We start from the raw sequence: 57,017 nt of genomic DNA on the forward strand, positions 1-57,017 counted from the left end.
ACCTGGCCCACCACGGCCATGGCGATCGACATCTCGTGCATGGGACTCCGTCCTGCCGGGCCTCATTAGACCGGCCGTCGCCGTACGGGGCGCTCGGGCACGCCGACGCGCCGACGCCCCGTACGCCATTCGGGCGCCGGGGCGGTCGCACGTCAGGGATCGCGGGGATCACAGGTCATGGGTCGTGGGTCACGGGTCACGCGTCACATGCGGCGGATCCTCAGATAGCGCTGGAGGTCGGGGAGCACCACGCACAGTGCGGCGGCGAGGACGGCGACGGCCGTGCCGCCGATGATGGCCTTCTTCATGGGTTCTCCTCAGTTGGCGGCGGCGCTCTGTTCTTCGTCGAGCGGCCTGTCTTCTTCGAGCGGCTCCTGGTCCGGGCGGCGGACCAGGTCCAGGACCATCCGTACGGCCTCCGGCACCGCTGCGGCCACCGGCGCGCTCAGGCCGATGCCCTCCTCCAGACAGCCGGGTTCGCAGCCGACGACCCAGATCCGCCGGGGCGGCGCGGTGCCGGTTCCGGCGCACAGGGTGTCCAGCAGGGCGAGCACCGCGTCGGGCGACATCTGGTGCCCGTCGAGTACGGGGCCCTGCGGGGCGAGGGAGCCGGGCTCGGCGGCCTCGATCAGGTACAGGGTGCCGGGGGCTCCGCCGCGGGCGGTGGCGTCCACCAGGACGAGCGTGTCGTAGCCGTCGAGCAACTGGTAGGCGAGGTGGACCCCGCGTACGCCGATGTCCACCACCTCGGCGTGCTCGGGCAGCGCGTGCCCGGGCCCGGCCAGCATCCGGACGGTCTCGACGCCGAAGCCGTCGTCGCCCAGGAAGACGTTGCCGATGCCGGCGATCAGGATGCGGCCGCTCACGCGCCCTCCAGGGGGGCGACCTCGTCGGGCTGGAAGTAGAGGAACCGGCCCTGTTCGCGCCGGATGTCGGCGCCCGGGTCCCCTTCGACGGTGACGGCCAGGTGCACTCCGCCGTCCACGTCGTGGAGGACGGCCTCGACCTGGGCGGCCGCACCCTGGAGGAACAGGTCCTGGGCGTCGGTGCGCCGCAGGCCCGGCCGCAGGACCACGCGGCTGCCGGGGCCCACCGAGGTCCCGTCGATCAGGATGCGGTCGCGGGCCGGACCGGCGGGATCCGCGTGCTCCGGGTCCCACCAGGGGGTGTCCGGCTTGAACACGGCGTCCTCGTCGAAGAGTTCGCCGAAGGAATCGGGGGTGGGCGCACCGGGGTCGGTGATCTCGCGGAGCGCCCGGACCGCGCCGTGCAGGCGTTCCAGCACCTCGGGCGGCATGGACTCGGCCAGGTCGATGACGGCGGCCGCGCGGGCGTCGGTGCCGCGGGCCTCCCGCTTCTCCTGGTCGGTCAGGGCCGCCGTGCGCAGGGCGAGGATCTCGTCGATCTCGGTGGCGTCGTACATGGCCCCGATGGACTCGGGCGCGATGCCGGGGTGGTCCTCCAGGATGATCGGCGAGGACAGCACCACGTCGCCGCTGCCGGGTTCGCCGGCGAGGACCGGCCAGGTGTGCCGGTTGGCACAGGTGGCGACGGAGGCCTTGGCCCACTCGGGCGGGTCGGTCATCGAGAGGAAGGATCCGGCGCTGAGGCCCAGCAGGAGGTGGGCCGCCACCAGCGAGCGGGGCAGCACGACGTCGCGGTCGGCGCGGGCGGCTCCTTCGGTGTCCGGCGTCCAGTCGCTCGTGTTCTCGACCACCGCCGTGAGCTTGAACGCCCGGTACGGGACGTCCAGTTGCTCGGCGCGCAGTCGCAGCACCCCGTCGGCGCGCTCGGTGCGCCGGACCAGGCGGCCGACCTCCCGGCCGTCGGCGCCGAGGACCGGTTCGGTCTCCTCGCGGGCGGGGCGGACGAAGGGCAGAGAGACCTCGCCCTCCTCCAACTCGGAGACGGGGACGGTCATTTCGACCCGCTCCTCGGTCCCCTCGTCCCACGGGACCAGGACCCTGTCGGGCAGGTTCAGTTCGGGCACGGCCGTGAACGAGCCGTCCGTGCGGGCCTCTTCGACCGTACGCCGCTGCGCGTGCAGGAAGCGCAGCTCGACGGCGAGGGTGGCCGCGCCGCGCGGTTCCATGACCACTTCAGTGCGCTGGAACGAGTGCTCCCCGTGCGCGGGGCCCCATGCGGGCGGGACCAGGACGCCGAACTGCCAGCGCAGCCGGTTCTTCGCCGCCGAGGCCCGGTACGGGTAGAGGACGTAGCCCTCGAAGAGGACGGCGTCGGCCACCTGCCGGGCGACGGCGAAGCGCGATTCGGGCAGGGCCGTCGTGGTCATGGCGCGGTCCTCTCGGCGGCCCGCGGCAGTACGGCGCCGGCCCAGGCGGGGTCCGGGGGCGGCGGCTCGGCGGCCGACACCGCGTCCAGCAGGGCCCGTACGGTTGCCTCCCAGGAGGCGAGCGCGTGGCGGGAGCGGTAGGCGAGCAGCTCCGCCATGGTGTCGCGGGGCAGCCGCAGCCAGCCGCAGCCGGGGAAGTGCTGTTCGACCATCTCCCGCCACACCTCGGCGGGCATCCGGAACGGGGCTTCGCGGTCCCAGGGAACGGGCTCGACCTGGAAGCCCCCGGCCCCGGTGAAGGCCGTGCCGGAGAACAGCATCAGCAGCGGTGCCTCGCCGTCCTCCAGCGCACTGAGGTAGCGGCCGGAGGCGATGTCCATGTCGTACGAGCACGGCACGACGACGTCGGTCTCGGTCTCCCCGGTGAAGCTGGGGACCATCACCGAGACCTGGGCGAACTGGAGGGGCTGGAGGGTGGTCCCCCAGCGGGCCCGCTCGCCGAACAGGTCGTGGAGCGCGGCGGCTTCGCCGGTGCCGTAGCCGCGCTTGGCCGGCTCGATGCGGATCTGGCAGCGCAGGGCGAGGGCGTGGACGCGCTTGTCGGGGGCGGTGGTGATGCGCAGCCGGAAGACCAGGGTGGGGCCGGCCGCGTACGCGTCGGCGCGCACCCCGGTGCAGGAGAAGGAGAAGTCGGTCACGGACGCCCCTCCCCCGCCCCGGCCGGGACCTTGGCCCTGCGCTCCACCTGTGCGAAGAAGGCGTTCAGCGCGGCGCGGGCCTCGGCCCCGCCGTCGAATCCCTGCCACAGCAGCCGCATCCGCCCCACCAGCTCGTAGCAGATGTCGATGGGGACGAGGTAGCACTCGGTGCGGCCCTCGGTCCGGCGCAGCAGCAGTGCCTCCACGTCGGGTTCGAGCAGCGCGGCGAGCGCCCCGCCGCCGAGTACGTCCTGCCAGGTGGCCGGGTCCAGTTCGCTCTCGGTGGCGCCGGCCGGGCTCGGGTAGAGCGCGACCAGCCGGTCGAGGGCGGCGTTGCGGAAGAAGAAGGCGACGCCGACCGGGATCTGGAGCTGCTCCCAGGCGCCCTCGCCGAGCCGGTGGTCCGGGTCGGTGAGGTAGCGGTCGGGTACGGCGCGGTAGCGCCCGGTGGCGGCGCCGGGCCGGTCGAAGAGGAGGGCGCAGGCGGTGCAGGCGCAGACCAGCGCCCGCTTCTCGACCTCCACCAGGTGGCGGTGGCCGTCCTCGGGGACCGCCACCGCGCACAGTTCGCAGCGCTCGGGCCGGGGCGGCCGGGGCCCCGTGAACCGGCGCAGGCCGCGCGTGCCGCGCGGCCCGGCGGAGCCGGTGCCCGGCTCCGCCGTCGCCCAGGGGTGCGGCGCGTTCACCGGGCCCGCGCCGGGGCCTGCGGGCGGGTGCCGATCTGGAGCAGGGGCAGGGGCGGTTCGGCCGCTTCGAGCTCCACCGCGGTCACCTCGGGCGCGAAGCAGGCCAGGGCGTCCTCGACGCCCTGCGGCACGGCGTCGCCGCCGGAACCGCAGCCGCAGCCGCCGCCCGGCGCGGACCGCAGGCGCAGCACGCCAGTGGCCGCGTCGAAGCCGATCAGCTCCACGGGGTCCCGTACGGTGTCCAGGGCGCGGGCGATCCGCGTGTGGACGTCCTCGGGGTGCAGGTCGTGCAGGGCGAGCAGGCTCGCGACGAGCTCGTCGTCCAGCAGTCCGCCGAGGCGCTCCACGCCGAGCCGCTCCACGATCCGGGCGAGCCCGGCCCCGTAGAAGTCCATGAGCACGCGCACCAGTTCCTCGGCGGCGGCGCAGGCCTCCCGGTCGCCGGAGGCGGCCAGCCGGTCGAGGACCTCGTCCACCCGCCGGCCCGCCTCGCGGGCGTCGGTCGCCGGGGCGGTCATCCGCCGAGTCCGCTCAGTCCGGTGGGCACGTGCATCTGCTTGACCGTCTTGCCGCTGCCGACGTACATGTGCACGCCGCACGGCAGGCAGGGGTCGAAGCTGCGCACGGCGCGCATGATGTCGATGCCCTTGAAGTTCTCCGGGGAGTTCTCCTCGAAGATCGGGGTGTTCTGGACGGCGTCCTCGTACGGTCCGGGGGTGCCGAACGTGTCGCGGGTGCTGGCGTTCCACGGGGTCGGCGGGTACGGGTGGTAGTTGGCGATCTTGCCGTCGCGGATCACCATGTGGTGCGAGAGCACGCCGCGCACGGCCTCGGTGAAGCCGACGCCGATGGACTCGTCCGGGACCTCGAACTTCTCCCAGGTCTGGGTGCGTCCGGCGCGGACCTCGGCCAGGCCCTTCTCGGCGCAGTGCAGCGCGATGGCGGCCGCGTACGCCTGGAAGTACGTGCGGGCGCGGTTGCGCTCCAGCGCGTTGCTCCACTGCGGGATCTTCCACTCGAAGCGGGTCTCGGGCTTGGTCATGGTGCGGGGCAGGGTGATGACCACGCTGTGGCCGGTGGCCTGGACGTAGTCGGTGTGGACCAGCCCGGACAGGGCGGTGGACCACAGGCGGGCGAGGGGGCCGCCGCCGGTGTCGAGGGCGAGGTGGTCCTTGCCGTCGAACCAGCGCGGGGACATCACCCAGCTGTACTTGTCGTCGAAGTTCCGCTTCTGCGGGGCCGGGATGGTGTGCTGGTTCCACGGGTGGCGGGCGTCGACCGGGTTGCCGAGCGGGTCGTGGGTGACGAACTTCTCCTGGCCCTGCCAGTCGTCGTAGTACGAGCTGCCGAGCAGGATGCGGATGCCGAGGTTGATCTCGGTGAGGTCGTTGGTGACCAGCTTCCCGTCCACCACCACGCCCGGGGTGACGAACATCTTCCGTCCCCAGTCGGTCATGTTGGCGTACGTGAAGTCGCAGTACTCGGGGTCGTTGAGCGCGCCCCAGCAGCCCAGCAGGACGCGCCGGCGGCCGACCTCCTCGTACCCGGGCAGGGCCTCGTAGAAGAAGTCGAAGAGGTCGTCGTGGAGCGGGACCACGCGCTTCATGAACTCGCAGTACCGCATGAGGCGGCTCATGTAGTCCGTGAAGAGCTGGACGGAGGCGATGGTGCCGACGCCGCCCGGGTAGAGGGTGGAGGGGTGCACGTGGCGCCCCTCCATCAGGCAGAACATCTCGCGCGTGTACCGGCTGACCTGGAGGGCCTCGCGGTAGAACTCGCCCTCGATGGGGTTGAGCGAGCGCATGATGTCGGCGATGGTGCGGTAGCCGTGCTCGCCGGCGTGCGGGGCCTCGGTGCGCTCGGCGAGTTCGAGGACGCCGGGGTTGGTCTCGCGGACCATCTTCTCGCAGTAGTCGACCCCGACCAGGTTCTCCTGGAAGATGTTGTGGTCGAACATGTACTCCGCCGACTCGCCCAGGTTGATGATCCACTCGGCGAGGTGGGGCGGCTTCACCCCGTAGGCCATGTTCTGGGCGTAAACGGAGCACGTGGCGTGGTTGTCGCCGCAGATCCCGCAGATGCGGCTGGTGATGAAGTGCGCGTCGCGGGGGTCCTTGCCGCGCATGAAGACGCTGTAGCCGCGGAAGACGGACGAGGTGCTGTAGCACTCCGCCACCTTCTTCTGCTTGAAGTCGATCTTCGTGTGGATGCCGAGACTGCCCACGATCCGGGTGATCGGATCCCAGGCCATCTCCACCAGGCCGCTGCCGTCACCGGCCGCCTTCGTCTTCGGTGTCATCTTGTCTGCCGTGACCCTTCTTGGAGACGGGAGCTGGAGGTTTGGAGAGGCGCAGCGGTGGGGTGCGGGCCGGGTGGACGCGGGGCCGCGGGTGGCGCGGTCACCAGGGCTTGCGGTAGCCGGTGGTCAACTGCCGCCCGGGATGGCGCCACTTGGGCTCCTGGTCCACGGTGTGCTCGGTGATCGACCTGAGCTTGCGGATCAGCGTGCCGTAGACCCCGCTGGCGGTGGCGGAGACCTTCGCGCCCGGAGGCTCGTCCATGAACGGCATGAACTTGTCGGGGAAGCCCGGCATGGTGCAGGCGATGCAGATGCCGCCCACGTTGGGGCAGCCGCCGATGCCGTTCATCCAGCCGCGCTTGGGCACGTTGCACTTGACGACGGGGCCCCAGCAGCCGAGTTTGACCAGGCACTTGGGCGAGTCGTAGGTCTGGGCGAACTCGCCCTGCTCGTAGTAGCCGGCCCGGTCGCAGCCCTCGTGCACGGTGGCGCCGAAGAGCCAGGTGGGGCGCAGCTTGTCGTCCAGCGGGATCATCGGCGCGGAGCCGGCCGCCTGGTAGAGCAGGTAGGTCAGGGTCTCGGAGAAGTTGTCCGGCTGGATCGGGCAGCCGGGGACGCACACGATCGGGATGCCGGCCTTCGAGGTCCAGTCCCAGCCGAGGTAGTCGGGTACGCCCATGGCCCCGGTGGGGTTGCCCTCCATGGCGTGGATGCCGCCGTACGTGGCGCAGGTGCCGATCGCGACCACGGCGAGGGCCTTGGGTGCGAGGCGGTCGATCCACTCGCTGGTGGTGATGGGCTGGCCGGTCTCCGGATCGTCGCCGAAGCCGCACCAGTAGCCCTCGGGCTTGATCTTCTCGTTGGGGATCGAGCCTTCGACGACGAGCACGAAGGGGTCGATCTCCCCGCGCTCCCCCTTGAAGAACCATTCGATGAACGTGTCGGCGCCGCCGACCGGTCCGCACTCGAAGTCGATCAGCGGCCAGTGCACGGCGATCTTGGGCAGTCCGGGGAGGACGCCCATGACGATCTCCTCGATGCTGGGCTGCATCGCTGCCGTCAGGGACACCGAGTCGCCGTCGCAGCTCAGTCCGGCGTTGATCCAGAGGATGTGGATCGGGGGGTCCTCTACTGCCGTGCTCGGCGTTGCTGCATCCATGAGGATCGCTCCTTGGGAAGGGATGCGGGGGGGTGGGTGGGGCCGGGGACGCGGAGGGGGAGGGAACAGGGAACGGGGACGGCGGACGGGCAGGTGCTCCGCGCCGGCCTCACCCTTCTTGCTAGCAGCCGGCCGGGCCCGGTGCCCTGTCTTGTACGGCCGGTCCAGTGACCGGGGGCCGCCGGGAGGGCAGGGCCGCGGTACGCCGTCCGGGCACGGTCCGCTCCAGGTGGGCCGGGGTGCGGTCGGCGGGCTCCTTGCGTACGAAGGCGCGGCGCAGGGCGTGGTAGGGGGCCTGCGGGTCGAAGAAGGTCTCCCGCATCCGCGCCAGCTCCGCCTCCCGGTAGGCGGCGAGCGGCCGGACGCCCTCGTCGGCGTCGCGGCGGGCCTTCTTGCCCGCGATCCGGGACAGGATGGCGGGCGAGTCCGCCACACGTACGGCGAGCCGGGACGTCTCGTCGGCGAAGTCCTGCGGGGTGCAGTCGATCGTACGGTCGACCAGCCCGAGCCGGCGGGCGGCTCCGGCGCTGATCGGGAGGGCATCGGTGGTGAGGCGTTCGGCCACGCCGGTTCCGGTCCGGCGGGGCAGCGTGTAGGTCCAGTACTCGGATCCGTACAGGCCCATCAGCCGGTAGTGCGGGTTGAGGACCACCCCGGTACGGCACCAGACCTCGTCGGCGGCGAGGGCCAGCATGGCCCCGCCGGCGGCCGCGTTGCCGCCGAGGGCGGCCACGACGAACCGGTCGGTGGTGGTCAGGACGGCCTCCACCAGGTCGTCCATCGCGTTGATGTTGGCCCAGGACTCCTCGGCCGGGTCGGCGGCCGCCTCGATGACGCCGAGGTGGATGCCGTTGGAGAAGAAGTCGCGGCCGCCGCCGAGCACGAGGACGGAGACGGGCCGGGTGCGGGCCTCCCGGTAGGCGGCGAGCAGGCGCCGGCACTGCGCCGTACTCATCGCGCCGCCGGGGAAGGAGAACGTGAGGAATCCGGCCCCGCCCTGCTCCCGGTAGGTGATGTCGGACCAGGTGCGCGGGCCCTCCGCGTCCGTGTCCGCGGCGTACGGCGGCGCGGGGACCTCGGGGAGCGGCGGCAGCCGGTCGCCGAGGGCGAGGGTGGCGGGGAGTTTGACGGCGGCCGGCTCACCGGGTCCGCCGGGCATGCGCCGCGCCCGGAGCTCGGGGATCCACACGGCTCCGTCGGTGGTCGCCCGGCAGATCGCGCCGGCGCGGGTGGCGATCAGTTCGCCGGGGCGGCCGCGCAGCCGGTCCTCGGGGTGCCCGCCGTGCAGGAACCACTGGCCGCCGAGCAGCTCGTCCAGTACGCCCGGCTGGGAGTCGGCGGCGCGCAGCGCGCGGACGACGCTCTGCGTGGAGTCGTTCGCCCAGTCGATCCGGCGCAGCTCCTGGCGCAGGTACGGCCGGGGGCGGCCGGATCGCTGCCGCTCGGGGACGTGGGTGCCGGAGGCGAAGCGGTCGACGGCCGTCAGCACGGCGGACAGCGCGGCGTCGGCGATCTCGCCGCGGTAGGCGTCGCTCTTGGCGACGGGCGGCAGCGGGCAGTCCGCGGTGGCCCAGACGTCGCCCGCGTCCATCTCCTCGCAGGCCTGGAGCACGGTGACTCCCCAGCGGGTCGCGTCCTCGGTGACGGCCCAGTCGAGCGAGGAGGGCCCGCGGTCGCCCACGGGCCCCGGGTGGACGATCAGGCAGGTGTGGGCGGACCAGACCTCCCGGGGGATGGGCGTCTTCAGCATCGGCGCGAGCACGAGGTCCGGCCGGTGGCGTTCGACGGCCTCGGCGAGGGAGACGCCGGGCAGGGCGAGCTCGACCGCCACGCTGTGCCCGCGGTCCCTCAGTTCGGCGTGTACACGCTGAGTGAGACTGTTGAACGCGCTGGCGGCGAGCAGGATGTGCACGTGATCTCCCAAGCGTCCGGCCCCCGGCGATCTGCGGCCGCGGCAGGTACGGCCGCTGGCGATCGTCGACCACGGGCGCCCGCGGGCCGGTGAGGCCTACGGGGGTGTCACCCGGAAGTGGCCACCCGGAACCGCCACCTGGTGGAGGGGCGGGTCCCGGGGGCGCGGAGATGCCCGGAAGCGGAGATGCCCGGAAAGCGACTGGGCGGGGAACCCGTACGCGGCATGCACTGCGCAGGTGGGCCGCGCGGACGCCCGCCGCCCGTCCCCTCCCGATCTTCAGCGGATATTCTTCATCCGCGCCGGCGAGCAGCCACGGCGCCCGGAAGCAGACGAGATGGAGCCCCGATGGACGTGCAGCACTTCGAGCGGATCACCGCATTCATCGAGGCGCGGCTGACCCCGCTGTTCGACGAGGCCACCGGCAGCGAGCGCGGTTTCGCCATGGACGACACCTCCCGGGCGCTGCGCGCACTGCGCAACGCCGTGCTGGAGGCCTCCGCGGTCAAGGGGCTCCTCGAGAAGCGGGCGACGGCCGAGCCGGCACTGCGCCGGGTGATCGACCAGTCGGTGGAGCACCACTGGGACGTGTTGCGCGGTATCGCCCGCCAGTGGGAGGACCACGGCGACTTCCTGCGCGCGTACAAGCGGCACGCGTGGGAGCTCGACGAGGCCCCGGCCGCTCCGGTCGCCACGGAGGCCTGAGCCCGGCGGCAGCCGTCGCTCCGGGTACGGGTCCGCCGTCCCGGGGCGACAATGGGGGTGGACCCACTGCCGAGCCGGCAGGAGACGAAGATGAACGGCTCGGTCCCTATCGGACGTGTCGTCGGAGTGCCGCTGCGCATGCACTGGAGCGTGCCGCTGCTGGTGGTGCTGTTCGCGTACGGGCTCGGCCGCCAGACCCTCCCCGTGTGGACTCCGGGGCGCTCGAACGCCGTGTACACCGTCGCCAGCGTCGTGGGGGCCCTGCTGCTGATGGGCAGCCTGCTCCTGCACGAGACGGCGCACGCCGCGACGGCCCGCCGGAAGAAGATCTCCGTCGAGGACGTCACCCTGTGGGCGCTGGGCGGGATGACCCGGATGGGGCGGCCGCAGACCGCCCCGGCGGCCTTCGCGGTCGCGGTGAGCGGCCCCCTCACCAGCCTGGTCATCGGCGGCGCCGCGGTCGGCGCGGGGATCGGGCTGCACTCCCTGACCGGGTGGGCGGTGCCCGCCGCCGTCCTGGTCTGGCTCGGCTGGACGAACCTGTTCCTCGCCGTCTTCAACCTGCTGCCGGCCTCGCCGCTCGACGGCGGACGGGTGCTCCAGGCCCTGCTGTGGTGGCGCACGGGCGACCGGGACCGGGCGGACCGGGCCGCCTCGCGCATGGGGCAGGTCATGGGCGTGCTGCTGACGGCCGTGGGCTGGATCTCCTTCCTGCGCGGGACGTCGAGCGGGCTGTGGCTCGTCTTCATCGGTCTCTTCATCACGTTCGTCGCGGGCGCGGAGCGCCAGCACGCCGTGTTGCGCACCGGGCTCCGGGGCGTGCACGTGGCCGACGCCATGTCCAGCCCGGTGGCGACCGGCGCCGACTGGCTGAGCGTGCGGCGGTTCATCGACGAGGTGGCCGTGGAATCCCGGCATTCCGCGCTGCCGCTGATCGATTTCGACGGCCGCCCCAGCGGGGTGGTGCACGTACGCGGGCTGGCCCGGCTCCCGCAGGCGCAGCGCGAGGACGTGCGCGTGCGCGACGTGGCGACACCGCTGGAGCGGTGCGCGGTGGCGGCCCCGGGCGATCTGCTGGGCGAGGCCCTGGACGCGCTGCGGCCGGGGACCGGACTGCCGCTCCTGGTGGTGGACGCGGACCGGCTGGTGGGGATCGTCACCGCGAAGGACGTCACGCGGCTCATGGAGCGGCAGGCGCTCGGCGGGGGCGGGGGCCGGGAGCCCGGGTAGGGCGCCGGCGGCCGCGCGGCGGGACAATGGGGGTGCGATGACGTACATAGCGGTGAGCGCCCTGAGCCATGCCGGGCTGGTACGCGACCACAACGAGGACAGCCTCGTCGTCGGGCCGTGGACGCTGTGCGCCGGTGTGACCCGCAATCCGCAGACGTTCGTGTTCCCGCTCGGTTCGCCGCTCGTCGTCGCGGTCGCCGACGGGATCGGCGGACAGCCGGCGGGCGAGGTGGCCAGTGCGCTGGTCGTACGCGAACTGGCGATGCTCGGGCCCTCCTTGGACAGCGAGGGCGCCGTCCGCGAGGCGCTCGCCCTGTGCAACCACGCGGTCTACGCGGCCGGTGGCAGCGATCCGGAGCTGGCCGCCATGGGCACCACCGTGGCGGGTGCGGTCGTCCTGGAGGACGCGCTGATCTCGTTCAACGTCGGCGACAGCCGGGTGCTCGACGCCACGGCGCAGGAGGTCCGGCAGGTGAGCGTGGACGACAATCCGCCGCTGGAACCGGGGCAGCGCACCACGTCCGTACTGACCCAGGCGCTCGGCGGCGCGCGCCGGCACATCGGGATCACCCCGCACGTGTCGACCGAGCCGCTGCCGGCCGGAGCCCGCTACCTGGTGTGCTCGGACGGGCTGACCGACCCGGTACCGCCCGAGGAGCTCGAAGAGCTGCTGCGGGTGCACGACGACGGCAAGGCGGCGTTCGAGCTCTGGAAGGCCGCCATCGAGGCCGGCGGCCCCGACAACATCACGCTCGCCCTGGTCAGGATCGGCGACTAGCGTCCTGTTCGCCCCGTACGGTCACCGAGCGTGACCGTACGCGGTCCAGGGCGGGCTGCCGCTTTGCGGACACCCCCTACGGCCGGCGGCGGGGCTTGCCGCTCTTGCCGCCCTTCGCGCCCTTGCTGCTCTTGGCACCGCTCTTGGCGCCGCCGGAGCCGCCGCGCGGGTTCTTGCCGCCCGACTTCCCGGCCGCGGTCCCCCGCCCCGCGCCCGCCGCGTCGGGGCGCTTGCGCTGCTTCGGCTGCGGCGGGGTCGGGGCGCCGCGGCCGCGCGTGCTGTTGACGGTCCGGCCGCGCACGATCCCGATGAACTCCTCGACCAGGTCGGTGGGTTCACCGTCGAGTTCGAGGAACGACAGGGCCACCCGGGACTGCGGGGCGTCCGTCACCGTCCGGTACGTGAGGTCCTTGCGGTGGTGCAGGCGGGCGAGGGACTGCGGGACGACGAGGACGCCGATCCCGGCCGCCACCAGCTCGATCGCGTCCGCCGTCGTGGCGGGGCGCTCCAGCGCGGGCCGCCCGGGCAGGCCCTCCCAGTCCAGGGTGTCGTCCAGCGGGTGCAGCACGATCTCGTCGGCGAGGTCCTCGGTGGAGACCTCTTCCACGGCCGCCACGAGGTGGTCCTTCGGGACGACGACGACCGTGTTCTCGGTGTAGAGGGGGATCGCGGCCAGGCCGCCCGTCCGGTCGATCGGCAGCCGCACGAAGGCGGCGTCGGCGCCGCCGCCCCGCAGTACGTCCGGGGTTTCGGCGGCGGACACCTGGAGGAGGGTCAGCGGGACGTCGGGCAGGCGCTCGTTCCAGATCCGCACCCACTTGCCGGGCGTCACTCCGGGGACGTACGCGAGCCGGAACGAGGGAGACGCCGTGGGCGATGCCGTGGGAGATGCTTCCGAGCCTGTCACCCGCCCAGGTTACCGGCCGTGGTCAGAAGTAGCGCACACGCTCGATACCCTTGACCCCATGACGTCGCACAAGACCACCCAGACCATGAAGCCCGCCACCGCGGCGAAGAAGCTGGGTGTGTACCTCGAAGCCACCCCCGCGGAGTTCCAGGAGGGTGTCGTGACCCGCAGCGAGCTGAACGCGCTGCAGGCCGAGCCGCCCCAGTGGCTGCAGGAACTGCGACGCAACGGCCCGCACCCCCGGCCCGTGGTCGCGTCCAAGCTCGGTGTCTCGATCGCCGGCCTCGCGCGCGGCGGGGTCACCGAGGCCCTCACCACGGAGCAGATCGACGCGCTGAAGCAGGAGAACCCGGAGTGGCTCCAGAAGGAGCGCGCCACCCAGGCCGATGTCCGCAAGGAAGCGGTCCGCATCAAGGAGAAGCACGCCGAGCAGGCCGAGCGCCAGCAGCAGTCCGGCTCCTGACCGACGTGCGCCGGGGGGCGCCGGGGCGGCACCTCGGGCGCCGGAAGTGCCCCGAAGCGCCCCTCCCGTCCGTATTTCGGCAAAGATCACCGGAATGCGGACGGCGTGTCCTGGGCAGACCTGCGGCGTGATCTCCCAACTCCTCGCCCCGTTCCGGCGCTCCCGCACCCTCGTCTTCTCCGCCGACTTCGGCTCGACCTCCCGCTGGGTCGCCGGCCAGACCTCGGCCTTCCCCGACAACGGCCCGGTCAATCCGGGCGACAACAAACTCGATCATCTGGTCGACGACCCTTCCTACAGCCGCGGCGGGGCCTTCCGCGCCACACGGCGGCCGGACGGCAACTGGGACTCCGGACTGCTGACCACCGAGGGCAGCGAGGAGGGTTTCCTGCTGCGCGCCGAGGACGTGCTGGAAGCCAGGGTCCGGCTGCCGGAAGCGGTCGGCGCCTGGCCCGCGATCTGGACCTGGCGGGACGGCGGCCAGGAGGTCGACGTCTTCGAGTACCACCCCGACAACCCGGACCTGCTGGAACTCTCCAACCACGTCCGGGGCGGGGGCTCGCACTACTTCCACGACCCCGCCATCCAGCCGGGCGCATGGGTCGACCTCAAGGTCAAGTTCGGTACGAACTCGGTCACCTGGTGGGTCAACGGCACCCGCGCGTACTCCGACCACAGCGGGGTGGGCCGGCGCTGGCGGGCGTACCTCATCGTGAACCTCTCCGTGTGCGCGGGCCGCTACCACCCGGCCCCCGACCCGGGCGTCTCGGAGATGTCGTACGAGGTCTCGGACCTCCGCGTGTACCGCAGTTAGCACCGCGGTCGGTACCGCCTAGCCATGGCCCACCGCCGCCTCCAGGCGCTGTTCCAGGCGGCGGAAGTTGCGTTCGCCGACCGCCCGCCAGAGCACCCGCGGCGGCAGCGGCAGGTGGCCCATGATCAGGATCTGTTCGCCCGGGTCCGTCTCCTTGAGGATCATGCCGAGGACGGTGAACAGCCTGCTCCTGGGTACGGCGGCGCTGGCCGCGTCGCCGATCTCGTCCCACTCCGCCTGCGACACCGCCCCCGGGACCAGCGGCAGCGCCTCGCGCTCCTCCTGGTCGAAGTGGTCCCCGGCGGCCTTGGACACCTGGTCGAGCGCCTCGGCCAGCTCCTCCCGGTGGGTGCTCCCGCCGGCGGCCGCCCACGGGCCGAGCAGGGCCCCCGCCCGTGCGAGGCGGGCCGACAGCTCGGCGTGCTGGCCCTGCATCCGCTTCCACAACTCGCCCTGGTCCGGTCGGCGTTCGGCCAGCTTGGGCCACAACAGCCGGTCCTCGCCCTCGTGGTGGTGGTGCAGGGTGTCGAGCAGCAGCTCCAGCCGCTCCGCGACCAGCCTGACCTGGGCGCGGCTGCCGTGGCGTACCCCGTGCACCCGGCCCGCCGCCGCCCCGAACTCGCGCCGGAACATCCGGTGGACCACCACCATGTCGTGCGTGGTGATCGGTTTCCCCTGGTTCTCCATCGACGTCGACATCGACCGTGCCCCCCGTCCTGGTGGGTGTACCGGGCTCCAGCCTGGCGGCCGGCCGGCCGTCTCCACCAGGGGCGCACAGCGGCGCTCCAGCGCCCCCGGGGAGCCCGGTCTATGCCAGGGTGCGCACGCGCTGGTCCCGGAGCCCGTAGCGGGCGGCGACGACGGCCAGCTTGCCGGCGGCCACGCGCCGGGCGATGTCGGGCTCGGCCGCGAGCCGGTCGCGGGTGCGCCGGGCGTGCGCGTCGATGGTGGCGTCGATGCGGGCCTCGCCCTGCTGGGTGTGGTCGATGGAGGGCCGGATCTGGTCGGCGAGGTACTGGATGTGCGCGGGCAGCGGCTCACCGGTCTCCTCGGCGCGGACGGCCGCGCCGACCGCCCCGCAGGACTGGTGGCCGAGCACCAGCACCAGCGGGACCTCCAGTTCCAGGACCCCGAACGCGACGCTGCCGAGGACGGCTTCGTCGAGCACTTCGCCCGCCGAGCGTACGGTCAGGAGGTCGCCGAGGCCCTGGTCGAAGACGAGCTCCGGGGGCACGCGGGAGTCGACGCAGCCGAGGACGATCGCGAAGGGGTGCTGGGCCTTGGTGAGCCGCAGCCGTATGAAGGCCGACTCGTGCGGGTGCTCCTGCCCGTACGTACGCCAGCGCCGGTTGCCGGCGGTCAGCCGGCGCAGCGCCTCCTGCGGGGAGACGGGGCCCGTGGCGGCCTCCGCTTCGGCGGCGGGCGCCGGGGCGGGAGCGGCGGAGGCGGCGAAGGCGGAGGAGAGGGGGAGCACGGACCCCACGGCCGCCGAGCCCGCCGCGGCGGCGAGGAGCAGGCCGCGGCGGCTGGGCGAAGAGGTGTCCAGTGTCTGCGTGTTCGAATCCATCGCGGGAAGGTATCCCTGCCGACTCGCGCCCCGCTCGGGCGCGGGGCGCAATCTCGGAAGTCGGGGGTCGGGGGTCAGCCGGCCCCGCCCTTGCCGTCCAGGGTCGTCCGGCCGAACTGCTCGTCCAGGACGGACAGCCGGCGCCAGTACTCGTCCTCGTCGATCTCGCCGGTGGCGAACCGGCGGCCCAGGATGGCGATCGGCGAGTTCTCGCCGTACGAGCCCCGCATCGCCCACGGTCCGCGCGGGCCGCGGCCGCCGCGCCACGCCGTGCGGCGCAGGACCGTGACGACGCCGAAGACGACGGCCGCCCAGACCAGCGGGAAGAAGAGGATCCACGGGCCGGGTCCGTCGAAGGCCAGGGTGTTCATCTCGGTTCAGCTCCTCGGAAGGGGTTGGGGTTTCCTTGTCGCTTCCGAGAGTCGCCCCGGGAGGGTGCCCGGGTCGTCGTACGGCCGGCGGCACCGTGCGTACGGCGGCGGGAGTACCCGCGGCCAGGGGACTTCAGCCGAGCCAGCCGGGCCTGACCAGACCCGTCTCGTACGCGAGCACCACCAGCTGGGCGCGGTCCCGGGCGCCGAGCTTGATCATGGTGCGGCTGACGTGCGTCTTCGCCGTCAGCGGGCTGACCACCAGCCTGCGGGCGATCTCCTCGTTGGACAGCCCGAGGCCGACCAGGGCCATCACCTCGCGCTCCCGCTCGGTCAGCCGGTCCAGCCCGGCCGCCGCCTCGGGGGCCTTCGACCGGGCCGCGAACTCCGCGATCAGCCGGCGCGTCACCCCCGGGGAGAGCAGCGCGTCGCCCGCGACCACCGCCCGTACCGCGCGCAGCAGTTCCTCCGGCTCGGTGTCCTTGACCAGGAACCCGGACGCACCGGAGCGGATCGCCTCGAAGACGTACTCGTCGAGCTCGAAGGTGGTCAGCATGACCACCTTCACCGCGGCCAGTGCGGGGTCCGAGGTGATCGTGCGGGTGGCGGCGAGGCCGTCGAGCTCCGGCATGCGGATGTCCATCAGGGCGACGTCCGGGCGCAGTTCGCGCGTCCGGCGCACGGCCTCGGCCCCGTCGGAGGCCTCGCCGGCCACCTCGATGTCCGGCTGCGCGTCGAGCAGGGCGCGGAAGCCGGCCCGTACCAGTGCCTGGTCGTCGGCGAGCAGTACGCGGATCACTCCTGGTCCTTCCTCGATGCCGGGTTCCCCGGCGATCCGGTGTCCGTCAGCGGGAGCCGGGCCAGCACCCGGAAGCCGCCGTCCGGCCGGGGGCCGGCCTCGATGGTGCCGTCCTGTGCGGCGGCCCGCTCGCGCATCCCGATCAGGCCGGTACCGCTGCCGCCGGCGTCACCGCCGGTGGCGGGCCCGTCGTCGTCCACCTGCAGTTCCAGCGCACCGAGCGGGCGGGTGACGCGGATCCGGGCGGTCCGCGAGCCCGAGTGGCGCACCACGTTGGTGAGCGCCTCCTGGAGGATCCGGAACGCGGCGAGGTCCGTGGCCGGGGACAGTCCCCGGGCCTGCTCCTCCCCCGTCACGGAGACGGTGAGCCCGGCCGAGGCCGCCTGGGCGACCAGTTCGGGGAGCCGGTCGAGTCCGGGGGCGGGGGCGCGGGGGGCCTCGCCGGGGGCGCGCAGGGTGTTCAGGACCTGCCGGACCTCGCCGAGCGCCTCCTTGCTGGCCGCCTTGATGGTGGTGAGCGCCGTCCGGGCCTGTTCGGGGTCCGTGTCGAGCAGGGCCAGGCCGACGCCCGCCTGCACGTTGATCACGGAGATGCTGTGGGCCAGTACGTCGTGCAGCTCGCGGGCGATCCGCAGCCGCTCCTCGTCCACCCGGCGCCGCTCGGCGGCCTTCCGCTCGGCCCGGTCCCGGGCCCACTGCTCCCGGCGTACGCGGACCACCTCGGACGCGGCGAGCACGGCGATCGCCCAGGCGGTGATGCCGCCCTCCGTCCCCCAGGGGGCGGGGCCGTCGCCGGGCGGCGGCAGCCAGCGGTACAGCCAGTGCCCGATGAGCAGATGGCCGGCCCACAGGGCGCCCACCGCGCCCCAGGCGGCGTGGCGGTGTCCGGAGACGACGGCGGCGAGGCAGGCCAGGGCGACGCTGAGGAACACGGGGCCGTACGGGTATCCGCCGGCGAGGTAGCCGAGGGTGACGGCGCAGACGCCGTAGAGGACGGGCACCGGGTACCGGTGGCGCAGCACCAGCAGGGCGGGCCCGAGGAGCAGCAGGAGCCGCCCGAGCGCGCCGATGGGCTCGCGGCCGGGCTGGACGTGCTGCACCCACCCGGTGGCCGCCTGAGCGAACACGGCCACGAGGAGCGAGGACCGCCACGGCAGCCGCCCGCCCCGGGTGCGCTCCGCCCAGTACTCCCACCGCCGCTCCGCCATGCGGCCACGCTAGACGCCCGGGCCCGCCGCCGTCGTCCGCCGGGCGGGCCGATCGGGCGTACTCCCGGTGGAGTACGCCCGGGTCGGGCGGGGTCAGGCGGGATCCGGAGGGACCCGCCTCGCGCGCAGGGCGTCGACGGCGATGCGGGCGGTGGTGCCGATCACCGCGTCGGCCGCGGGAAGGGTGGCCGCGGGGTTGGCGGCGCGGGTGAAGACGGCGACGGCGTAGCGGCCGCCGTCGGGGTACTCGATGACCCCGACCTCGTTGCGCACGGTCGGCAGGCTGCCGGTCTTGCCGGCCACGTGGACGTCGTCGAAGGGGAATCCGGCGGCCATGCGGTGGGGCCACACCTGGAGTCCGAGCAGGCGGCGGATCGCGGCGCCGTGTTCGGGGGTGCAGGCCTCGTCGCGCCAGACGGCGGCGAGCAGCCGGGTCATGTCGCGGGGTGTGCTGCGGTTGCCGCGGGCCGGGTCGAGGGCGCGGAGCCGGGCGAGGACCTGCGGATCGGCGAGGGCCGGGGCTCCGGCGGGTCCGGCGTCCTCCCGGACGGTGGCGAAGAGCGAGCGGAAGGTGTGGACGGCGCGGGTGCGGGTCAGGCCGAGCCGGGCCGTGGCCTCGTTGACGCCGTCGAGGCCTATGCGCGCGAGGAGCAGGTCCGCGGCGGCGTTGTCGCTGACGGCCGTCATGAGGTACGCGGCGTCGCGCAGGGACATGCGTACGGGATCCAGCATGGCGGCGAGTCCGGTGGGGCCGGCGGTGCGGTCGTCCGGCGGGCACTCGACCTGTTCGGTGAGGTCCAGGCGGCCGGCCGCGGCGTGCTGGTGGAGGGCGACGAGCAGGCAGAGCTTGTGCACGCTGGCGGTGACGACCGGGTGGTCCGCACCGGCGTCGATCTCCGTACCGGAATCGATGTCGACGGCGTGCAGCCGGCCGCTGACGCCGGCTTCGGCGAAGGCTGCGGCGATGCGGCGGAGGGCGTGGGTCACAGCCAGTACTCCGCTGCCGGGCGCAGGTGGAGCGGCCGCGCGGGTGCGTCGGCGGTCACCGCCGCAGTGTTCCACAGGGCGCGCGTGGTCGCTTCGGCGAAGGCCCCGACGGCGGCGTCGCCGCGGCCCCGCGGCCAGGCGACGCTGTGGCGCCAGGCCAGCGGGGCGCCGGTGAGGGGCCGCCAGACGATGTCCGCGTGCGGGCCGGGGGCGTCGGCCGACCCGGTGTCGCGCGGGGCGAAGGCCACGGCGCCGGCGGAGAGGACGAGGCCGCGGACGAAGCCGGTGCCGCGGCCCTGGCGGACGGTGGCGGGGGTGTAACCGCCCCGCGCGCAGGTGTTCAGTACGTCGTCGTGCAGTGCGGGGGCTTCGGCGCGCGGGAAGAGGACCAGGCCGTATCCGGTGAGGGCGGCGAGGGGTACCTCGTCCAGGGCGGCGGCCGGGGCCTCGCGGGGCAGCAGCACGCCGAGTTCGCGGCGCAGGACCGGCCCGAGCTCCAGCCCGGCGATGTCGCAGGGGTGCCGGACGAGCCCGACGTCGAGCTCGCGGGAGGCGAACCGGGCCAGTTGCTCGGCGGTGGACAGTTCGTGGAGCTCCAGCTCCACGCCCGGGTGGTGCTGCCGGAAGGCGGCCAGGATCGCGGCGATCGCCTCGCCGGCGAGGTCGGGCGGCAGCGCGGCACGCAGGAGTCCGCTCTCGCCGTCGCGGATGCGGCGGGCGGTGGCCGCGAGGGCGTCCGCGCGGGCGAGCAGCAGGCGGGCGTCCTCCAGCAGCATCGTGCCCGCCGCGGTGATCGTCACCTGGCGGCTGGTGCGTTCGAAGAGCCGGACGCCGAGTTCGCGCTCCAGGCGCTGGATGCGCTGGGACAGGGGTGGCTGGGCCATGCCGAGCAGCTCGGCGGCACGGCCGAAGTGTCTTTCTTCTGCAACAGCCACGAAGCACTGCAGATGCCGGATCAGGTCCACGGCCAGCAACGATATCGGAGTTTGATCGATCCGAGATCGATAGGGATCTTGGACGGGGGGTGGGCGGGGGTGTTGTGCTCACGGCATGTCCTCGAACCCGTCCTCCCCGTCCCCCGACCGCACCGGGCCCCGGCGCACCCGACACGGCCGACGTCGCGTCCCGTACGCCGCCGCCCTCGCCCTCGGTCTCGCGCTGACCGCCGCCGGGGTCGCCGGCTGCTCGACGGCCGCGCGGCCGCCCGCCGCGGCCGGGCCGACCTCGACCCTGAGCGCGTCCGCCCCCGCCGCCTCCGGCGTCCCCGGCGTCGACAGCCGGGAGCGGCTGACGGTGGACGGCGGCACCCGGGAGTACCTGATGCACCGCCCCGCCGCGGCCGACGGCGGGCCCCGGCCGCTGGTCATCGCCTTCCACGGGCGCGGGGCCGACGCCGAGAACCTGCGGAAGCAGAGCGGTCTGGACCGGGCCGCCGACGCCCGCGGCATGCTCCTCGTGTACCCGGAAGCCCTGGGCAAGGCCTGGGGCGCCGGCACCGCCCCCACCGACCGGCGGCCGGATCCGGACGCCGATGTCCGCTTCACCGAGGCGCTGGTCGCCGAACTCGTGCGCACCGGCCGGGCGGACCCGCACCGGGTCTACGTCGCCGGGTTCTCCAACGGCGGCTCCATGGCCCTGCGCATGGCCGCCCAGCGTCCCGGCCTGGTCGCGGGCGCGGCTTCGGTCTCCGGTGAACTCCCCACGGGCGCCGCCGCCGTGAAGCCCACCGGGCCGGTGCCCGTGCTGATCGTCTACGGGGCCGAGGACCCCGTACGGCCGCTGGCCGGGCTGCCCAGTCCCGGGCCGGCCGCTCCCGGCGAGGAACCCATCACCGCGACCATGTCCGCCCGGGCCAGTGCGGAGGCGTTCGCCGCCGCGGGCGGGGCCGGCGGTCCCGTCGAGGAGGGCAAGCCCGGCTACGACTGCGTCACCTGGCCGGCCGGGCCGGCGGGGGCGGCCGTACGGCTGCTCGTCATGCAGGGGGCCGGCCACACCTGGCCCGGCTCGGCCGTTCCCCCGCCCGCGGGCTTCGGTTCCGTCAGCACCGCACTGGACGCGAGCGCCACCGTGCTCGACTTCCTTTCCACCGGGCGGCGTTGACGCCGACCGTCGCCGCGCGCCCGCGCCCATGGGGCCGTACACCACACCCCGGCCCCCGAGTGTGGCGTGCGGGGCCATGGGCGCGGCCGCCCGCCCTCCCTAGGGTTCAGCCATGACGAGCCAACTTCCTTTCCTGCGGGAGCGCGTCGCGCTGGTGACCGGCGGCGGCAGCGGCATCGGGCGGGCCTGCGCGATCGCCCTGGCCGGTGCGGGCGCCACCGTGCACGTGGCCGACATCGCCGAGGAGCCGGCACGGTCCGTCGCCGCACTCGTCGGCGGGCGGGCGCACGTCGTCGACCTCGCCGATCCGGCCGCGATCGAGCGGCTGCCGACCGCGGTGGACATCCTGGTCAACAGCGCGGGCCTGCAACACGTCGCCCCCATCACCGAGTTCCCGGCCGAGCGGTTCGCCCTGATCCAGCAGGTGATGGTCACCGCGCCGTTCCTGCTGCTGCGGCACGTGCTGCCGCACATGTACGCGGCCGGCTGGGGTCGGGTCGTCAACATCTCCAGCGCCCACGGGCTGCGGGCCAGCGCGTACAAGTCCGCGTACGTGGCGGCGAAGCACGGGCTGGAGGGGCTGAGCAAGGTCGCCGCGATCGAGGGCGCCCCGTACGGGGTGACCAGCAACTGCGTCAGCCCCGGCTACGTCCGCACCCCCCTGGTCGAGGCGCAGATCGAGCAACAGGCCGCCGCACACGGCATCGGCCCCGCCGACGTGCTGTCCGACGTGCTGCTGACCCGGTCCGCGATCAAGCGGCTGATCGAGCCCGAGGAGGTCGCGGCGGCGGCGGTGTGGCTGTGCGGACCCCACTCCGGCTACCTCACGGGAACCTCACTCCCCCTCGATGGTGGCTGGACGGCCACCTGAAGTTAACTACCGGTCAGTAGACAGGCGGGGCGATCTTCCGGATTCTGGCACCGTACATGTCAATCCCCCTGAGGAGCGCCCCCACATGCGCAGCACCCGCGCCCGCGTCCGCCTGCTCGGCACCGCCACCGCCACGGCCGCGGCCACCGTCGTCCTGACGCTGGCCCCCACCGCCTCCGCCCAGGCCACCCCCGCCCCGGTCCCGGCCCCGGTGACCGCCCCGGCCGCGGCCACCGCCTCCGCCTCCGCGCCCGGCGGCAACGCCCTCCTGCGCGGCATCGACTACGGCACGTGGAAGCGCGATGTCGCCGCCGTCATGGCCACGGCCCGCCCGTACGTCGAGCAGCGCATCGCCCAGTCGCCCGCCGGCGAGAAGCCCGCGATCGTCCTCGACATCGACAACTCCTCGCTGGAGACGGACTTCCACTGGTTCTGGACGTTCCCGACCCCGGCGATCTCCGAGGTCCGCGACCTGACCCAGTACGCGAACGAGCACGGCGTCGCCATCATCTTCGTCACCGCCCGCCCCGGGATCATCCACTCCCTCACCGAGCACAACCTGAAGGCGGTGGGCTACCCCGTCACGGACCTGTACGTCCGGGACCTGCCGGCCCTCTTCAGCGAGGTCAGCGCCTACAAGACGGCCAAGCGCGCCGAGATCGAGGGCCGCGGCTACACGATCATCGCCAACATCGGCAACAACAACAGCGACCTGGTCGGCGGGCACGCGGAGCGCACCTTCAAGCTCCCGGACTACGACGGCAAGCTCTCCTAGCAGGTTCCGGTGCCGACCGCCTGCGCACAGGCGGACGGCCGGCACCGGCACCCCTCCTTCCGGGCCTTCCGGTCCACGCCGCCCACGCGAGGAACCGCGGGCCGCCGATCCGGCCCGCGGCTTCAGGAGGGACGGACCCCGTCACACGTGATCCGCAGGTGGCGCGGGCCGCGCAGCACCGCGTTCTGCCGGTAGGGCGGCGGGTCCTCGACCAGGCGCGGGTTTTCCAGGCGGCGGGCCAGCTCGCTCAGCGCGAGCTGCGCCTCCAGCCGGGCCAGCGGGGCGCCGAAGCAGCTGTGGATGCCGCTGCCGAGACCCAGGTGCTGGATGTCCTTGCGGTACGGGTCGAAGCGGTCCGGGTTCTCGAAGCGGTTCGGGTCCCGGTTGCCGGAGGCGAGGATCAGCCACATCGAGGAACCCTTGGGAATGGTGACCCCGCCGACCTCGATGTCCACGAGCGGGGTGCGCTGCGGCAGCAGCTGCACCGGCGGCTCGAACCGCAGCAGCTCCTCCACCAGGGGCACGGCGAGGTCGGGCGTCTCGCGCAGCTGCCGCAGCACGTCCGGATTGCGCAGCAGCGTGAGCATCCCGTTGGTGATGAGGTTGACGGTGGTCTCGTGGCCCGCGATGAGCAGCAGGGCGGCGGTGCTCAGCAGCTCCATCGTGCTCATCGTCTCGTCCTGGCCGTGTCCGACGGCCAGTTGGGAGAGCATGTCCTCGCCGGGGTTCTTGCGGCGCTCCTCGATCAGCCCGGCCAGGTACATGCCCAGTTCCATCCGGGCGTCGTGGGTCTTCTTCTCCCGCTCCGTCTGGTCGGCGTCGGGGTCGGGGTCCAGGCTGGCGGCCAGGGTGTCGGCCCAGACGTGGAAGCGGGCCTCGTCCTCGCGCGGTACGCCGAGCAGCCGGCAGATCATGGTGACGGGGAACGGGTAGGCGAACTGGTCGACCAGGTCGATCCGTTCCGGGTCGCCGAGGTTGTCGATGAGTCCGGTGACGGTGGTGCCCAGGAAGCCGCGCATGTCGTCGACCCGGTGCGGGGAGTGCGGCGGCCCGAAGGGGCGGTTGGTCATCCGGCGCAGCCGGTCGTGCTCCGGCGGGTCAAGCTTGAGGAAGCTCGGCGGCAGGGCCGAGGCTCCCTCGTCCTCGGCGCTCGCCAGAGGGTCCCCGGCGCTCGCGGACAGGTTGCGGGCCTCGGAGCTGAGCCGCGGGTCGTGCAGCAGGCTCTGGATGTGGTGGTACGTGCTGATGGCGTACGGTCCGTCCCCGTCATGGAAGACCGGGGTCTTGCGCAGCTCCGCGTACAGCGGGTACGGGTTCGCGCGGTTCGAGTAGTCGAGGATGTCACTCAGGATGCCTTGCTTCATGCCGGGTCCTCCGGGGGGCGGGCGGGTCAGTGCCCGGCGGGGGTGAACGTGAGGCGCCGGTCGGCCGGCGAGTATCCACTGAGGGTGATGGTCGGTCCGTGCGTGGGCACGGACGGGTCGGGGAAGTCCGCGGGGAGGGGCTTCTGCCCTTCGGGGCGCCGGTCGACCGTGGCGAACGGCGGCGGGAAGGGCGCCGTGGCCTCGATCTGCTGCTGGTAGAACTGCAGCCAGCGCGAGTTGTCGAAGGTGACCGCCCCGATGACGCGGCCCTGGTAGCCGTAGACGCCGGTGAAGCGGCGTTCGGCGCGCGAGCCCTGGGTGATCATGATCTCGGTGCCCATGGAGGGCACGCCGACCGATTTGATGCTCACCCCGAACTGCGAGGACCAGAAGGCCGGCACCCAGATGTGCGGGCGGCGCTCGGTGCTCTCGCTGAGCATGTTGTGGGCCGCGGTCTCCGCCTGGGAGACGGCGTTGCCCCAGTGCTCCAGGGAGAGGAACTGGTAGCCGAAGAGCGGGTGCGGGGAGCGGGCGACGTCGCCCGCGACGAAGATGTCGTCGGTGACGATGCCGCGGATGTCGAAGGCCCGGCAGCCCGCGTCGCAGGCGATGCCCCGGGGGCCGGCGCCGAGTCCCGAGCCGGTCAGCCACTCGGTGTTGCGCTGGGCGCCGAGCGAGACGACCACGACGTCGCATTCCAGCGAGGTGCCGTCGGAGAAGTGCGCGGCGCGGACGCGTCCGGTGGAGTCGCCCTCCAGGGCCGTGACCATGACGCCGGTGCGCAGGTCGACGCCGTTCTCCCGGTGGAGTTCGGCGGCGACCGCGCCGATGACCCCGCCGAGGGCTCCGACCAGCGGCGCGTCGCCGCGCTCGGCGACGGTGACCTCCACTCCGCGCTCGCGGCAGGCGGAGGCGATCTCGGAGCCGGTGAACCCGGCGCCGATGACCAGGACCCGGCGCGGGCCCGCGTCGAGCCGCCGGGCCAGGGCCGCGCCGTCGTCGCGGGTGCGGAGCACGAACACGCCGTCGAGCTCGCCCTCGGCCGGGTTCGGCCAGGGCCGGGCCCGGACGCCGGTGGCGATCAGCAGCCGGTCGTACGGGACCTCGTCCCCGTCGGCGAGCTTGACCCGCCGGGCCGCCATGTCGAGGCCGCTGGCCCGAACCCCGAGGCGCCATTCGGCGTCGATGTCGAGGCGGCGGGGCAGCGCGGTGCCCTCGGCCGTACCCATGCCCAGCAGCGCCTGCTTGGACAGCGGCGGGCGGTCGTACGGCTCGTGGGGCTCGTCGCCGATCATGGTCAGCGAGCCCTTGAAGCCCTTCTCGCGCAGGGTCTCGGCGCCGCGCAGCCCGGCGAGCGAGGCGCCGACGACGACGATCCGGCCGTTCGCTTTGAGGTGGTCCAGGGCGGTGTCAGCCATCGGATGCCTCCCCGGCGGCACCGGGGGCGCCGGGCGCGGTGGCAGGCGCGGTGGCGGCCATGTCCAGCTCGTCCACGAGGATCGCCTGCACGGGGCAGGCGGCGACCGCCTGGGCCACGCGCGCACGGTGGGCGTCCTGCGCCTGCGGGTCGTAGAGCAGGCCTTCGTCTCCGTGCATCGCGAAGACGTCGGGTGCGAGGAAGGCGCACTGCGCGTATCCCTGGCACCGGTTGAGATCGACGACAAGCCTCAGCAAGGTCCACTCCTTTCGTTGGCCCCTCCGGCTCCTCGGCCAGCGTGCGGCCGGGGAGCCGGGACGGCCCGTCCGGCCGGGCCATTGGGGTGACGGGCGGCGGCGGCGACCGGACGTCACGCGGAGCGGCGGGCGGCGCGCAGGATGTACAGGCTGATGAGCAGCGCCCAGGCCGGGAAGACGAGCTCGCAGTACGGCACGGTGGAGCCCACCGCCAGCAGGACCACCCCGGCCAGGGTCCCGATCAGGACCAGGGGTCTGGGCAGGACCCCGAGCTTGCGCCCGATGGTCGAGGTCGCGAGGACGAAGACGGCCGCCATCCGCATTCCGTACGTCGTGAGCAGCGTGTACGCGAAGTGGCTGCCGAACCCCGTGGGGTCCGCCGCGTCGAGGACGGTCCCGGCGGCGGCGACGGCGCCGAAGAGGCAGGCGACGAAGACCAGTCCGCTGCCCAGGAACACGGTGGCGATGAACCGGTCCTCGGCGTCCCCGGTGTGCTCGCGCAGTGCCCCCATGAACCACAGGAAGGCGATGCCCGCGAAGGGGACGAGCTCGGTCGCCGTCTGCAGTGCCCCCCGCTTGCCCGGGGCGATCTCCATGTGCCCGCTGCCGCCCCCTTCGGGCAGGGCGATCCGGGCGAGCACGATCGCCGTCGCGAGCAGGACCGCGAAGACGACCCCCGCCAGCCCTGCGGCCTTGGGGGTGCTCAGGGCTTGTTGCCGGGTCCCGGGCGCTCGCTCTGTCATTTCTCCAGCAAGCCGCCCGCCGGGCCCTCGTGCCAGCGGGACGGCGCGGTCGGGTGACGCCCGGGGCGGTCTGCGCGAGACCCGCCCCGGGGCGCGGACCGCCGGCTAGGTGGCGGTGATCAGGATGCTGCCGGGTTCTCCCGCTCCCTCCTCCCGCCGCGGTGCCGGACGGGAGGTGCCCGGGGCGGCGGACGGGCCGGTGCCCGTCACGATCAGGGCGAGCAGCACCGCCGCGGCCTCGCTCTGCAGGATCCGGGCGGCCTGCACGAGGCGGTGCGGGTCGGGGGCCGGGATGGACAGGGCCAGGCATTCGGCGTTGGGGCCCGAGGTGATCGGGACGGCCGCGCAGACCGTGCCCACGGCGTACTCCTGGAGGTCCAGCAGGGGGGCTCCCGGCCGGCGGGTGTCGAGCTGCCGGAAGAGCTCGTCCTGCCGGGTGATGGTGTGGGCGGTGAACCGCGCCGCCCGGTGCCGGGACAGGTGGTCCTTGCGGCCGTCGGGCCCGAGCTGGGCCAGCAGGGCCTTGCCCACGGCCGAGGCGTGGGCCGCGGCCCGGAAGTCGACCCACTCGTCCACGAGCGGTGTCGCGGGACCGTCGGCGTACTGGGTGATGCACACTTCGCCGTCGGTGTACCGGGCCACGTAGACGGCGGCGCCGACCGCGTCCCGGACCCAGGCGAGGGTCTCCTGAAGGTGTCCGCGTCCGTCGCCGGACGCCGCCCCGGTCAGTAAGAGCGCCCGGCCCGCGATGTACGCCCCGGGGCCGGCCTGGGCCGCCAGGTTGGCCCGTACGAGCTGCTCCATCACCCGGGCCAGTACCAGCTGCGGCAGCCGCGTCTCGCGGGCGATCTGCGCGAGGCCCACCCCGCCCGAGTACCTGCCCACGACCTCCAGGACGCGCAGCGCGCGGTGGACGGCCTCCATGGCGACCGGAGCCGGCCGCGACGGGGACGAGCCGCGTGCCGACCCGGTCGGCTGCGGGTGCCTGAGGGCTTCGAGCGCCCAGGCGTTCGCCTCGTCGGTCAGGTGCAGGATGTCCAGCCGCGCGTGCCGGGCGATGGCCACCGCCACGTGCGGGCCGGGGAGGTACACCTCCCCCTGGTCCTGGTCGTCGCTCCAGCTCAGGGCCGTGACGGCCCGCCGGAGCCGGGCGGGCAGCCGGTACGGGGGCCGCCCGCCGTACCCTCTCACCGCCGTGAGGGCGGTGAGGTCCTGGGTGCTGATGGGCGGTGAGGTCCAGATGACCGAGGCGCCGAGGGCCTCCTCCAGGTTCTCCGGGACCTCCGGCAGGTGCGGCAGTGCCTCGTCCGGGGGCAGCGCCTGCGCCAGCGCCTTCCAGTGCCGGGCGGTGTCCACCTCGGCGCGCGCGAGGTGGTGGAGGTGCAGGAGGCGCGCGGCCGTCCGCGAGCCGGCCCCGGCCGCGTACTGGAACCAGAACTGCGCGCCCTCCATCCGGTCGGCCAGGTGCAGGAGGCAGCCGAACAGCAGCGCCGGTTCCGCTCCGTGCGGCCAGGTGCCGGCGGCCAGGGCCAGCTCGGCGAAGGACCGGCTCTCCGCCAGCGACCAGGCCAGGTCGTCCAGCGCCCGGGCGGCCCGTACGTGGCAGGCGGCGTCCAGCACGAGGTCGTCCGCCACGGTGGGCACGGGCCGGGGCAGCGGCGCGCGGCCGGCGAGGGAGGCCGGTGCCGGGAAAGCGCCCCGGCCGGTGGCGCCGGTCGCCGAGCGGGCCCGGTCCGCCGCGATGCGGCGGGCGATGCGCCGCCGGGCGGCGTCCTCGTCGTAGCCGGCGTACTCCTCCACCAGCACCTCGGCCTCCTCCAGTGCCGCCGCCAGCCTCTCCCCCGGCACGGCGTCGTGGCCGGCCGTCATGTCGCTCACTCGCCCTTCTCCTCTCCAGGAGCCCAGTCCGCCCCGAGTTTCTGGGACAGGATTCGGCTTGCGCCTCGAATGTGCGAACGGACCGCCGCGGGGGAGATCCCCAACGTCCGGCCGACGGTGCCGTTGTCGTACCCCAGCAGGAAGGCCAGCAACACCACGTCGTAGTGCCGCTCGGGCAGGCACGCGATCGCCGCGTACAGGCCGAGCTTGGCCTCCAGCAGTTCCATGCGGTGCCGGGATGCGCGGCGCAGGGCGGCGAACCAGGCCGTCTCGACCATGGCGGCCGGCCGGCCGAGGAGCGCCAGCCTGCGCGCGACGTGTTCGCGCAGCACCGCCCAGGCGAAGCCGTGCAGGCTCGCCTCCTTCAGCGCCTGGCGCCACACCTTCAGCAGGAAGGTGAACACGTCGTCGACGACGTCCTCGGCGTCCTGGCGGGAGCCCAGTTGCAGGTGCGCGTAGCGCAGGTAGGCGCGGTGGTGCTGGGAGTGGAACGCGCTGAACTCCACCGGCAGCACGCCGGCCAGCTCGCTGGAGACCGCCCGGTCCCCGGACGGGTCGAACTCGCCCTCACTCATGCGCTCCTCCAGGGATGCCGGTCGTCGCCGGTACGAGCGGTCGCTGCCCGGGTCCTCGCACCCGGCAGGCGTGGGTGTCTCCTGACGGCATCGAAAGCGTCGGAAACGACGAGTATCGGCGCGGGAGCGAAGGTCTCGACAGGAATCACGTCGGCGGGAAGCCTTCCGGTGAGTGAACGGAACGGGCATGCCTGCCCCCCACATCCAGCGGCCGGTCGGACCGGCCGCTCCCCCAACACCACCCCATCGGAAAACACGCCCGAATGTGCACGGCTGTCGACGGAAATCTTTCGGGAAATGGCGCATCTGATCCGCTGCGCGCCCCCTTGCCGCCGCGTACGCCCCTGAGGAGCCGCCGGATCAAGGTCGGGTCCGGCTCTGATCCGGCGGATGCCCCCTACTCCACCACCAGGTCGGCCCGGGTCCGGCCGGCGGCGATCAGCCGGGCGTTCGCCTCGTCCGAGCGCGCCACCCACTCCTCGGCCCGGGCCGGCGCCTTCCCGTGGCGTACGTGGCGGTCGACGAGTCGCCGTACGCGCAGGGTGTCGTCGGGCGCGAGGAACCAGGCCTCGTCGAGGAGCGCCCGTACCGCCGCCCACTCCCCCGCCTCGTACAGCAGGTAGTTGCCCTCGGTGATCACCAGGCGCACCGCAGGGTCGACGGGGATGCTCCCGGCGACGGGCTCCTCCAGCGACCGGTCGAAGGCGGGGGCGTAGACCGCGGCGGCGGCGGGCGTGCGCAGCCGGGCCAGCAGTGCCGCGTACCCGGCGGCGTCGAACGTGTCCGGGGCGCCCTTGCGGTCGGCCCGCCCCAGCCGCTCCAGTTCGGCCTGGGCGAGGTGGAACCCGTCCATCGGCACGACCACGGCCCGTTCGGGCCCGAGTGCCTGCGCGAGGCGGGCGGCGAGGGTGGACTTGCCGGCTCCGGGCGGTCCCGCGATGCCGAGGATCCGGCGCCCGCCCGAGGCCGCGAGCGCGCGGGCCCGCTCCTCCAGTTCGGTGAACTCCATCCCCCCATCCTGCCTGTCAGGGAGGCGGGGGCGTGTGGGGGTCGGTGCCGATGCGGGCGACGAGCAGGGCGATGTCGTCGTCCGCGGACGCCGGGACCAGGTGCGTGATCAGCGAGTCGCACAACTGGTCCAGCGAGCGCGGGGGTTCGGCGAGCAGGCGGGTCAGTTCGGCCAGGCGTTCGTCGATGTCGCTGCCGCGGGCCTCGACGAGGCCGTCGGTGTACATGACGAGGAGGCTGCCCGGGGGCAGGGTGAGGTCGGTGGTGGAGTACGCGGTCCCGCCGACGCCCAGCGGGGTGCCGGGCGGCAGGTCGAGGAGGCTGACCGTGCCGTCGGGGCTGACGGCCGCGGGCGGCGGGTGGCCGGCGCGGGTGATGCGGCAGCGGCCGGTCTCCGGGTCGATCACGGCGTACAGGAACGTGGCGATCATCGGATCGGCGAGGTCGTCGAGGGTCGCCTCCAGCTGGTGCATCAGGGCCTCGGGGGCGAGGTCGAGCCGGGCGAGGGCGCGCACGCTGGCGGAGAGCCGTCCCATGACCGCCGCGGCCGCGATGCCGTGGCCCATGACGTCGCCGATGAGCAGGGCCGCCTTGCCGCCGGGCAGCCGCAGGACGTCGTACCAGTCGCCGCCGATCTCGTTGACGTCGCTGGCGGGCAGGTAGCGGTGGGCGACCTCGATACCGGGCGGCGGGGTGATGTGCTGGGGCAGCATGCTGCGCTGGAGGATGACGGCGGTCTCGTGCTCGCGGTGGTAGAGGCGTGCGTTGTCGATGCTGATGGCGGCCCGGGCCGCGAGCTCGCCGGCGAGGGTGACGTCGTCGGGTCCGAACGGGCCGACGGGGCTGGTGCGGTAGAAGGTGGCGACGCCGAGCACGAGGTCCCGCGCGATCAGCGGCGCCATCATGAACGAGTGCACGCCGACGGGCAGGAGCTGCGCTGGCTTGCTCGTGTGGCGGGCGGCGGAGGCGACGGCCTGCTCGTCCAGGTGCGCGATCAGGAAGGGCCTGCGGGCGGCCAGGGCCTGGGTGTAGGGGGCGGCCGCCGGGAAGACGAGGGTCCTGCCCAGCGGGGCCAGGATGCCGATCACCGCGGAGCCGGTCAGCGGTGCCTTGCCGAGGCGCCGCAGGCCCACGCCCCCGGCGAGCCCCGGGCCGGGCTCGTCACCGCGCGCGAGGGTGTCCAGTACGTCCACGGTGGCGGCGTCGGCGAGCTGCGGTACGGCGAGCTCCGCCAGCTCCTGCGCGGTGCGCTCCAGCTCCAGGCTCGCGCCGATGCGGACGCTGGCCTCGCTGAGCAGTGCCAGCCTGCGGCGGCCGGCCTCGGCCTCGACGTGGTCGCGCTGCTGCTCGGTGATGTCCAGCAGGGAGGCGATCACGCCGATCGGGCGGCCGCCGGGGTCCTCGACCCGGACGTACGAGCACGACCAGACGCGGTCGCGGGAGGGTTCCGCGGGGGTGCGCCCCGAGCGGCGGCGGTCCAGTACCGGCTCCCCGGTGGCCAGGACCTGCCGCATCGCGTCCTCCATGTCCTCCGCGTTCACCTCCGGCAGGACCTGCGCGAGGCGCCGCCCGATGTGGGCGGACTCCGGGAGGCCGTTCATCGCCTCCAGGGCCGGGTTGACCTGGAGGAAGCGCAGCTGCGTGTCGAGGATGGCGATGCCGACGGGCGAGCGGGCGAACAGGCCGTCCCAGACCGCCGACGATCCCCGGATCCTGCGGGCCGCGTGGGCGTCGGCGGCGAAGACCAGGACCGCGGAGGCGCCGTGGCGCCGGCTGGGCACCGGGCAGGCCCAGATCTCCAGCTCCAGCGGATGTCCGTCCTGGTGCCAGGCGGTCACGGTGCCCATCACCCCGCGCCCCGTGACGGCGGTCTCCCACAGGGCGCGGCCGAGGCTGCGGTCGGCTCCGGGGTGGAGGAGGTCGGCGATGTGGTGGCCGACGATCTGCGGCGGGGCGTAGCCGAGCAGCTCCTGCGCCGCGCGGTTCCAGCGGACGATCGTCCCGTCGGCGCCGGTGGCCAGCTGCGCCACGGGCAGGGAGCCGAGCCAGCCTCCGGCGTCCTGGGCGGCGCCGCTGATCAGATCCTCGATGGGCATCTGCTCGGTCATGACGCACCTTCCACACCCCCATGGTCGCCCTGCCCGCCCGGGGCCGCTTCCCGGCGCCGCCAGGGGCCGATCCGGAGCGGACCGGGGCGGTCGGGGGCGGGGCGGTCAGGGGCGAGGCGGGGCGGCGGTCAGGGGCGGTCAGGGCTGGGCGGTCAGGGGCGGTCAGGGCCGGGCGAGTACCGCCACGGCGTTGTGGCCGCCGAATCCGAAGGAATTGCTGACGGCGACCTGCCCGGCGTGCTCCCTGGCCGTACCGGCGACGACGTCGATGTCCGTCCCCGGGTCGGGCTCGGCCAGCCCCGCCGTGGGCGGAACGATCCGCTCGGCCAGCGCCAGGACGGTCAGGGCCGCCTCGATGGCGCCCGAGGCCCCGAGGGTGTGCCCCAGTGCCCCCTTGGCCGAGGTGACGGGTGGCCGGTGGGGGAAGACGCGGCGCAGGACGGCTGCCTCGATGGCGTCGTTCTGCCGGGTCGAGGTGCCGTGCGCATTGACGTGGCCGACGTCCTCGGGGCCGATCCCCGCGTCCGCGAGGGCGGCGCGGACGGCCTGCTCGGCCCCGCGGCCCTCGGGGTGCGGGGCCACCAGGTGGTGCGCGTCCGTGGAGGCGGCGTGGCCGATGAGGCGGGCGAGGGGCCGGGCCGCCCGGGCCGCGGCGTGCTCGGGGCGCTCCAGGACCAGCGCGCCGGCGCCCTCGGCGATGACGAAGCCGTCGCGGGTGGCGTCGAACGGGCGCGATCCCGTGTCCGACAGGGCACCCAGCTGGGAGAACCCGGTCACCACCAGCCGGGTGACGCCCGCCTCGGCGCCGCACACGAGGGCGATGTCGCACTGACCGGTCGCCAGCAGGTCCCGGGCGAGGCCGAGCGCGGTGGTGCCCGAGGCACAGGCCGTGGACGTGGCCAGGGCGGGTCCGGTCACCCCGAAGCGCAGTGCGATGTTGGCGCAGGTCATGTTGGTCAGATAGCCGGGGAGGAAGTACGGGGAGACGAACTCCGGTCCCTGCTCCCGGAGTCGGGCGAGCGCCTTGTCCTGGGTCAGGACGCCGCCGAGGCCGCCTCCGGTGACCACGGCGACCCGGCCGCCGTCCCACTCCCGGGGGTCGAGTCCGGCGTGGTCCAGTGCCTGCGCCGCGGCCACCAGGCCGAACCGGTCGACGGGGTCCAGGTGGGCCGAGCCGCGCCGGTGCAGGAGCGGGTGGTCCAGCTCCGGTACGCGGCAGCTGAGGGAGACGGGCAGACCGTGCAGCAGGGGGTCGGGGACCGCCGTGGCGCGGCCGGCGCGGACCGCCGACCACGTGGTGTCCCGGTCGCATCCGGCGGCCGTCACCAGGCCGATCCCGGTCACGACGGCCTCGGGGCGTCTGATCAACGGTCCGTCAGCCGTTCGTCGACGGCCGCGGCGAACTCCGCGAGGGTGGCGGCGCGGAGCTCCTCCTCCTCGACCTTGATGCCGAGCGTCTCGTGAACGGCGATGGCCATCTCGACGATCATGAGCGAATCGACCAGCAGATCGCGCATCGGCGCGTTTCCCCGGACGTCTTCGGAGGGGACTTCGAACTTCTCGACGAGCAGTTCGCTGATCACGTCGAGAACGGATTCCGGCGCGGAAGTAGTCACGGCATCTCTCATTCGCGGTAGCGGTGCGATTGCAGCAAGGTGCGAGGGCAGGGCCTTCTCGTGCTCAAATAGGTATCACGGCAGGGTATTTACTCAAAACCCGTCCCTGTCCAGCTTGTTGATGATTCGAAATGTGAGAGTGGGGATCATTCGTGTCGGAAAGCATGACCGATGTGATCGACGTGGCCGGGGCCGAGCTCAGGAACGTGCGGCGGCTGCTCGGCGATGTCGGGGAGGACGCCTGGGACCGGTTCCTGGACTGGCTCGTCGACGACTACTTCCGGCTCGAAGTGGCAGGGGTGGAGAACATCCCGACCGAAGGGCCCGCCGTCGTCGTCGCCAACCACTCGGGCGCCTGGGGGCTCGACGCCTTCGTCCTCCAGAAGATTTTCGCCCGCAGCCTCACGCGGCCCCTGCACGTTCCCGCGGCTCCGCTGGTCTTCCGGTTCCCGGTCCTCGGTCCGTACGCCCGCAAGAAAGGCGCCATTCCCCTCGATCCGACGCTGGGAATGGAACATCTGACCGCCGGGGAACTCGTCGGGGTGTTTCCCGAAGGGCTTTCCGGTCTGGAAAAGCCCTTCCGCAAGCGCTATCAACTCCGGCCGTTCAGTCCCGGATTCGCGGTCACGGCCGTGCGGGCCGGAGCCCCCGTGATCCCGGTGTCCGTCATCGGTGCCGAGGAGGCGTGCCCCCGGGTCGGGGAGATCCCGGCCCTGGCACGCCTCTTCGGCCTCCCCTACTTCCCGATCACCACGCCCTTCCCGCTGCCCGCGAAGTGGCTCGTCACCATCGGCGAGCCGATCCCGGCGCCTCCTCGGCCCGAGTCCTACGCCGCCCGGGCCGCCGCGGCCCGGCTGTTGTGCGCCGAGTCGCAGGCCGCCGTACAGGCCCTGGTGGACCGGGAACGGCGCAGGCGGGACACGCCCTTCTGGTAGTCCGCACGTCAGGCGGCCGACTCGCTCCGGGGGCCGGCCGGGCCCGGCTGGGGGCGGCCCGGCTGGGGGCGGCCCGGCTGGGGGCGGCCCGGCTGGGGGCGGCCCGGCTGGGGGCGGCCCGGGGCCGGCTCAGCCGCCCTCGGCCACCGCCCGCACCTCGGGCCAGACCAGGGTGGTCGACCCCCAAGCCAGCCCGGCCCCGTACGCGGTGAGCGCCACCCGCAGGCCCGGCGACAGCCTCCCGGCGGCGGCCGCCTGGGCCAGCAGTACGGGCACCGAGGCCGCCCCGGCGTTCCCGTACGCCTCGATGTGCGACAGCACCTGCCCGGGTGCCAGGCCCAGCTCGGCCGTGAGCCCGTCCAGGATGCGCTGGTTGGCCTGGTGGGCGACCAGCACGTCCACGTCCTCCAGCCGCCAGCCGGCCCGGTCCACGGCCCGCGTCACGGAGTCGCACATCCCGACCACCGCCTGCTTGCGCACGACGGGCCCGTCCATCCGGAAGTACGGGGAGAACTCCGCTCCCGGATCCGCCAGTTGCCGCTTCCTCGCCCGTGCTCCGCCGCCCGGGATCTCCAGCAGGTCGGCCTGCGCGCCGTCGCTGCCCAGGTCGAAGGGCCCGAACGTCCCGGGGGCGCCGGCCTCGCCCGCGCACAGCACCACCGCGCCCGCCCCGTCGCCGAAAATGGCGGACATCAGCCAGTCCTGGGGATCCAGGAACGCGCTGAAGACGTCCGAGGCGACCAGCAGCACACGGCCGAAGGCGCCGCCGGTGACCATCGAGGTCGCCACGCCCAGGCCGTACAGGAACCCGCTGCACCCCGATGACAGGTCGAACGCCGGTACGGTGCCCAGCCCGAGGCGCGCCGCGACCTCCGGGGCCCCGGCCGGCATCAGCCGGTCCGGGGAGATGGTGGTCAGGACGACCGCGTCGACCGCGGTCACCCCGGCCGCCGTCAGGGCGTGCCGGCCGGCCCGTACCGCCAGGTCGACGGTGGCCTCACCGTCGGCGATGCGCCGGCTCGCCACACCGATGCGCTCGCGGATCCACTCGTCTCCGACGGGCCGCTGTCCGCACAGCTCGGCGTTGGTGAGGGCGCGCGGGGGCACGTACGCGCCGAGCCCGGCGAGGACCGCGGCGCGGCCGCCTGCCGCCATGGGCGCGGGCGCGGGCAAGGATGCCGAAGTGTGCATGGATCAGTCCGTCCCGGTCCGTCAGTCCGTCAGCCGCTTCGCTGCCTGCCGTACGCCGTCGGCGGCCGTCGCGCACCGCTCGGCGTGGCCCAGCAGGATCATGCGGAACCGCTCGCCCTCCTCGTCGGTGTTCCAGCCGCTGTTCCCGGCACAGGCGGCGAGGCTCTCCGCGTGCCGCTCCAGCCGGTCGGCGCTGGCGTGCGCCAGGGCTCCGTACGCGGCCGGCGCGTAGCCGAACGCCGAGACGGGCACCGCCGTCGGCACGGCCACCGTCACCCGCCCGTTGCCCTTCCGGGCGGTGAGGTCCTCCAGGGCCACCACCAGCGTCCGCGGATCGAGCGTGTCCGGCAGCCGGTCCGCGGTGAACCGCGGGGCGATCAGCAGCGGGCGGACCGACTCGGTGACGGCCCGCACGACGTGCTCGGCGACGAGTGCCGCGAAGCGCGTCGCCGCGCACCCGGTCGGGGCCCCGCACAGCGGCGGCATCCCCTCGCTCCCCGCCGCGGCCGACGTGCCCGTCGGCGCCGGGTCCGGGCGGTCCTCACCGTCCAGGCCGCGCAGCCAGCCGGGCACCCGCAGGATCTCGGTCCCGGCCTCGACCGCCAGGTCCTGCCAGACGAAGTCCGCGCGTACGGGGTACACGGCCGCCGCCACCGGCGGCCAGCGGCGCAGGGCTTCGGCCACGGCTGCTTCCGGGGACACGGCGGCGCCCACGGCGAGCAGCGCCAGCGCCTGGAGCACGGTCTCGGCGGCGGCCCGGGACACCAGCGCGAGCGCGTGCGCGACGGCCGGTCCGGCGGCGTCCGGATCGCCCCCCTTGCGCCCGGGGCCCGGGGCCGGGAACCGGCCCGCCAGGGAGGCGGGGTCCGGGTCGGCCAGGTACGGTGCCAGCCGGCGCCACAGGGCCTCGGCCCGGCCCGCGTACGACCGGCCGCCGGCGGCCTCGGTCGCCGCCGCGAGCACCTCGCTGAGCAGCGTGTCCTCGACGGCCGCGGCGCCCGCCACCACGCGCCGGCTCAGCCGCCGCATGCCGCGCTGCCAGTCCTGCCACTCCAGCGTGCCGTCCCCGCGCCGCGCCGCGATCACCCGGTCCACGTCCTCGGCCAGCAGGGCGCCGAGCTCCGCCGCCGGTACGGCCGCGTCACGGGCCAGCGGCACGTGCGGCGACAGGCCGTACCGCTGTCCGCCGGCCGTGAGGCCGACCGCAGGTGCGAGGGCCCCCGCCTCATCCGCCGCCGCGAGCAGACCCGCGGCGTCGGCGGCGGCCAGCGGCAGCAGGAACGGCCCGAAGGGGGTGCTCAGTTGTACCGGACGGCCGGAGCGGGTGCGCCGCAGGAAGGCCAGCAGCCCGCGCGTCACCCCGTCCCGGGTCAGCATGTCCAGCCCGAGGGCGCGGGCCGGGGCGTCCACCCAGGGCAGCCGCTGGGCGACCATCGCCGCACTGAACACGGCGTTCTCCAGGGGCCAGGCGGTGGCGGGACGTCGCGCCGCGGTGGCCGGGCTGTCGGCAGTGGTCATCGGTCGGTCTCCCTTGTGGTCACTTGTCGCGCAGCATGTAGGGCTGGTTGCCGACGACTTCGCCGTCGTACTCGGTGATCAGCTTGTTGACCTGGTCCCGGTAGGGCGTGAACACCCCGCGCAGCGCGTCGGAATAGGCCTGCGGGGCGTGCGACAGCGGGTAGTCGTACGACTCGTCCAGCCAGGCCAGTTCGACCCAGTTCTCGGGGATGTCGTGGGGCGAGGCCGGTCCGCGCCCGTCCAGTCCCGGGATCACGTCGTGCTTGTTGACGAGGCTGATCACCTGGGTGGTGTGGTCGGCGGGCCGCTTGCTGTCGATCGGGGAGCCGATCGCGATCACGTGGCTGACCCGGTAGGTGGCGGAGACCTCCACGTCGGAGGCGAGGTTCATGGCGGTCATCCCGCCCAGGCTGTGCCCGACGATCATGAGATCCGAACCGGTGGGCACCCCGGCCCGGCGGAGCAGCTTCTTCGCCGCGCGCGTGTAGGTCGTGTCGGTGCGCAGCAGTCCGTCGAACGCGCCGACCAGGTCCTGCGGGGTGCTGTTGCTGAGCAGAGCGAAGCTGGTGCCGGGCAGCAGGAGTACGTACCGTACGGCGCCGTCGGTGCACTCGACGCGGCGCAGCAGCACCAGGCCGTGGTTGCCGAGGGCCCCGATGTCGTTGACGTAGCTGACGATGTCGTTGCGGGAGGTGGCGAGCACCTTGGCGAGGATCGGGTCCGGCTCGGTGCGCTCGGCGCGGCCCGGCCCGGGGTTGAGGAACTTGAGGACCGAGCTGGGCAGTCCGAGGACCGGGTCGGTGGTCGGCACGCCGCCCGCGAGCGTCACCCAGGAGAAGTCGTCGTTGACCGGGTTCTCGTCGAGCATGCCGAGCAGGGCCATCAGCTCCATGATCACGGGGGTGACGGTGGTCAGGGCGCGGGTCACGCCGAGCAGCTCGATCAGCGCGTGCATCGCCCGCGCCGCCTCCAGCCGGTTCCCGGCCACCATCGCGTCGGTGAGGCGGCGGGCGGCCGGGGCGTCGAGGTTGGGGTGGTCGATCGCGGCCGCCTTGATCCGCAGGGCGAAGGCGTCCACCGCCATGGCCACCTTGGCGGGCCGACGGTACGTCACGTTCCCGGCCGTTCGGAGGAGTTCGCCGATGACGCCGCCGTTCGCCCCGAACCCGAGCCCGGCGGATCCGGTCAGGGCCCGGGCGCAGGAGACGGCCGTACCGAGGGCCCAGCCGGGGCGCCGCAGCGCCTCCAGCCCGAACCTCCAGCTGAACATCGCGCCGGTCAGCTCCGCGCCGGACTGCTTGGCCGTGAGGGCCGCGTCGGCGAGCAGGACCGAGGCGGCGATGAGGAGTTCGGCGTCGATCCGCTCGGGGTCCGGTTCGGGTGCGGTGGGGGAGGGCACGCGTGCGGCCGGAGCCGCGCTCGCGGCGTCGTTGCCCGCCCCCCTCCGCGCGGGGAGACGCTGAGCCGTTTCGTCGACCACCTGAGGCGCCACTTTCGTACCTCTCATCCCTGTGAACGGCTTCGCAGCCTTGCCTGCCCGCTGTGTGCGGGGGAATCGTGGCATCGAATGTGATCCTTTCCGTGCCGCCGGAGCTCCCTTCGCGCCTCTCGCCCCCGCGCGGAAGCGGCCCCGGACCCCCTCCCGGACCAGTGCCCACGGGCCTTGGCGGATCCGGCGGGCGCCCCGTTCACCCGACGGGGTGGGACGGCCCCGGGAGGATGACCGGGCCCCCTCCCGGTTGACGGACCCCGGTCCGGGCGTCTGCTTGGCATGGACGCGGCGTACAGTCGGCTGCCGACGCCGGGACCCGACCGAGAGCAGGGGCAATGACAGGCACCGCACCGACTTCCACCCTCGCCGGCTGGCGCCGGGCTCCGTTCTCCGCCGAGGGGCTCACGTACGACTGCTTCGAGAAGGGCGAAGGGCCGGGGGTGGTGCTCCTGCCGGAGCTGCCCGGCATCACGCCCGAGGTGCTCGGCCTCGCCGAACACCTGGTGGACGAGGGGTTCACCGTCGTGATGCCCTCGCTGTTCGGTACGCCCGGCAAACCCTTGTCCCTGGCCCGGACGGCGGCGGTCTTCGCCCGCATCTGCGTGTCCGCGGAGTTCCGGGCCTTCGCCACGAACGCCCGCCGGCCCGTCGCCGACTACCTCAGGGCCCTCGCCCGCGACCTGGCCGCGCGTACGCCCGCAGCGGGGGTCGGCGTCATCGGCCTCTGCTTCACGGGCGGTTTCGCCCTGGCCGCGGCGGTGGACGACGTCGTCCTGGCCCCCGTGATGAGCCAGCCGTCGGCCCCGATCGCGCTGACCGCCGCCCGGCGCGCGGACGCCGGTGTCTCCGAGGACGAGCTGCGGCGCGTCGTCGAGCGCACCCGGGACAACGGCCTGTGCGTCATGGGGCTTCGGTTCAGCGAGGACTGGATGGCCCCCGAGGAGCGCTTCGACACCCTGAGCTCCCGGCTCGGCGAGGCCTTCAAGGTCATCCGGCTCAGCTCGGCCCCGGGCAACGTCGACGGCTTCGGCCGGCAGGCCCATGCGGTACTGACCCTGGAGGTACGCGAATCCCCGCAGGACCACCCGGCGCTGAGGGCCCGTACGGAGGTCACCGCGTTCCTGCACGCACGACTGGGCGGCTGACCGGACCGCCCTTCGTCCGGAAATGCGTTCCAGCCGGGATGGCTCACCGGCAACACTTGCACCATGACCGGTCGCGACCTCGACGAACTGCCCGACCCTGATCAGCGGCGGCCCGCGGGGCGGGCGGCAGACCCCGCTCCGCCGCCCGCCGTACAGCCCGGCTACGGCTCCGACTACCGGGCGCCGACGCCCGGTTCCGGCCCCGCTCCGGGGAACCCGTACGCCCAGCCGCTGCCCGCGCCCCCACCGCCTCCGCAGCCCGCGCAGCCCGGTGTTCACGGCCGGCCGGGGCAACAACCGGGCTTCGGCGGCCCGTTGCCGCCGGGGCCGGGCAGGGCGAGCAGGAGCCCGTTCCGGGGCCGGCCCGCCGTGCTGGTCGCGGCGTTGGTCGCGGGCCTGCTGGTGATCGGCGGCGGCGTGTACGCCCTGGTGGGGAACGGCCGCGACGAGGCGCCGGCCGCGGCGGCGGCGGAACCGGCCACGCCGTCCGCCTCCCCCTCGGTCGACAAGGGCGACGGCAAGGGCACGGGCGGCGGCCCGGACGTGTCCGACCTCAACGCCGGGATCAAGCCGGGCGAGGCCCCGGTCTGGCTGAGTGAGAACAGGACCGAGGTACCCGGTTCGGGGACCTCGCAGTACGGCCCGTGGCGGGTGGGCGACGTGGTGGTCCGGGCGATGTTCAAGGAGGTCACCGCCCATGCGGTGACCGATGGCCGGGAGCGGTGGAAGGTCGCGCTGGAGAGTCCGCTGTGCGGAGTCGCGCCGGCCCCGTCCGCGAACGGAAAACTGGTCGTCGGCCTCAAGTCGAGCGACGGCGAGGGCGCCCGCTGTACCCACCTCCAGCAGATCGACCTGACCACGGGCAAGGCGGGCTGGAAGGTCGAGGTGCCGCAGGAGAACTCCTACGACACCGCCGTCGAGTTCAGGCTGGCGATCGCCGGGGACACCGTCGCGGTCGCCCGCTCGGCCGTCGTCAGCGGCTTCTCGGTCACCGACGGCCGAAAGCTCTTCGGTACGTCGAAGACGGGCGCGTGCTATCCGGCGGCCGTCGGCGGCGGCGGTGCCACATTGATCAACGTACGGAACTGCCCCGACCCGAACGACCCGGCGGGCAAGTCCCAGACCATGATCGAGGAGACTGACCCGGCGACGGGCGCTCCCCGGTGGAACCACCTGTACGAGAAGGGCTGGAACCTGGGCCGGATCTACTCGGTGGACCCCCTGGTCGTGGCCGCGTACCACTCCGACCGGAAGGTCTGGAACATCACGGCCTTCACGGCCGAGGGCAAGGTCCGCTCGCAGACCGAGTCCAAGTTCGGGGTCCCCGGCCGGTGCAACGGATGGGGCGACGGCAGCGGTGATCTGCACGGCTGCGTCGGCGCCGTCGTCGACGCCGACACGCTCTACATCGCCGCGGGCAAACCCGGCACGAGCCTCGGCATCGACGCGACGGACGAGGTCGTCGCGGTCGACCTGAACAGCGGGGCCGAGAAGTGGCACGCGGCCGCGCCCAAGGACCGTGCCATGTGGCCGCTGGCCGTCGAGGACGGCAAGCTCCTCGTCTACGTCCAGTCCGGCCCCAGAGCGGCGGGCGCGGTCGCGGCGCTCCCGGTGGCCACCGGCGGCGAACCGCAGATGGTCCTGCCGACCCCGGACGGCACCAAGGGCGCCGAATCCGTCTTCTACCCCAACACGGTGCGCCTGGCCTGGGCGGGCGGACGGCTCTTCCTGCTCAACGGCCGGGTGTACAGCCCCAAGCCGTCGGAGGTCTCCCACGCGATCCTTTCCTTCGGCCGGTAGGAGAGCGGCCGGACCGCCGGGCCAGGGGTCCGGCGGTCCAGGGGTCCGGCGGTCCGGCGGGCTTCCGTGCGCGCCACCCCCGTGCGCGTCAGCCCCGTGCGCTCCGGCCGCCCGCATCGTCCGAGGCGCGGGCGATGCCGTCGAGTTCCTTGGCGATCCATGCCCGCTCGGCGGCCTCGCACGGGGACACGGTCCCCGCGAGCGCGGGTTGCTGACGGGGGCGGGTGTTGTCCACGACCGCCCAGCCCTTGCCGCCGTCGGGGGCGGCCAGTTCGACGAGGCGGTGATCGAGGTGGCCCGTGATCATCACGGCCATCAGGGACAGGTACTCGCACTGGAGGTCGGGGACGAGATCGGTCTCCCCCGGCACTTCGAGGACGGCCTCGCGGCCCTCGGCGAGCAGTGCGCAGGTGGTCTGGACGGCCCGGATGAGCACCTCGAACCGCTCGCCGCTCAGGCGTCCCCGCAGGACTTCGAGGTAGGGCCCCAGGACATCGGCCTCCTCGCCGTCGCCCGAGTCCGCCGCATGGTGCTCGATCATGTTCCCCGCCCTTCCCGGACGGCCGCGTCCCCCCGAAGTGTAGGGAGTGGCTCACACGTCCACGGCGCTCTTCGGCCACCGGCGGACGGCATCTCCGCACCACCTTCAACAGGCGCCACCGTCCACTGAGTTGGCGGGCGGCCGTTCCAACGGTCCGAGGAGTGGCCGGAAGACGCCCATGACGGCCGATCGATCCGGATGATCGCACTCCGAATAGCCGGGACTATGCCGCCCGCATATCCTTGGGGGATATTCCTTGCGTAATAGCAGGGAGAATGCAGCATCTCCGCACTTTCTACATTGACAGTGCCCCGCGCCCTGGGGGTTAATTACTTCACGGGTGGCCTGATGTAGTCGTGTGCGGACGGGTTCTGGTCGGTTCCCGACCGGTTCTTTCCGGCAGTTGCGGAGTGTGCGGCCGTGACGACGCCGCGGCGGTGGGGTGCTCCGAAATCGCACGCGTCATGACGATCGTACATTGAGCGGGTATTGGCGAATCCGACTCTTCCGTGGGGGGATCAATGGCCCGGCTCGACCCATTCCCTGTTCCCGATTTCCACCTTCCGTTCGGGAACTCCAAGCATCCACTGGCCGCGCGGGCCAACACCGAGGCCACGTCATGGGCGTTGGGCCACGAGCTCGTCACCGATGCCGCCGAGCAGTTCACGGCGATCGGCTGCGGACACCTCGCGGGCCGCGTCAGCGGCGATGTGCCGTACGAGACCATCGTGCTGCTCGCCGAGTGGATGGCCTGGTCGTTCGTCCTGGACGATCAGCACGACCACCTCATCAGGACGGGTGAACTTGCCGCCTGGCGGCCCGTCACCGATGCCATCAACCAGTATCTGGCCACGGGCAGGACCTCGCAGCCGTCATCGCGCCGCAATCCACTGGTGGGCGGATTCATCGAGCTGTGCGACCGGATCCTGGACGGCATGTCCGCGGGAACGGCGGCCCGATACCGAACACATGTCCCCCAGATGCTGCACTCATTGGACCAGGAAGCGGGCAATCGCGGTGCCCCCAGGCGCCCTTCGGTGCAGGACTACGTGCTCATGCGCCGGCACAGTTCCCAACTGCTGCCGATGATGGACATGGTGGAGGCCGGACTGGGAATCGACCTGCCGCAGCACGTCCACGACCTCCCCGCTTTCCGGGCGGTCATGGAGAGCGCCGTGGACATCATCTCGTGGGGCAACGACGTGTTCTCGCTGCCGAAGGAGCACGCCTGCGGGGACAACAACAACCTGGTCTCCCTCATCGCCTCCTGGGAAGGACGTTCGCTTCCGGAGGCGGTCCGGTCGGTCGAGGCACGCATCCAAGTCCGCATAGAGGACTACGTGGCGGCGGAGCGACGACTGTTTCAAGTCATCGATGCCCAGGGGGAGATGGACGCCCCCTTGCGCGCGGCGGTCACCCGCTGCGTGCGGAGTTACGAAGACTGGATGATCGGCGCTGATCTGTGGCAGCGTTACGAGTGCACACGGTACAGCGACGAACGGTTCGCGGCCGGGCTGGAGTCTGCGTACACCCGCCCGGACCTCGTCTCGGTGGCATGACAGGGAGTCGACCCATGGCCCGTACGGAACAACTCGGCCCTGCGGTCCACGCACCGGCGGCTCCGGGGCGGTTACCGCTCCTGGGCCACGCCATCCCCCTGTGGCGGCAGCCGATCTCCTTCCTCGAATCGCTGCGCGAGCACGGCGACATCGTGCGGCTCGACATCGGCACCTGGCCCGTCCACGTACTGACGAGCCCGGACCACGTCCACGCCGTACTGGTGCAGCAGGCGCAGAAGTTCGGGCGCGGCCGGATCTTCGACCGACTGCGGCCGATGTTCGGCAACGGCATCGTGACGACGGACGGCGAGTTCCACCGCAAGCAGCGCCGGATGATCCAGCCGGCGTTCCACCGGAGCCACATCGCCGAGTACGCCGAGGTGATGAGCCGGGCGGCGGAGGAGATGACGGCGTCGTGGACGGCGGGCCGGGAGATCTCCATGGTCACCGAGGCGCGGCGGTACGCGCTGTCCTCGGTGGCCGAGATGATCTTCTCGGGGGACCTGAGCCGGCCCGCCATCGCCGAGGTGCACCGCTCGCTGCCGATCGTCCTGGAGGGAATGCTGCTGCGGGCGGTCATGCCCAAATCCCTGGACCGGCTGCCCATCCCGCTGAACAGGCGCTTCGACGCGGCGGCCGCCCGCCTGCGCGGGATCATCGACCAGGTGATCGCGCAGTACGGAGCCGAGGGGACCGGGGCGGGGGACCGCCACGACCTCCTGTCCCTGCTGCTGTCGAGCGTCGACCCGGAGACGGGCACGACGATGAGCCCCGAGCAGGTGCGGGACGAGGTCATCGCCATCCTGTTCTCCGGTACGGAGACCTCGGCGACCACCCTGTCCTGGGTGTTCCACGAGGTCGGCCGCCACCCCGAGGTGGAGAAGCGCCTCCACGACGAGGTCGACGCGGTGGTGGGCAACCGCCGCGTCCGCCCGTCCGACATCGCGCAACTGCCGTACGCGAACCACGTGTTCCAGGAGGCCCTGCGCCTCCACTCGCCGCTGCTGTTCACCCGGCGGGCGCTGGTCCCGCTCACACTGGGCGGGGTCTCGATCCCGGCCGGCGCCGAACTGGCCTACAGTCCCTACGCGTTGCACCGCGATCCCGCGCTGTTCCGCGATCCCACGGCGTTCGATCCGGACCGCTGGGAGGAGAACGCGGACGAGCAGCCGCGCGCGCACCGGTACATCCCGTTCAGCGCCGGCCAGCACAAGTGCATCGGGGACACGTTCGCCGTGGCGGAGATCCTGACCGCCGTCGCGACGGTGGCCTCGCGGTGGCGGCTGGTACCCGCTCCGGGAGTGACGGTACGGGAACTCCCGGCGGGGATGCCCCAGCCCAGCGAGCTTCCGATGATCCCCGTTTCACGCCATTGACGGAATATGATCGATTGCGCTCGTTTCAAAGCGAGTTCGTCGATCACCCGTCGTCACGACCCGCGTAAAGCCAGCAGAGGATACAGCGTTGTCCCCTTACGGGTGACGTGATCCCGCAATAATGTGCTTAAGCAGCAACTTCTCGTCCCCAGGGTCGTACACTCGGCCGCACGCGCTGGAGGGGGCAAGAATGTCACATGTCACGGAACCGCGAGGGTGGGCGACCCAGCCGCTGCTCGAACGGGAATCCGAGATTCGCGCGATCCACCGCGCGGTGGACGAGCTGTGCGGCACCGCGGAGGACGGTCCCACCGCACGCCGCGGGGGCGTCCTGACCTTCGCGGGATCGGGCGGCATCGGCAAGACCACCCTGTTGGTCGAGGCCCGTCGGCACGCGGCCGAGCGATCGTGCACCGTACTGTTCGCCCGCGGCGGCGAGCAGGAGAAACAGGTTCCGTTCCACGTGATGCGGCAGCTCATCCAGCCGGCCTTCGCCGCCATGAGCGAGGACGAACGGCGTGACGTCCTCGGCACCTGGTACAGCATCGTCGCCCCGGCACTCGGGCTCACCGCCGCACCGGAAGGTCCGACGGCACCCGACCCGCAGGGCGTGCGCGACGGCCTGGACTGGGTCGTCACCCACCTGACGGTACGCAGCGCCCCCGTCGTCCTGATCCTCGACGACGCGCACTGGGCGGACGCCGAGTCCCTGGCCTGGCTGACCGCGTTCGCGGCGCGGGCCGAGGAACTCGCCATGCTGATCATGGTGGCCTGCCGGCCTGACGAGATCCCCGCCGGCGCCGGCGCGCTGCGCGCCCTCATGGGCCGGCAGGGGACCCGTCCGCACGAGCTCGCTCCCCTCACCACGACCGCGGTGGCCCGCATAGTGCGGGACGCCCTCGGCCAGAGCGCGGACGACGTGTTCTGCCGCGAGTGCTGGGCGATCACCGGCGGAAACCCCTTCGAGGTCGTCGAACTGGCCATGAAGGGCCGCGACCGTGAGCTGAAGCCGCACCAGGGCAGCATCCCCGAGCTGCGCGACCTGGCCTCCGCCGTCAAGGGCAGCGGTCTGATCGACCGTCTCGAACAGCTCGGTCCGTCCATCGTCCGGCTCGCCTGGGCCGCGGCGGTGCTCGGCACGGCCGTCCCGACCGGCATCGTCGGAAGCGTGGCGGCCCTCGGTGACGCCCAGGTCGCCGACGCCATCAACCAGCTGCGGGCCGCGCGCATCCTGACCGTCCTCACGGGCCTGCGCCGCAAGGAGGTCGTCGAGTTCTTCCATCCGCTCGTCGCCACCGCCGTGTACCGGTCGATTCCGCCCGGTGTGCGCGTCGCGATGCACGGCATGGCCGCGCAGGCCCTGGTCGACGACGGGCAGGGAGCCGCGGCCGCCGCCCGTCACCTGCTCGAGATGCACCCCGACGGCGACCCCTGGGTCGTGCAGCAGCTGCGCCAGGCCGCGCGCGACAGCTTCTCCGCGGGAGCGCCCGACGCCGCACGCCGCTATCTGGCCCGTGCTCTGCGCGAACCTCCGGACGCGGAGGACCGGGCCGAGGTGCTGTTCGAGCTCGGCTCCGCGAACCTCCTGCACGATCCCGCGACCACCATCAACCAGCTCAGGGCCGCGCTGGAGGAGCCCAAGGCCGAACAGGGCCTGCGGGAGGCGATCACGTACCGGCTGGCCCAGGCCCTCGCCCACACGGGTCAGCTGGCGGAGGCCTCCGGACTGCTCCAGGAGGAGGCCAAGCAGGCCAGCAGCTCCCGTACCCGGCTGCGGATGCAGGCCGAGCAGTTCAAGTGGAACTCGGTCCGGGTCGACGAGGAGAACTCGCCCGCCCGCTCCCGGCTCCTGGCCCAGTTCGCCAAGCGGATCACCGGCCGCGGTCTGGCCGAGCGGCACATCCTCGGTCTGCGGGCCTGGGACGCCGCCATGCGCGGCGAGCCCGCCACCACGGCGCTGGAGTACGCGGAACAGGCACTGGACGGCGGGATGAGCTGGACCGACCAGGACTTCGGGTTCGAGGTGCCGTCGGTCATCGCGGTCACGCTGATGTACTGCGACCAGCCGGGCCGCGCCGAGGACCTGTTCAACACGGGCATCGTCGAGTTCGAGGCGAAGGGCTGGCGCGGCGCGCACCTGTCGTTCGTGTACACCCTGCTCGGGTACGTCCGCTACCGGCGCGGGCGGCTCGCCGAGGCGGAGGACTTCGTACGCAACGGCCTGCAGATCGCCGACCGTGTCGGCCAGGGGATCCCGGCGCAGTGGTACGCGATCGGAACGCTCATCGAGACACTGCTCGCCCGCGGGAACACCGAGGAGGCCCAGCGGGTCGCCCACACCTACAAGCTGGGCGAGGGCTTCCCGAACGCCGTCGTCTATCCCGACCCGCAGGCCGTGTGGGGCAAACTGCTGCTGGCCCAGGACCGGACCGACGAGGCGCTGCGGCACCTGGCGGCGGCCGGCAAGCGGCTGGATCTGCGCGGCACGCGCAATCCGTCGTGGAGTCCGTGGCAACTGGACCTGGCGCTGGCGCAGCTCTCCCGCGCGCCCGAGCAGGCACGTGCCACGGCGGCCGAAGCGGTGGCCCGGGCGCGGGCGTTCGGTACGTCCAGCGTGATCGGCCACGCCCTGCGCGTGTCGGCGGCGGTCACGGACCCCGCGCAGGCGGCCGTCCTGCTGCAGGAGGCGGTGGGTCACCTCGAACAGTCCCCGGCCGCCTGCGAGCTCGCCCACGCGCTCGTCGATCACGGCACGGCCCTGCACATCCTCGGTGACCCGCACCGGGCGGCGCAGCAGCTCTACCGGGGCATGGAGACCGCCGCGGCCTGCGGCGCCGACGGCCTCGCACGCCGAGCCCGCTCCCAGCTGGTGTCGGCCGGCCTGCGCCCCCGTCGGCTGCACACCTTCGAACAGGACACGTTGACCGTGGCCGAGAGCGCGGCGGCCGAGCACGCCGCGCTGGGCCTCGACAACACGGCGATCGCGGCGAAGATGCACAGCAACCCCCAGGCGGTCTCCGAACTCCTGTCGGCGGTCTTCACCAAGCTGGGCACCGACCGGCTCGGCCTCCGCAGAGCCCTGGGGACCTGACGGCCTGGCCGAAACCGGTCGCTGGGGAAGTCGTCACTGGCGTCGCCCGCACACCCCTGCATTAGCGTGAACGGACATGCGAACGCATGCCGACGGGGGTGTGATGGCGACGCAGTCTGTGGGGAGCGATGTCCGGCGCGGGGGGCCTCCCGAGGCCACCCGCCTGAGTACCTCGAAGGGGACCCGGCCGGCGGTCGTCGCCCTGGGCGCACTGACGGCCGTGGCGCTCGCGCTCTGTGCGTTCGGAGCCGCTCGGAGCGCCGGCACTCCGGTGCAGCGGGCCGTACTGGGGGCCGGCGCGGTCGTGTGGGCCGTGGTGCTCGTGCCGCTGCTCGTGCGGGCGTTGTCGCCGGAGGTCCTCACCGTGGGGCCCGACGGGGTCGAACTGCGGCGCGGGCGGCGCCGGGTGCGGCTCGCGTGGGACGACGTGGAGGCGCTGTTCCTGCTGCCCTCGCGGAAGACCGGCCCGGCCGCCCCAGGGGCTTCCCCCGTCGGCGTCTCCGCCACGGCGGTCGCGGCCGCGGCCTTTCAGGGGCGACTCGTGATCCGGCCGCGTGCGGGCAGTCCGGCAGGGCTCGCGCTGCGCGGTTCGCCGAAGTGGGACCGGCACTGGCAGGCCGTCGCCTTCGACCTCCGGCACGTGGAGGTGGGGAGTTCGGCGCAGGCGCCGTCGCGCATGGAGCAGCTCTTCCTTCCGTACGCGGGCGACCGCTGGCGCGGGTCCGCCGCGCTCCCCTTCGACCGGACCGGTGGAGTGACCGTACCGGGTCGGCTGCTGTCCTGGCCCGCCGTCCTCGTGCTGAGGGTGCGGTGGCTGGTGATCCTCGTCGCCATGCTCGCCGCGGGCGCGGGGTCGGCGGGCCACGGAGTCGGGTTCCCGGCGCGGGCCGCCGCCGCGGCCGCGGGGATCGCCTTCGCCGTGTCGGGTACGGGGTGGCTGGCCCGGCGTCTGTGCCGGAGCTGTCGGCTGCGGCTCGACGGGGAAGGGCTGCGACTCGCCGTGGGCGGCGCCGAACGCCTGTTGAACTGGGGCGAGTTGAGTGAGGTCAGGATCGGAGCTGCCCTGACCCGGCGCGGCGGATCCACGGGATCGGCCACCGCGGTGCTGGCCCGGCCGGCGCCCCACGCCGCACCGCCCGCACCGCTGCCGGGCCGGGTCTTCCCCGTAGGGACCGATCCGCGGCTCGTCGAGATCGTGCCGCTGCACTCCCCCGGCCTCCAGTACTGGCACGGACTCGACGTGTTCCCGGAGCAGTTGGCCTCGGCGCTCGACCGGGTCCGGTCCGACGCGGGCGGTGGCGCCGCGCACGGTGGACCGGTGTCCCCCGCCGCCACGGGAGAGACGCTCACCCTGTACGTCTCGCCCACCGCGCCGGGCGCCCACCGCACCATCGCCTCCGCCCTGAGGGTCGAGGCGGGAGCCCGGCGGGTACGCGTCGTGATCGAACCCGGCACCTACCCGGAGGCCCTCCAGGCGTCGGGCACCGTCGAACTGTCCGCCGCCCAGGGCGGGCACACCGTGGTGATCGACGTGCCGGCCGGGACGGCGGGCGCCGCGGCCGTCGACTGCTCCGGGCACGTCACCCTGACCGGGCTGCGCATCGTCGGTCGTACGGCCGCCGCCGTACGGGCGGCCGGCCGGCTGCGGCTGGCCGGCTGCGCCGTCGAAGGGTGGGCCGAGGACGCCGTACAGGCAGTGAGCGGGGCCGAGTTGACCGTGGAGGACTGCGAGATCCGCATCGGTCGCACCTCGCTCGCCGGGGCCCGCGCCACCGTCCGCCGCAGCCGGTTCCACGAGGCGAAGGCCGACGCGATCGCCCTGACCGAGGGGGCACGCGCCGAACTCCGTGACTGCCGGGTGTCCGATGCCCGGGGCGCGGCCGTGAGCGTCATCGCGTCGTCCGCCGTCATCGAGGACTGTGAGCTGTACGGCGCCGGCAGCCACGCGGTGCTCGCCCGCGAGCACGCGGAGGTCGACTTGGCACGCTGCCAGATCCGCGACATCGCGTCGACGGCCCTTTCGTACGTCGATCAGGCCCGCGGAACCGTCGAGGACACCACCGTCTCCGGTGCCAAGCACGGGATGTACGTGGCCCGCGGCGCCGATCCCACCGTGCGCCGGGTCCGGTTCCGCGACTGCCGCGTCACGGGGATGAGCGTGGGTGAGCAGGGGCGCGGCCGGTTCGTCGGCTGTTCGTGGGAGGAATCCGGGGACACCGGCATCAGCGTGTCGGGCGGCGGCGCTCCCGTCATGGACGACTGCGTGGTCCGGGGCGGGAGGCTCGGGCTGCTCACGGAGAAGGCGCAGGGCCGGTTCACCGGGCTGCGGATCAGCGACCAGAGCACGACCGCGATCCTGATCCGCGAGGAATCGACGGCCGAGCTGAGCGACGTACACCTGGAGAGGTGCGACGACGGACTGGTGCTCCGGGGCGACGCGGTCTCCGTCACCCTCGCCGGGGCGAGCATCGCCGACCTGGCCGCCTCCGGAATCTGCCTGGAGGGCAAGGCGCAGCTGCGGGCGGAGCGGTGCACCATCGAACGGGCCGCCCTGTTCGGTTTCAACTGCCGGGACAACACCAGTCTTTCGGCGCAGGACTGTGTCGTGACCGGCGCCGGGGAGGCCGGTGTCCTGGTGGTGTCGAACGCCACCGTGGACGCCGAGCGGCTCACGGTCATCGATTCGGCCAAATGCGCCGTCATCGCGAACGGCAACAGCCGGGTGACCGTCACCCATGCCGTACTGAGCGGGGGCGAGCAGGACGGCATCCGGCTCGCGGAGTCGGTCATCGGCCGGTTCGAGGACTGCGAGGTGACCGGTTTCCGCGGCGCGGCCGTCTCCGGGAACGACCGCGTCCCCCTCGTCGACGTCCGCACGGGCGCCACCGACGCGGACATCGAACGGCCCGAAGCGGGCCCGCTCGCCGCGCTCCACGCCATGATCGGCCTCGAAGCGGCCAAACAGCAGGTCAGCGTCCAGGTGGACCTGATCCGCCTGGCCAAGTGGCGCAAGGAGGCCGGTCTGCCCGCGCCGCCCCTCGCCCACCACCTCGTCTTCTCCGGTCCGCCCGGCACGGGCAAGACGACCGTGGCCCGCCTGTACGGACAACTGCTGGCCGCGCTCGGCGCGTTGAAGAAGGGACATCTCGTCGAGGTGGCCCGCGGCGATCTGGTCGGCGAATACCTCGGGCAGACCACGCAGAAGACGAATCGCGTCTTCGAACGGGCCCGGGGAGGCGTCCTGTTCATCGACGAGGCGTACAGCCTGTCGAGGCGCTTCGGTGCCGGGTCGGACTTCGGCCAGGAGGCCATCGACGTACTCACCAAACTCATGGAGGACCAGCGCGAGGAGATCGTGGTGATCGCAGCCGGCTACACCGAGGAGATGCGGACGTTCCTGAACTCCAACCCGGGTCTGCGCTCGCGGTTCTCGCGGACCATCGAGTTCGTCGCATACGAGCCCGAAGAGCTGACCCGGATGGTCGCGATGCAGGCCCGCTCCCTGGCGTACGAACTCGCCCCCGGCACCGACGGAGTGCTCACGGAACGCTTCGAGCGGCGAGCGCGGCGCGGCGACCCGGCCAACGGACGCGACGCGCGGACCTTGTTCGAGGGCATGGTCGAACGGCAGGCGGGGCGCCTGGCCGCGCACGAGCGGCCGACGCGCGAGGAGCTCGTCCTGCTGCTCGCGGACGACATTCCGGTCGAGCGGTAGCACCCGGAGCCGAGGCGAAAGGCGCACAGGCATGACGGTGGAGGACTTGGCGAACGGGATCCTCGCCCACATCCCTCAGGAGTCCCACGACCCGGAGGCAATGAGCTGGTTCCTGTCCGACGAGGCCGCGGAAGCCGCCGAGGAGTTGCGCCGGGCCGCCGTGCTGCCGGACGGCAGTGTCCTGCTGATCGCGGTCCACGCCTTCGCGTGGCACAGCTTCTGCCGCTACCTCGCCGGCGGGGAGACGGATCCTGCGGCTCTGGGCCGCGCCGTGCTCTGCTTCCACGACGTGTACCGGGCCGATCCCGAGAGCGTCCCGGACCCGCTGAGGCAGGTCCTCGCGGTCCTCGTGGGCGAGCCCGCGGGGGCGGACACCGATCCGGGCGACATGTACCTGACCGGCGCCGCGGTGATCACCCTCTACCAGCAGGAGCGCAATCCCGTCCAGCTCCAGGTGGGCGGCATCCTGCTGCGCCACGCGGTCGACGCCTTCCCCGCGGGCGGCATCGAACAGGGCACCGCTCTGTCCGATTTCGGTCTCGTGCTCCTGTACGCGTTCCGGGAAGGCGCGGGCCGGGAGCTGCTGGCCGATGCTGTGCGGCACAGCCGCGCCGCGGTGGCCGCCGCGCCCGGCGACCGGGCCGAACAGGCACGCCGGCACGGCAACCTGGGGTTCGTCCTCAGGGCCTGGGCGGAGGCGACGGACGCGCCGGCGGCCGCGCGGGAGAGCGTGGCCGAGCTGCGGCTGGCGACCCGCACCAGCGCGCCGGAGGACCCGCACCACGTATGGCACCTCGCCGCGCTGGGCGCCGCCCTCGCCGCGGCGGCGGTCGCGCTCGTCGAGCCCGCGCTGCTGTCCGAGGGTGTCGGGCTCCTGCGGCGCGCGGTGGCGGCCGCGGCCGGATCCGGACAGCCGGCGGCCGCGTACCTCTCCGACCTGGGAACGGCACTGGTCTCCCTCTCGCTCGCGCCACCGGGGCCGGCGGACCGGCCCCGGCCGCCGGCCGAGCGCACCGCCCTCTTCGAGGAGGGGGTCGACGCCCTGCGCCAGGCGTCCGCCGCGGCCCTGAACCCCATCGAACGGGCCGTGTACCTCGGCAGCCTCGCCCTCGTGCTCAACGGCCGCAACGTGAACACGGGGGATCCCGAGGCCCTCGACAGCGCGCACACCGCCGCGCGCGAGGCCCTGGCGGCCGCCCCTCCCGGACATCCCGCGCACACCCAGGCCCAGTACGTGCTGAGCCAGGTCCTGCGCTCGCGCTACGTCGAGCGGGGCCGCCTCGAGGACCTGGAGTCCGCGGTCGACTGCGCCCGGCACGCGCTGGAGGCGACCGCCCCCGACTCCCCACTGCACGTCACCCGCACCGTGGACCTCGCCGACCTGCTGCGTTTGCACGCCCATGCCGTAGGCGCCCCCGAGGCGCTCGCGGAACCGCTCGCCATGCTGCGCGCCCTGGCCGCCGCCACGCCGCCCGGCGCGCCGCAGCGGGCCGAGGTGCTGCTGAAGCTGGCCCGGGCGCTCGCGGCGGTGGGGCACGGCACGGATGCGGCCGCGGAGGCCGCCACCGACGAGGCGGTACGGGTGTTCCGGGAGTGCCTCACCCTGCCGGACGAGAGCACCGGCTACCGGGCCGCGGTGCGGTTCGCCCTCGGTGACGTGATGGCCCGGCGCGGGCAGTGGACGGAGGGCACCTCCTTGATGCGGCAGGCGGTCGACCTGCTCGACGCCGGCGATCCGCGCCGCTCGGAGTACCTGTCCGACTTCGCCGGCGTGCACATGGACCGCGCCCGCGCGCAGAACGATCCGGCCGAGTACTCCGAGGCGGTGCGCCTCCTGCGCCAGGCGGTCGCCTCGGCCCCGGAGGGTGACGCGAGCCAGGAGGCGGTGAGCCGCTCCAACCTCGGCGTCGCCCTCGTGAGGCTCGCCTCCCTGACCGTCGACGAGGAACTGCTGGCCGAAGGGGTGCAAGCACACCGGGACGCCGTCGCCGTGAGCCCGCCGGACGACCACTTCCGGCCGCACCGGCTCGGCAACCTGGGGGACGCCCTGCAACAGCTCGCACAGTTCCGCTCCGACGCCGCCCTCATCGTGGAGGCCGTGGAGGTGCTGCGGGAGGCGGCCCGGGCCGGGGCGCCCACCGTGCCCAGCAGCGCCGCGAGCTACAGCCGCCTCGGCAACGCGCTGCGCTCGCTCACCCGCTTCACCGGGGACGGCGCTCCCCTCGAAGAGGCCGTCGTATGGCACCGCAAAGCCGTCGCCGCGTTGTCCGGAGCGGACGGGAACGGGAGCGGAAGGGGCGCGTACGGCACGGGCGACGGGGCCCTCAGCCTCCCGAACGCCTTGCTGGGGCTGGCGAACGTCCTCGGTGAACGCTTCCGCCTCACGCAGGACCAGGCGGTCCGCGAGGAGGCCCTGGAGTCCTACCGGGCAGCCCTGGCGGCGGCGCCGCGGGTCTCCGGCGATCGCCATGCCGTGCTCAGCAGTTACGGCCACGTGCTCTGGGACTCCGCCGTCGACGCCGGCGACGAGGCTCTCATGGACGCCGCGATCGGCACCCTGCGCGAGTCCGTCGCCGCCGCGCCCGCACGCCACGCGCAGCTCGGCATGGTGCTCACGAACCTGGGTTCCGCGCTGATGCAGCGGGCCAGGATCACCGGGGACCGCGTCTGGCTCGCCGAGGCCGTGACCGTACTGCGCCGCGCGGTGGACGAGAGCCCGCCGCGCGTCTTCGAGCGCGCCGGGCTGCTCTCCAACCTCGCCGAGGCGCTGCGCGCCTGGTACGGGGTCACGGAGGACCGGGCCGCGGCCCAGGAGGCGGTCGCGCTGCTGCGGGAGGCGAGCACGCTGGAGCACGGTGAACGGCACGGCCCGGACCTGGCCCGCGTCAACCTCGGCATCGTCATGCACGACCTCGCCCTGGAGCCGGGACCGGACGGGGAACGGGACCCGGGCGCCCTCGCCGCGTCGTGGGAGGCCCTGGAGGAGGCCGTCGCCCGCCTCGGCGATCGCGACCCGCTGCGGCCCCTCGCCCTGGCGAATCTGGCCGGCGCCGCCGTGGAGTTCGCGGAGCAGGCCGACGAGGACTCCGGACCGGCCGTCCGCGCGGCGCTGGAACGCGCGGTGTCCGCCGCCCGAGAGGTGCTCGACCTCACGCCCGAGGGCCATCGCGACCAGGCCCGTACCCAGTGGGTCCTGGCCCGGGCACAGTGGCGGCGCGCCCGGCTCGGCGAGAGCGTCGATCTGGCCGAGGCGTCCCGGCTGGCCCGGCAGTCCGCACGGAACGAGGCCGCATCGCTTCCCGTGCGGGTGCTCGCCGCCCGGGCCTGGGGCGATGCGGCGGCCGGCGCGGGCCGGGACGCCGAGGCCCGTGCCGGATACGCGTACGCCGTCGACCTGCTGCCCCGGCTCACGCCGCGCACCCTCGGGCGCGCCGACCAGGCGGCCCGGCTCGGCGCCGGTCTGGGCCTGGCCTGCGACGCCGCGGCCATGGCGCTGCGCGTGGGCGATCCGGAGTCGGCCCTCACCCTCCTCGAGCAGGGGCGCGGGGTGCTGCTCGCCCAGGGTGTGGAGATGCGCGGTGACCTCTCCCGGCTGCGCGCGGCGTCTGCGGAGCTGGCCGCCGAGTTCGAGCGGATCCGGGACGCGCTGAGCGCCGATCCGGCGCCCGCTGCGGTCATCCGCACCGACCTCGCGTCCCCGGCCGCACCGGTCACCGGGCAGGAGGCCGGTCTCCTCGCCGAGTCACGGTACGCCCTGGCGCGGAGCTGGGACGAGCTGCTGGTCCGGATCCGGGAACTGCCGGGGATGGACGACTTCCTGCGACCGCCGCGGGTCTCGGACCTGATCGCCGCGGCGTCCGCCGGACCGGTCGTCGTGGTGAACGTCAGCCAGTACCGCTCCGACGCCCTCGTCGTCACCGCCGGCGGCGGCGTCGAGGTGGTCCCGCTCCCGGCCGTCACCCCGGACGCCGTCCTGGCCCACGCCGCCGCCTTCGCCGCGGGGGTCGACGCGGCGTACGGAGACCTGGGCACCGAGGAGGCCGTGAGCGCCATGCGGATGCTCTCCGACACCCTGGAGTGGCTGTGGGACTCCGTCGCCGCGCCGGTCCTCGACCGGCTCGGGCTGCGTACGGTCCCGATCGACGGCGAACCGTGGACGCGGCTGTGGTGGTGTCCCACGGGCTGGCTGTCGTTCCTGCCGCTGCACGCCGCGGGGCGCCGGGAGGCCCGCTCCGCCGAGAACGTGATGGACCGTGTCATCTCCTCGTACACGCCGACCCTGCGCGCGCTCGTCCGTGCCCGTCAGGCCTCCGGCACGGCTCCCGGGCCGCGGTCCGCCCCCGCACCGCTGGTGGTCGCGCTCGCCGAGACGCCCGGCGCCGCGCCCCTGCCCGGGGCCTCGCGGGAGGCGCGGCTGCTGCGGGAGCTGTTCCCGGCGGGGGTCGAGCTCGCGGGGGCCGAGGCGACCGTCGACGCGGTCCGGCGGGCGCTGCCCGACCACCCGTGGGTGCACTTCAGCTGTCACGGCGTCAGCGACCCGATGTCCCCCTTCGAGAGCGGTCTGATCCTCCACGACGGGCGGCTCACCGCGGCCGACGTCGCGGCGCGGCACCCGAGCACGGCGGTCCTCGCGGTCCTGTCGGCGTGTTCCACGTCCCAGGGCGGGTTCCTGCTGCCCGACGAGGCGGTGCACCTGTCGGCGTCGTTCCAACTGGCCGGATATCCCCATGTGGTGGGGACGCTCTGGCCGGTCTCCGACAAGCTGGCGACCCGGCTGGCGGAGGAGTTCTACACGGCGCTCGCCGACGACATCGCCCACGGCCGCCCCATCGACCCGGCGGCGGCCCTGCACCGGCCGGTCCGGGCCCTGCGCGGGCGCCTCGCCCGCGCCCCGCACCTGTGGGCCGCGCACATCCACGCGGGTGCCTGACCCGCCGCCGTGTCAGCCGGCGGGCGGCTCGGCGGGCGGGGCCGGCTCGGCCTGCGCGGTGCCCGATCCCGACTGGGGCAGGTCCTCCGGTTCGGCCGTGTCTCCGGTCGGCCGGTAGACCCGGCGATCGGAGAAC

48 protein-coding genes and 1 pseudogene (2 of these 49 only partly in view) are annotated in these 57,017 nt (G+C 73.6%); 16 read left to right on the forward strand and 33 right to left on the reverse strand.

Going from position 1 to position 57,017, the window contains the following annotated elements:
• From ADK52_RS33165 to ADK52_RS33205, 10 genes are all read right to left on the reverse strand, one after another.
• Window positions 1–41, reverse strand: partial view of a hydrogenase maturation nickel metallochaperone HypA gene (locus ADK52_RS33165; RefSeq protein ID WP_053693564.1) — the beginning only. 391 nt of this gene lie to the left of the window's left edge; 41 of the gene's 432 nt are visible here — the first part of the coding sequence; it begins with the start codon at window positions 39–41; its stop codon lies off the left edge, out of view.
• Between the two features lie 162 nt (window positions 42–203).
• On the reverse strand, window positions 204–308 hold the full coding sequence (locus ADK52_RS45130) for a DUF6893 family small protein (protein ID WP_420714974.1): 105 nt from the start codon (window positions 306–308) through the stop codon (window positions 204–206).
• A gap of 9 nt (window positions 309–317) precedes the next feature.
• A complete protein-coding gene (locus ADK52_RS33170) occupies window positions 318–866 on the reverse strand; it encodes a hydrogenase maturation protease (RefSeq protein WP_053693565.1) in 549 nt (182 codons plus the stop codon).
• Complete coding sequence (locus ADK52_RS33175) at window positions 863–2,293, reverse strand: hypothetical protein (RefSeq protein WP_053693566.1); 1,431 nt, start codon at window positions 2,291–2,293, stop codon at window positions 863–865. The genes ADK52_RS33170 and ADK52_RS33175 overlap by 4 nt, the downstream gene beginning before the upstream one ends.
• A complete protein-coding gene (locus ADK52_RS33180) occupies window positions 2,290–2,991 on the reverse strand; it encodes a DUF6084 family protein (protein ID WP_053693567.1) in 702 nt (233 codons plus the stop codon). The genes ADK52_RS33175 and ADK52_RS33180 overlap by 4 nt, the downstream gene beginning before the upstream one ends.
• Window positions 2,988–3,605 (reverse strand): DUF5947 family protein, encoded by a 618-nt coding sequence (locus ADK52_RS33185; protein WP_053693633.1) that lies wholly within the window; start codon window positions 3,603–3,605, stop codon window positions 2,988–2,990. The genes ADK52_RS33180 and ADK52_RS33185 overlap by 4 nt, the downstream gene beginning before the upstream one ends.
• Before the next feature lie 68 nt (window positions 3,606–3,673).
• Window positions 3,674–4,195 carry a hypothetical protein gene (locus ADK52_RS33190; RefSeq protein WP_053693568.1) on the reverse strand — a complete coding sequence of 174 codons (522 nt, stop codon included), beginning with the start codon at window positions 4,193–4,195 and terminating at the stop codon, window positions 3,674–3,676.
• A complete protein-coding gene (locus ADK52_RS33195) occupies window positions 4,192–5,976 on the reverse strand; it encodes a nickel-dependent hydrogenase large subunit (protein WP_053693569.1) in 1,785 nt (594 codons plus the stop codon). The genes ADK52_RS33190 and ADK52_RS33195 overlap by 4 nt, the downstream gene beginning before the upstream one ends.
• A 100-nt stretch (window positions 5,977–6,076) precedes the next feature.
• The gene (locus ADK52_RS33200; RefSeq protein ID WP_053693570.1) at window positions 6,077–7,135 is read right to left on the reverse strand and encodes a hydrogenase expression protein HypE; all 1,059 of its coding nucleotides are present in this window, start codon (window positions 7,133–7,135) and stop codon (window positions 6,077–6,079) included.
• Between the two features lie 121 nt (window positions 7,136–7,256).
• Window positions 7,257–9,047 carry a hydrogenase maturation protein gene (locus tag ADK52_RS33205; protein WP_053693571.1) on the reverse strand — a complete coding sequence of 597 codons (1,791 nt, stop codon included), beginning with the start codon at window positions 9,045–9,047 and terminating at the stop codon, window positions 7,257–7,259.
• A gap of 348 nt (window positions 9,048–9,395) precedes the next feature.
• Here ADK52_RS33205 and ADK52_RS33210 point away from each other — a divergent pair, with 348 nt between their 5' ends.
• The 3 genes from ADK52_RS33210 to ADK52_RS33220 all read left to right on the forward strand — a co-directional run bounded on the left by ADK52_RS33210 (window position 9,396) and on the right by ADK52_RS33220 (window position 11,760).
• On the forward strand, window positions 9,396–9,752 hold the full coding sequence (locus ADK52_RS33210) for a hypothetical protein (protein WP_053693572.1): 357 nt from the start codon (window positions 9,396–9,398) through the stop codon (window positions 9,750–9,752).
• Between the two features lie 90 nt (window positions 9,753–9,842).
• Window positions 9,843–10,982 carry a site-2 protease family protein gene (locus ADK52_RS33215; protein ID WP_053693573.1) on the forward strand — a complete coding sequence of 380 codons (1,140 nt, stop codon included), beginning with the start codon at window positions 9,843–9,845 and terminating at the stop codon, window positions 10,980–10,982.
• Window positions 10,983–11,019: 37 nt separating this feature from the next.
• Window positions 11,020–11,760 carry a PP2C family protein-serine/threonine phosphatase gene (locus tag ADK52_RS33220; protein ID WP_053693574.1) on the forward strand — a complete coding sequence of 247 codons (741 nt, stop codon included), beginning with the start codon at window positions 11,020–11,022 and terminating at the stop codon, window positions 11,758–11,760.
• 76 nt (window positions 11,761–11,836) lie between these two features.
• Here ADK52_RS33220 and ADK52_RS33225 read toward each other — a convergent pair whose 3' ends face one another.
• Window positions 11,837–12,667 (reverse strand): LysR family transcriptional regulator substrate-binding protein, encoded by an 831-nt coding sequence (locus tag ADK52_RS33225; RefSeq protein WP_078988785.1) that lies wholly within the window; start codon window positions 12,665–12,667, stop codon window positions 11,837–11,839.
• 58 nt (window positions 12,668–12,725) lie between these two features.
• On the opposite strand from ADK52_RS33225, the gene ADK52_RS33230 reads away from it, so the two are divergent.
• Together ADK52_RS33230 and ADK52_RS33235 are read left to right on the forward strand one after the other, a co-directional pair.
• Entirely contained in the window at window positions 12,726–13,130 is a 405-nt protein-coding gene (locus ADK52_RS33230) for a DUF5997 family protein (protein ID WP_053693576.1), read from the forward strand.
• A gap of 127 nt (window positions 13,131–13,257) precedes the next feature.
• On the forward strand, window positions 13,258–13,944 hold the full coding sequence (locus tag ADK52_RS33235) for a glycoside hydrolase family 16 protein (protein ID WP_234344352.1): 687 nt from the start codon (window positions 13,258–13,260) through the stop codon (window positions 13,942–13,944).
• A gap of 18 nt (window positions 13,945–13,962) precedes the next feature.
• Here ADK52_RS33235 and ADK52_RS33240 read toward each other — a convergent pair whose 3' ends face one another.
• From ADK52_RS33240 to ADK52_RS33270, 7 genes are all read right to left on the reverse strand, one after another.
• Complete coding sequence (locus ADK52_RS33240) at window positions 13,963–14,643, reverse strand: hemerythrin domain-containing protein (RefSeq protein WP_053693577.1); 681 nt, start codon at window positions 14,641–14,643, stop codon at window positions 13,963–13,965.
• 109 nt (window positions 14,644–14,752) lie between these two features.
• Window positions 14,753–15,511, reverse strand: coding sequence for a carbonic anhydrase (locus tag ADK52_RS33245; protein WP_053693578.1), 759 nt, complete (start codon window positions 15,509–15,511; stop codon window positions 14,753–14,755).
• 74 nt (window positions 15,512–15,585) lie between these two features.
• Window positions 15,586–15,882 carry an SHOCT domain-containing protein gene (locus ADK52_RS33250; protein ID WP_053693579.1) on the reverse strand — a complete coding sequence of 99 codons (297 nt, stop codon included), beginning with the start codon at window positions 15,880–15,882 and terminating at the stop codon, window positions 15,586–15,588.
• Between the two features lie 133 nt (window positions 15,883–16,015).
• Window positions 16,016–16,681, reverse strand: a complete 666-nt coding sequence (locus tag ADK52_RS33255) for a response regulator transcription factor (protein ID WP_053693580.1) — start codon at window positions 16,679–16,681, stop codon at window positions 16,016–16,018.
• A complete protein-coding gene (locus ADK52_RS33260) occupies window positions 16,678–17,889 on the reverse strand; it encodes a sensor histidine kinase (protein WP_053693581.1) in 1,212 nt (403 codons plus the stop codon). The genes ADK52_RS33255 and ADK52_RS33260 overlap by 4 nt, the downstream gene beginning before the upstream one ends.
• A gap of 93 nt (window positions 17,890–17,982) precedes the next feature.
• A complete protein-coding gene (locus ADK52_RS33265; RefSeq protein ID WP_053693582.1) occupies window positions 17,983–18,876 on the reverse strand; it encodes a serine hydrolase in 894 nt (297 codons plus the stop codon).
• Window positions 18,873–19,841, reverse strand: a complete 969-nt coding sequence (locus ADK52_RS33270; protein WP_078988796.1) for a LysR family transcriptional regulator — start codon at window positions 19,839–19,841, stop codon at window positions 18,873–18,875. Before ADK52_RS33270 ends, ADK52_RS33265 begins: the two co-directional genes overlap by 4 nt.
• Window positions 19,842–19,926: 85 nt before the next feature.
• Between ADK52_RS33270 and ADK52_RS33275 the strand changes: the two genes are divergently transcribed.
• From ADK52_RS33275 to ADK52_RS33285, 3 genes are all read left to right on the forward strand, one after another.
• Complete coding sequence (locus ADK52_RS33275; protein ID WP_078988786.1) at window positions 19,927–20,976, forward strand: alpha/beta hydrolase family esterase; 1,050 nt, start codon at window positions 19,927–19,929, stop codon at window positions 20,974–20,976.
• Between the two features lie 112 nt (window positions 20,977–21,088).
• Window positions 21,089–21,847 (forward strand): 3-hydroxybutyrate dehydrogenase, encoded by a 759-nt coding sequence (locus ADK52_RS33280; RefSeq protein ID WP_053693583.1) that lies wholly within the window; start codon window positions 21,089–21,091, stop codon window positions 21,845–21,847.
• A gap of 85 nt (window positions 21,848–21,932) precedes the next feature.
• Window positions 21,933–22,622 (forward strand): HAD family acid phosphatase, encoded by a 690-nt coding sequence (locus ADK52_RS33285; RefSeq protein ID WP_053693584.1) that lies wholly within the window; start codon window positions 21,933–21,935, stop codon window positions 22,620–22,622.
• Between the two features lie 122 nt (window positions 22,623–22,744).
• Here ADK52_RS33285 and ADK52_RS33290 read toward each other — a convergent pair whose 3' ends face one another.
• The 10 genes and pseudogenes from ADK52_RS33290 to ADK52_RS33335 all read right to left on the reverse strand — a co-directional run bounded on the left by ADK52_RS33290 (window position 22,745) and on the right by ADK52_RS33335 (window position 33,588).
• Entirely contained in the window at window positions 22,745–23,986 is a 1,242-nt protein-coding gene (locus tag ADK52_RS33290) for a cytochrome P450 (RefSeq protein ID WP_053693585.1), read from the reverse strand.
• 26 nt (window positions 23,987–24,012) lie between these two features.
• Window positions 24,013–25,404 carry an NAD(P)/FAD-dependent oxidoreductase gene (locus ADK52_RS33295; protein WP_053693586.1) on the reverse strand — a complete coding sequence of 464 codons (1,392 nt, stop codon included), beginning with the start codon at window positions 25,402–25,404 and terminating at the stop codon, window positions 24,013–24,015.
• The gene (locus ADK52_RS33300; protein WP_053693637.1) at window positions 25,397–25,657 is read right to left on the reverse strand and encodes a ferredoxin; all 261 of its coding nucleotides are present in this window, start codon (window positions 25,655–25,657) and stop codon (window positions 25,397–25,399) included. The genes ADK52_RS33295 and ADK52_RS33300 overlap by 8 nt, the downstream gene beginning before the upstream one ends.
• A gap of 116 nt (window positions 25,658–25,773) precedes the next feature.
• Window positions 25,774–26,403 carry a hypothetical protein gene (locus ADK52_RS33305; protein ID WP_053693587.1) on the reverse strand — a complete coding sequence of 210 codons (630 nt, stop codon included), beginning with the start codon at window positions 26,401–26,403 and terminating at the stop codon, window positions 25,774–25,776.
• A 207-nt stretch (window positions 26,404–26,610) separates the two neighbouring features.
• Window positions 26,611–27,327, reverse strand: a pseudogene (locus ADK52_RS44135) (IclR family transcriptional regulator); the annotation flags it as partial.
• Between the two features lie 950 nt (window positions 27,328–28,277).
• Window positions 28,278–28,856: an RNA polymerase sigma factor gene (locus ADK52_RS33315; protein ID WP_234344354.1), complete on the reverse strand. Its 579-nt coding sequence runs from the start codon at window positions 28,854–28,856 to the stop codon at window positions 28,278–28,280.
• A 397-nt stretch (window positions 28,857–29,253) separates the two neighbouring features.
• Window positions 29,254–29,865, reverse strand: a complete 612-nt coding sequence (locus tag ADK52_RS33320) for a nucleoside/nucleotide kinase family protein (protein ID WP_053693588.1) — start codon at window positions 29,863–29,865, stop codon at window positions 29,254–29,256.
• Window positions 29,866–29,881: 16 nt separating this feature from the next.
• Window positions 29,882–31,972 (reverse strand): SpoIIE family protein phosphatase, encoded by a 2,091-nt coding sequence (locus ADK52_RS33325; protein WP_053693589.1) that lies wholly within the window; start codon window positions 31,970–31,972, stop codon window positions 29,882–29,884.
• Between the two features lie 162 nt (window positions 31,973–32,134).
• Entirely contained in the window at window positions 32,135–33,337 is a 1,203-nt protein-coding gene (locus ADK52_RS33330) for a beta-ketoacyl-[acyl-carrier-protein] synthase family protein (RefSeq protein ID WP_420714980.1), read from the reverse strand.
• Complete coding sequence (locus ADK52_RS33335) at window positions 33,337–33,588, reverse strand: acyl carrier protein (protein WP_159046084.1); 252 nt, start codon at window positions 33,586–33,588, stop codon at window positions 33,337–33,339. Before ADK52_RS33335 ends, ADK52_RS33330 begins: the two co-directional genes overlap by 1 nt.
• A 164-nt stretch (window positions 33,589–33,752) precedes the next feature.
• Between ADK52_RS33335 and ADK52_RS33340 the strand changes: the two genes are divergently transcribed.
• Entirely contained in the window at window positions 33,753–34,523 is a 771-nt protein-coding gene (locus ADK52_RS33340) for a lysophospholipid acyltransferase family protein (RefSeq protein ID WP_053693591.1), read from the forward strand.
• 129 nt (window positions 34,524–34,652) lie between these two features.
• On the opposite strand, the gene ADK52_RS33345 is transcribed toward ADK52_RS33340, so the two are convergent.
• Genes ADK52_RS33345 through ADK52_RS33355 form a run of 3 tightly spaced genes read right to left on the reverse strand, consistent with a single transcriptional unit; the run spans window position 34,653 to window position 38,631 of the window.
• On the reverse strand, window positions 34,653–35,714 hold the full coding sequence (locus tag ADK52_RS33345; protein ID WP_234344356.1) for a beta-ketoacyl-ACP synthase 3: 1,062 nt from the start codon (window positions 35,712–35,714) through the stop codon (window positions 34,653–34,655).
• 21 nt (window positions 35,715–35,735) lie between these two features.
• Entirely contained in the window at window positions 35,736–37,232 is a 1,497-nt protein-coding gene (locus tag ADK52_RS33350; protein ID WP_053693592.1) for a hypothetical protein, read from the reverse strand.
• Between the two features lie 19 nt (window positions 37,233–37,251).
• Window positions 37,252–38,631, reverse strand: a complete 1,380-nt coding sequence (locus ADK52_RS33355; protein ID WP_053693593.1) for a lipase family protein — start codon at window positions 38,629–38,631, stop codon at window positions 37,252–37,254.
• Window positions 38,632–39,059: 428 nt separating this feature from the next.
• On the opposite strand from ADK52_RS33355, the gene ADK52_RS33360 reads away from it, so the two are divergent.
• On the forward strand, window positions 39,060–39,869 hold the full coding sequence (locus ADK52_RS33360; protein ID WP_053693594.1) for a dienelactone hydrolase family protein: 810 nt from the start codon (window positions 39,060–39,062) through the stop codon (window positions 39,867–39,869).
• Window positions 39,870–39,932: 63 nt separating this feature from the next.
• Window positions 39,933–41,669, forward strand: coding sequence for a PQQ-binding-like beta-propeller repeat protein (locus tag ADK52_RS33365; protein WP_159046085.1), 1,737 nt, complete (start codon window positions 39,933–39,935; stop codon window positions 41,667–41,669).
• A gap of 88 nt (window positions 41,670–41,757) precedes the next feature.
• Here the strand turns inward: ADK52_RS33365 and ADK52_RS33370 are convergent, their stop codons facing one another.
• Window positions 41,758–42,210, reverse strand: a complete 453-nt coding sequence (locus ADK52_RS33370; RefSeq protein ID WP_053693596.1) for a hypothetical protein — start codon at window positions 42,208–42,210, stop codon at window positions 41,758–41,760.
• Between the two features lie 521 nt (window positions 42,211–42,731).
• Between ADK52_RS33370 and ADK52_RS33375 the strand changes: the two genes are divergently transcribed.
• From ADK52_RS33375 to ADK52_RS33395, 5 genes are all read left to right on the forward strand, one after another.
• Entirely contained in the window at window positions 42,732–43,769 is a 1,038-nt protein-coding gene (locus ADK52_RS33375) for a terpene synthase family protein (RefSeq protein WP_053693597.1), read from the forward strand.
• Between the two features lie 14 nt (window positions 43,770–43,783).
• Entirely contained in the window at window positions 43,784–45,145 is a 1,362-nt protein-coding gene (locus ADK52_RS33380) for a cytochrome P450 (protein ID WP_053693598.1), read from the forward strand.
• A gap of 190 nt (window positions 45,146–45,335) precedes the next feature.
• Complete coding sequence (locus ADK52_RS33385) at window positions 45,336–48,236, forward strand: ATP-binding protein (RefSeq protein ID WP_053693599.1); 2,901 nt, start codon at window positions 45,336–45,338, stop codon at window positions 48,234–48,236.
• Between the two features lie 103 nt (window positions 48,237–48,339).
• Entirely contained in the window at window positions 48,340–51,951 is a 3,612-nt protein-coding gene (locus tag ADK52_RS33390; protein WP_053693600.1) for a right-handed parallel beta-helix repeat-containing protein, read from the forward strand.
• 31 nt (window positions 51,952–51,982) lie between these two features.
• A complete protein-coding gene (locus tag ADK52_RS33395) occupies window positions 51,983–56,881 on the forward strand; it encodes a CHAT domain-containing tetratricopeptide repeat protein (protein WP_078988788.1) in 4,899 nt (1,632 codons plus the stop codon).
• Between the two features lie 12 nt (window positions 56,882–56,893).
• Here ADK52_RS33395 and ADK52_RS33400 read toward each other — a convergent pair whose 3' ends face one another.
• Window positions 56,894–57,017, reverse strand: the 3' portion of a protein-coding gene (locus tag ADK52_RS33400; protein ID WP_053693601.1) for a hypothetical protein. 56 nt of this gene lie beyond the right edge of the window; the window shows 124 of its 180 coding nt (coding positions 57–180); its start codon lies off the right edge, out of view; it ends in the stop codon at window positions 56,894–56,896.

The sequence above is a fragment of the Streptomyces sp. WM6372 genome, from assembly GCF_001279655.1.
In the GTDB taxonomy this organism is placed as follows: Bacteria; Actinomycetota; Actinomycetes; order Streptomycetales; family Streptomycetaceae; genus Streptomyces.

What these genes read in the sequence shown, in the direction of transcription:
- ADK52_RS33175 (WP_053693566.1), bottom strand. Translation starts at nt 2,293, where the DNA reads ATGACCACGACGGCCCTGCCCGAATCGCGCTTCGCCGTCGCCCGGCAG.
- ADK52_RS33250 (WP_053693579.1), bottom strand. Translation starts at nt 15,882, where the DNA reads ATGAACACCCTGGCCTTCGACGGACCCGGCCCGTGGATCCTCTTCTTC.
- ADK52_RS33385 (WP_053693599.1), top strand. Translation starts at nt 45,336, where the DNA reads ATGTCACATGTCACGGAACCGCGAGGGTGGGCGACCCAGCCGCTGCTC.
- ADK52_RS33370 (WP_053693596.1), bottom strand. Translation starts at nt 42,210, where the DNA reads ATGATCGAGCACCATGCGGCGGACTCGGGCGACGGCGAGGAGGCCGAT.
- ADK52_RS33230 (WP_053693576.1), top strand. Translation starts at nt 12,726, where the DNA reads ATGACGTCGCACAAGACCACCCAGACCATGAAGCCCGCCACCGCGGCG.
- ADK52_RS33240 (WP_053693577.1), bottom strand. Translation starts at nt 14,643, where the DNA reads ATGTCGACGTCGATGGAGAACCAGGGGAAACCGATCACCACGCACGAC.
- ADK52_RS33290 (WP_053693585.1), bottom strand. Translation starts at nt 23,986, where the DNA reads ATGAAGCAAGGCATCCTGAGTGACATCCTCGACTACTCGAACCGCGCG.
- ADK52_RS33365 (WP_159046085.1), top strand. Translation starts at nt 39,933, where the DNA reads ATGACCGGTCGCGACCTCGACGAACTGCCCGACCCTGATCAGCGGCGG.
- ADK52_RS33260 (WP_053693581.1), bottom strand. Translation starts at nt 17,889, where the DNA reads ATGGCGGAGCGGCGGTGGGAGTACTGGGCGGAGCGCACCCGGGGCGGG.
- ADK52_RS33360 (WP_053693594.1), top strand. Translation starts at nt 39,060, where the DNA reads ATGACAGGCACCGCACCGACTTCCACCCTCGCCGGCTGGCGCCGGGCT.
- ADK52_RS33275 (WP_078988786.1), top strand. Translation starts at nt 19,927, where the DNA reads ATGTCCTCGAACCCGTCCTCCCCGTCCCCCGACCGCACCGGGCCCCGG.
- ADK52_RS33245 (WP_053693578.1), bottom strand. Translation starts at nt 15,511, where the DNA reads ATGGATTCGAACACGCAGACACTGGACACCTCTTCGCCCAGCCGCCGC.
- ADK52_RS33220 (WP_053693574.1), top strand. Translation starts at nt 11,020, where the DNA reads ATGACGTACATAGCGGTGAGCGCCCTGAGCCATGCCGGGCTGGTACGC.
- ADK52_RS33210 (WP_053693572.1), top strand. Translation starts at nt 9,396, where the DNA reads ATGGACGTGCAGCACTTCGAGCGGATCACCGCATTCATCGAGGCGCGG.
- ADK52_RS33200 (WP_053693570.1), bottom strand. Translation starts at nt 7,135, where the DNA reads ATGGATGCAGCAACGCCGAGCACGGCAGTAGAGGACCCCCCGATCCAC.
- ADK52_RS33345 (WP_234344356.1), bottom strand. Translation starts at nt 35,714, where the DNA reads ATGCACACTTCGGCATCCTTGCCCGCGCCCGCGCCCATGGCGGCAGGC.
- ADK52_RS33295 (WP_053693586.1), bottom strand. Translation starts at nt 25,404, where the DNA reads ATGGCTGACACCGCCCTGGACCACCTCAAAGCGAACGGCCGGATCGTC.
- ADK52_RS33280 (WP_053693583.1), top strand. Translation starts at nt 21,089, where the DNA reads ATGACGAGCCAACTTCCTTTCCTGCGGGAGCGCGTCGCGCTGGTGACC.
- ADK52_RS33390 (WP_053693600.1), top strand. Translation starts at nt 48,340, where the DNA reads ATGGCGACGCAGTCTGTGGGGAGCGATGTCCGGCGCGGGGGGCCTCCC.
- ADK52_RS33325 (WP_053693589.1), bottom strand. Translation starts at nt 31,972, where the DNA reads ATGACCGAGCAGATGCCCATCGAGGATCTGATCAGCGGCGCCGCCCAG.
- ADK52_RS33195 (WP_053693569.1), bottom strand. Translation starts at nt 5,976, where the DNA reads ATGACACCGAAGACGAAGGCGGCCGGTGACGGCAGCGGCCTGGTGGAG.
- ADK52_RS33215 (WP_053693573.1), top strand. Translation starts at nt 9,843, where the DNA reads ATGAACGGCTCGGTCCCTATCGGACGTGTCGTCGGAGTGCCGCTGCGC.
- ADK52_RS33350 (WP_053693592.1), bottom strand. Translation starts at nt 37,232, where the DNA reads ATGACCACTGCCGACAGCCCGGCCACCGCGGCGCGACGTCCCGCCACC.
- ADK52_RS33285 (WP_053693584.1), top strand. Translation starts at nt 21,933, where the DNA reads ATGCGCAGCACCCGCGCCCGCGTCCGCCTGCTCGGCACCGCCACCGCC.
- ADK52_RS33320 (WP_053693588.1), bottom strand. Translation starts at nt 29,865, where the DNA reads ATGGAGTTCACCGAACTGGAGGAGCGGGCCCGCGCGCTCGCGGCCTCG.
- ADK52_RS33395 (WP_078988788.1), top strand. Translation starts at nt 51,983, where the DNA reads ATGACGGTGGAGGACTTGGCGAACGGGATCCTCGCCCACATCCCTCAG.
- ADK52_RS33315 (WP_234344354.1), bottom strand. Translation starts at nt 28,856, where the DNA reads ATGAGTGAGGGCGAGTTCGACCCGTCCGGGGACCGGGCGGTCTCCAGC.
- ADK52_RS33305 (WP_053693587.1), bottom strand. Translation starts at nt 26,403, where the DNA reads ATGACAGAGCGAGCGCCCGGGACCCGGCAACAAGCCCTGAGCACCCCC.
- ADK52_RS33375 (WP_053693597.1), top strand. Translation starts at nt 42,732, where the DNA reads ATGGCCCGGCTCGACCCATTCCCTGTTCCCGATTTCCACCTTCCGTTC.
- ADK52_RS33190 (WP_053693568.1), bottom strand. Translation starts at nt 4,195, where the DNA reads ATGACCGCCCCGGCGACCGACGCCCGCGAGGCGGGCCGGCGGGTGGAC.
- ADK52_RS33340 (WP_053693591.1), top strand. Translation starts at nt 33,753, where the DNA reads ATGACCGATGTGATCGACGTGGCCGGGGCCGAGCTCAGGAACGTGCGG.
- ADK52_RS45130 (WP_420714974.1), bottom strand. Translation starts at nt 308, where the DNA reads ATGAAGAAGGCCATCATCGGCGGCACGGCCGTCGCCGTCCTCGCCGCC.
- ADK52_RS33380 (WP_053693598.1), top strand. Translation starts at nt 43,784, where the DNA reads ATGGCCCGTACGGAACAACTCGGCCCTGCGGTCCACGCACCGGCGGCT.